The sequence below is a fragment of the Pelomicrobium sp. P1 genome (genome assembly GCF_052805615.1).
This window is the reverse complement of sequence record NZ_JBRBEM010000015.1, coordinates 1-54952: the sequence shown is the minus strand read 5'-3', so window position 1 is coordinate 54952 and position 54952 is coordinate 1. Positions and strand designations below refer to the sequence as shown.

General features: G+C 66.3%; 55 protein-coding genes and 2 pseudogenes (1 of these 57 cut by a window edge). 28 read left to right on the top strand and 29 right to left on the bottom strand.

The features are described 5' to 3' along the window. The 6 genes from ACUVYZ_RS14100 to tsaE form a co-directional block, all read right to left on the bottom strand. Positions 1-2144 carry the 5' portion of a translocation/assembly module TamB domain-containing protein gene (locus tag ACUVYZ_RS14100; RefSeq protein WP_439935074.1) on the bottom strand. The gene continues 1495 nt to the left of window position 1, outside the view, so 2144 of the gene's 3639 nt are visible here — the first part of the coding sequence; the start codon lies at positions 2142-2144; the stop codon falls past the left edge of the window. Continuing rightward, positions 2144-3925, bottom strand: coding sequence for an autotransporter assembly complex protein TamA (locus ACUVYZ_RS14095; protein WP_439935075.1), 1782 nt, complete (start codon positions 3923-3925; stop codon positions 2144-2146). The genes ACUVYZ_RS14100 and ACUVYZ_RS14095 overlap by 1 nt, the downstream gene beginning before the upstream one ends. 35 nt (positions 3926-3960) lie before the next feature. Continuing rightward, positions 3961-4176 (bottom strand): hypothetical protein, encoded by a 216-nt coding sequence (locus ACUVYZ_RS14090; protein ID WP_439935076.1) that lies wholly within the window; start codon positions 4174-4176, stop codon positions 3961-3963. After that, a complete protein-coding gene (locus ACUVYZ_RS14085; protein ID WP_439935077.1) occupies positions 4173-5111 on the bottom strand; it encodes a mechanosensitive ion channel family protein in 939 nt (312 codons plus the stop codon). Before ACUVYZ_RS14085 ends, ACUVYZ_RS14090 begins: the two co-directional genes overlap by 4 nt. Positions 5112-5477: 366 nt before the next feature. Beyond that, entirely contained in the window at positions 5478-6749 is a 1272-nt protein-coding gene (locus ACUVYZ_RS14080; RefSeq protein ID WP_439935126.1) for an N-acetylmuramoyl-L-alanine amidase, read from the bottom strand. Further along, positions 6746-7246, bottom strand: coding sequence for a tRNA (adenosine(37)-N6)-threonylcarbamoyltransferase complex ATPase subunit type 1 TsaE (gene tsaE, locus ACUVYZ_RS14075; protein ID WP_439935078.1), 501 nt, complete (start codon positions 7244-7246; stop codon positions 6746-6748). The genes ACUVYZ_RS14080 and tsaE overlap by 4 nt, the downstream gene beginning before the upstream one ends. On the opposite strand from tsaE, the gene queG reads away from it, so the two are divergent. Then, the gene (gene queG, locus ACUVYZ_RS14070; RefSeq protein ID WP_439935079.1) at positions 7241-8332 is read left to right on the top strand and encodes a tRNA epoxyqueuosine(34) reductase QueG; all 1092 of its coding nucleotides are present in this window, start codon (positions 7241-7243) and stop codon (positions 8330-8332) included. The genes tsaE and queG overlap by 6 nt on opposite strands. Here queG and ACUVYZ_RS14065 read toward each other — a convergent pair. Beyond that, positions 8321-8911, bottom strand: coding sequence for a DUF4202 domain-containing protein (locus ACUVYZ_RS14065; RefSeq protein WP_439935080.1), 591 nt, complete (start codon positions 8909-8911; stop codon positions 8321-8323). The genes queG and ACUVYZ_RS14065 overlap by 12 nt on opposite strands. A gap of 123 nt (positions 8912-9034) precedes the next feature. On the opposite strand from ACUVYZ_RS14065, the gene ACUVYZ_RS14060 reads away from it, so the two are divergent. From ACUVYZ_RS14060 to csm6, 4 genes are all read left to right on the top strand, one after another. Continuing rightward, a complete protein-coding gene (locus tag ACUVYZ_RS14060) occupies positions 9035-9538 on the top strand; it encodes a peroxiredoxin (protein WP_439935081.1) in 504 nt (167 codons plus the stop codon). A 144-nt stretch (positions 9539-9682) separates the two neighbouring features. Then, complete coding sequence (locus ACUVYZ_RS14055; protein WP_439935127.1) at positions 9683-10150, top strand: YbhB/YbcL family Raf kinase inhibitor-like protein; 468 nt, start codon at positions 9683-9685, stop codon at positions 10148-10150. Between the two features lie 421 nt (positions 10151-10571). Then, a complete protein-coding gene (gene cas6, locus ACUVYZ_RS14050; protein ID WP_439935082.1) occupies positions 10572-11570 on the top strand; it encodes a CRISPR system precrRNA processing endoribonuclease RAMP protein Cas6 in 999 nt (332 codons plus the stop codon). Continuing rightward, positions 11557-12837 carry a CRISPR-associated ring nuclease Csm6 gene (gene csm6, locus ACUVYZ_RS14045; RefSeq protein ID WP_446033077.1) on the top strand — a complete coding sequence of 427 codons (1281 nt, stop codon included), beginning with the start codon at positions 11557-11559 and terminating at the stop codon, positions 12835-12837. The genes cas6 and csm6 overlap by 14 nt, the downstream gene beginning before the upstream one ends. A 30-nt stretch (positions 12838-12867) precedes the next feature. Here csm6 and vapC read toward each other — a convergent pair whose 3' ends face one another. Together vapC and ACUVYZ_RS14035 are read right to left on the bottom strand one after the other, a co-directional pair. Beyond that, entirely contained in the window at positions 12868-13263 is a 396-nt protein-coding gene (vapC, locus tag ACUVYZ_RS14040; RefSeq protein WP_439935084.1) for a type II toxin-antitoxin system VapC family toxin, read from the bottom strand. Next, positions 13250-13465 carry a type II toxin-antitoxin system VapB family antitoxin gene (locus ACUVYZ_RS14035; protein WP_439935085.1) on the bottom strand — a complete coding sequence of 72 codons (216 nt, stop codon included), beginning with the start codon at positions 13463-13465 and terminating at the stop codon, positions 13250-13252. The genes vapC and ACUVYZ_RS14035 overlap by 14 nt, the downstream gene beginning before the upstream one ends. A gap of 104 nt (positions 13466-13569) precedes the next feature. On the opposite strand from ACUVYZ_RS14035, the gene csx2 reads away from it, so the two are divergent. The 6 genes and pseudogenes from csx2 to ACUVYZ_RS14005 all read left to right on the top strand — a co-directional run bounded on the left by csx2 (position 13570) and on the right by ACUVYZ_RS14005 (position 18916). After that, the gene (gene csx2, locus ACUVYZ_RS14030) at positions 13570-14601 is read left to right on the top strand and encodes a TIGR02221 family CRISPR-associated protein (RefSeq protein ID WP_439935086.1); all 1032 of its coding nucleotides are present in this window, start codon (positions 13570-13572) and stop codon (positions 14599-14601) included. A 39-nt stretch (positions 14602-14640) separates the two neighbouring features. Beyond that, complete coding sequence (locus ACUVYZ_RS14025) at positions 14641-14772, top strand: hypothetical protein (RefSeq protein ID WP_439935087.1); 132 nt, start codon at positions 14641-14643, stop codon at positions 14770-14772. 40 nt (positions 14773-14812) lie between these two features. Beyond that, positions 14813-14953, top strand: a complete 141-nt coding sequence (locus ACUVYZ_RS14020; RefSeq protein ID WP_439935088.1) for a hypothetical protein — start codon at positions 14813-14815, stop codon at positions 14951-14953. After that, a pseudogene (gene cas10, locus ACUVYZ_RS14015) lies at positions 14950-17589 on the top strand (type III-A CRISPR-associated protein Cas10/Csm1); the annotation flags it as partial. The gene ACUVYZ_RS14020 and the pseudogene cas10, both read left to right, overlap by 4 nt. A gap of 42 nt (positions 17590-17631) precedes the next feature. Then, positions 17632-18024, top strand: a pseudogene (locus ACUVYZ_RS14010) (transposase); the annotation flags it as partial. A 226-nt stretch (positions 18025-18250) separates the two neighbouring features. Next, a complete protein-coding gene (locus ACUVYZ_RS14005) occupies positions 18251-18916 on the top strand; it encodes an energy-coupling factor ABC transporter permease (protein ID WP_439935089.1) in 666 nt (221 codons plus the stop codon). A 63-nt stretch (positions 18917-18979) separates the two neighbouring features. Here the strand turns inward: ACUVYZ_RS14005 and glcF are convergent, their stop codons facing one another. From glcF to ACUVYZ_RS13985, 4 genes are read right to left on the bottom strand one after another with little or no spacing between them, the layout of a single operon-like run. Next, the gene (gene glcF / locus ACUVYZ_RS14000; protein ID WP_439935090.1) at positions 18980-20209 is read right to left on the bottom strand and encodes a glycolate oxidase subunit GlcF; all 1230 of its coding nucleotides are present in this window, start codon (positions 20207-20209) and stop codon (positions 18980-18982) included. 6 nt (positions 20210-20215) lie between these two features. Beyond that, entirely contained in the window at positions 20216-21271 is a 1056-nt protein-coding gene (glcE, locus tag ACUVYZ_RS13995; RefSeq protein WP_439935091.1) for a glycolate oxidase subunit GlcE, read from the bottom strand. Between the two features lie 21 nt (positions 21272-21292). Next, positions 21293-22777 carry an FAD-linked oxidase C-terminal domain-containing protein gene (locus ACUVYZ_RS13990; protein WP_439935092.1) on the bottom strand — a complete coding sequence of 495 codons (1485 nt, stop codon included), beginning with the start codon at positions 22775-22777 and terminating at the stop codon, positions 21293-21295. A gap of 29 nt (positions 22778-22806) precedes the next feature. Next, entirely contained in the window at positions 22807-23550 is a 744-nt protein-coding gene (locus ACUVYZ_RS13985; RefSeq protein ID WP_439935093.1) for a FadR/GntR family transcriptional regulator, read from the bottom strand. A gap of 350 nt (positions 23551-23900) precedes the next feature. Between ACUVYZ_RS13985 and gcl the strand changes: the two genes are divergently transcribed. The 5 genes from gcl to ACUVYZ_RS13960 all read left to right on the top strand — a co-directional run bounded on the left by gcl (position 23901) and on the right by ACUVYZ_RS13960 (position 29502). Continuing rightward, the gene (gene gcl, locus ACUVYZ_RS13980; RefSeq protein WP_439935094.1) at positions 23901-25664 is read left to right on the top strand and encodes a glyoxylate carboligase; all 1764 of its coding nucleotides are present in this window, start codon (positions 23901-23903) and stop codon (positions 25662-25664) included. Between the two features lie 166 nt (positions 25665-25830). Beyond that, positions 25831-26616, top strand: coding sequence for a hydroxypyruvate isomerase (hyi, locus tag ACUVYZ_RS13975; RefSeq protein ID WP_439935095.1), 786 nt, complete (start codon positions 25831-25833; stop codon positions 26614-26616). A gap of 96 nt (positions 26617-26712) precedes the next feature. Then, positions 26713-27618, top strand: a complete 906-nt coding sequence (gene glxR / locus ACUVYZ_RS13970) for a 2-hydroxy-3-oxopropionate reductase (protein WP_439935096.1) — start codon at positions 26713-26715, stop codon at positions 27616-27618. Between the two features lie 172 nt (positions 27619-27790). Continuing rightward, a complete protein-coding gene (locus ACUVYZ_RS13965; protein WP_439935097.1) occupies positions 27791-28762 on the top strand; it encodes a metallophosphoesterase family protein in 972 nt (323 codons plus the stop codon). A 65-nt stretch (positions 28763-28827) separates the two neighbouring features. Next, a complete protein-coding gene (locus tag ACUVYZ_RS13960) occupies positions 28828-29502 on the top strand; it encodes a TIGR04283 family arsenosugar biosynthesis glycosyltransferase (RefSeq protein ID WP_439935098.1) in 675 nt (224 codons plus the stop codon). Positions 29503-29529: 27 nt separating this feature from the next. Here ACUVYZ_RS13960 and ACUVYZ_RS13955 read toward each other — a convergent pair whose 3' ends face one another. After that, positions 29530-30990 (bottom strand): cryptochrome/photolyase family protein, encoded by a 1461-nt coding sequence (locus tag ACUVYZ_RS13955; protein WP_439935099.1) that lies wholly within the window; start codon positions 30988-30990, stop codon positions 29530-29532. Between the two features lie 52 nt (positions 30991-31042). On the opposite strand from ACUVYZ_RS13955, the gene ACUVYZ_RS13950 reads away from it, so the two are divergent. Continuing rightward, positions 31043-31672 (top strand): TIGR04282 family arsenosugar biosynthesis glycosyltransferase, encoded by a 630-nt coding sequence (locus ACUVYZ_RS13950; RefSeq protein WP_439935100.1) that lies wholly within the window; start codon positions 31043-31045, stop codon positions 31670-31672. Positions 31673-31683: 11 nt separating this feature from the next. Here ACUVYZ_RS13950 and panD read toward each other — a convergent pair whose 3' ends face one another. From panD to hda, 8 genes are all read right to left on the bottom strand, one after another. Next, positions 31684-32064, bottom strand: coding sequence for an aspartate 1-decarboxylase (panD, locus tag ACUVYZ_RS13945; RefSeq protein ID WP_439935101.1), 381 nt, complete (start codon positions 32062-32064; stop codon positions 31684-31686). 55 nt (positions 32065-32119) lie between these two features. Next, the gene (gene panC, locus ACUVYZ_RS13940; RefSeq protein WP_439935102.1) at positions 32120-32956 is read right to left on the bottom strand and encodes a pantoate--beta-alanine ligase; all 837 of its coding nucleotides are present in this window, start codon (positions 32954-32956) and stop codon (positions 32120-32122) included. Next, positions 32957-33751 (bottom strand): 3-methyl-2-oxobutanoate hydroxymethyltransferase, encoded by a 795-nt coding sequence (panB, locus tag ACUVYZ_RS13935; protein ID WP_439935103.1) that lies wholly within the window; start codon positions 33749-33751, stop codon positions 32957-32959. It abuts the gene before it with no gap. Positions 33752-33753: 2 nt separating this feature from the next. Then, positions 33754-34392: a deoxynucleoside kinase gene (locus tag ACUVYZ_RS13930; protein WP_439935104.1), complete on the bottom strand. Its 639-nt coding sequence runs from the start codon at positions 34390-34392 to the stop codon at positions 33754-33756. Beyond that, positions 34389-34886, bottom strand: coding sequence for a 2-amino-4-hydroxy-6-hydroxymethyldihydropteridine diphosphokinase (gene folK / locus ACUVYZ_RS13925; protein WP_439935105.1), 498 nt, complete (start codon positions 34884-34886; stop codon positions 34389-34391). Before folK ends, ACUVYZ_RS13930 begins: the two co-directional genes overlap by 4 nt. A gap of 16 nt (positions 34887-34902) precedes the next feature. Beyond that, complete coding sequence (gene pcnB / locus ACUVYZ_RS13920) at positions 34903-36291, bottom strand: polynucleotide adenylyltransferase PcnB (protein WP_439935106.1); 1389 nt, start codon at positions 36289-36291, stop codon at positions 34903-34905. A gap of 3 nt (positions 36292-36294) precedes the next feature. Continuing rightward, positions 36295-36969, bottom strand: coding sequence for a histidinol-phosphatase (locus ACUVYZ_RS13915; RefSeq protein WP_439935128.1), 675 nt, complete (start codon positions 36967-36969; stop codon positions 36295-36297). Between the two features lie 82 nt (positions 36970-37051). Then, positions 37052-37723: a DnaA regulatory inactivator Hda gene (hda, locus tag ACUVYZ_RS13910; protein ID WP_439935107.1), complete on the bottom strand. Its 672-nt coding sequence runs from the start codon at positions 37721-37723 to the stop codon at positions 37052-37054. Between the two features lie 186 nt (positions 37724-37909). On the opposite strand from hda, the gene purM reads away from it, so the two are divergent. The 4 genes from purM to ACUVYZ_RS13890 all read left to right on the top strand — a co-directional run bounded on the left by purM (position 37910) and on the right by ACUVYZ_RS13890 (position 42227). Beyond that, positions 37910-38962: a phosphoribosylformylglycinamidine cyclo-ligase gene (gene purM / locus ACUVYZ_RS13905; protein WP_439935108.1), complete on the top strand. Its 1053-nt coding sequence runs from the start codon at positions 37910-37912 to the stop codon at positions 38960-38962. Beyond that, on the top strand, positions 38959-39600 hold the full coding sequence (purN, locus tag ACUVYZ_RS13900) for a phosphoribosylglycinamide formyltransferase (protein ID WP_439935109.1): 642 nt from the start codon (positions 38959-38961) through the stop codon (positions 39598-39600). The genes purM and purN overlap by 4 nt, the downstream gene beginning before the upstream one ends. 41 nt (positions 39601-39641) lie before the next feature. Beyond that, positions 39642-40916, top strand: coding sequence for an RsmB/NOP family class I SAM-dependent RNA methyltransferase (locus ACUVYZ_RS13895; protein WP_439935110.1), 1275 nt, complete (start codon positions 39642-39644; stop codon positions 40914-40916). Between the two features lie 147 nt (positions 40917-41063). Next, a complete protein-coding gene (locus tag ACUVYZ_RS13890) occupies positions 41064-42227 on the top strand; it encodes a DesA family fatty acid desaturase (protein WP_439935111.1) in 1164 nt (387 codons plus the stop codon). Between the two features lie 90 nt (positions 42228-42317). On the opposite strand, the gene rpmG is transcribed toward ACUVYZ_RS13890, so the two are convergent. The 3 genes from rpmG to radC form a co-directional block, all read right to left on the bottom strand. Beyond that, positions 42318-42473 (bottom strand): 50S ribosomal protein L33, encoded by a 156-nt coding sequence (gene rpmG / locus ACUVYZ_RS13885; RefSeq protein WP_333840983.1) that lies wholly within the window; start codon positions 42471-42473, stop codon positions 42318-42320. A 16-nt stretch (positions 42474-42489) separates the two neighbouring features. Next, positions 42490-42726 (bottom strand): 50S ribosomal protein L28, encoded by a 237-nt coding sequence (gene rpmB / locus ACUVYZ_RS13880; protein ID WP_439935112.1) that lies wholly within the window; start codon positions 42724-42726, stop codon positions 42490-42492. 69 nt (positions 42727-42795) lie between these two features. Then, complete coding sequence (radC, locus tag ACUVYZ_RS13875) at positions 42796-43470, bottom strand: RadC family protein (RefSeq protein ID WP_439935114.1); 675 nt, start codon at positions 43468-43470, stop codon at positions 42796-42798. Positions 43471-43558: 88 nt separating this feature from the next. Between radC and coaBC the strand changes: the two genes are divergently transcribed. The 4 genes from coaBC to ACUVYZ_RS13855 are packed head-to-tail and all read left to right on the top strand — an operon-like array spanning position 43559 to position 46126. Then, complete coding sequence (gene coaBC, locus ACUVYZ_RS13870; RefSeq protein WP_439935115.1) at positions 43559-44788, top strand: bifunctional phosphopantothenoylcysteine decarboxylase/phosphopantothenate--cysteine ligase CoaBC; 1230 nt, start codon at positions 43559-43561, stop codon at positions 44786-44788. A gap of 51 nt (positions 44789-44839) precedes the next feature. Beyond that, positions 44840-45286: a dUTP diphosphatase gene (dut, locus tag ACUVYZ_RS13865; RefSeq protein WP_439935116.1), complete on the top strand. Its 447-nt coding sequence runs from the start codon at positions 44840-44842 to the stop codon at positions 45284-45286. A gap of 7 nt (positions 45287-45293) precedes the next feature. After that, the gene (locus ACUVYZ_RS13860; RefSeq protein WP_439935117.1) at positions 45294-45677 is read left to right on the top strand and encodes a sirohydrochlorin chelatase; all 384 of its coding nucleotides are present in this window, start codon (positions 45294-45296) and stop codon (positions 45675-45677) included. Continuing rightward, positions 45647-46126 carry a DUF192 domain-containing protein gene (locus ACUVYZ_RS13855; RefSeq protein ID WP_439935118.1) on the top strand — a complete coding sequence of 160 codons (480 nt, stop codon included), beginning with the start codon at positions 45647-45649 and terminating at the stop codon, positions 46124-46126. Before ACUVYZ_RS13860 ends, ACUVYZ_RS13855 begins: the two co-directional genes overlap by 31 nt. Positions 46127-46169: 43 nt before the next feature. Here ACUVYZ_RS13855 and aceA read toward each other — a convergent pair whose 3' ends face one another. After that, a complete protein-coding gene (gene aceA, locus ACUVYZ_RS13850; RefSeq protein WP_439935119.1) occupies positions 46170-47480 on the bottom strand; it encodes an isocitrate lyase in 1311 nt (436 codons plus the stop codon). A gap of 567 nt (positions 47481-48047) precedes the next feature. Between aceA and icd the strand changes: the two genes are divergently transcribed. Continuing rightward, entirely contained in the window at positions 48048-49319 is a 1272-nt protein-coding gene (icd, locus tag ACUVYZ_RS13845) for an NADP-dependent isocitrate dehydrogenase (protein WP_439935120.1), read from the top strand. A 69-nt stretch (positions 49320-49388) separates the two neighbouring features. Here the strand turns inward: icd and ACUVYZ_RS13840 are convergent, their stop codons facing one another. Next, complete coding sequence (locus ACUVYZ_RS13840; protein WP_439935121.1) at positions 49389-49595, bottom strand: cold-shock protein; 207 nt, start codon at positions 49593-49595, stop codon at positions 49389-49391. Between the two features lie 409 nt (positions 49596-50004). Between ACUVYZ_RS13840 and clpS the strand changes: the two genes are divergently transcribed. After that, the gene (gene clpS, locus ACUVYZ_RS13835) at positions 50005-50313 is read left to right on the top strand and encodes an ATP-dependent Clp protease adapter ClpS (RefSeq protein ID WP_333840974.1); all 309 of its coding nucleotides are present in this window, start codon (positions 50005-50007) and stop codon (positions 50311-50313) included. A 2-nt stretch (positions 50314-50315) separates the two neighbouring features. After that, on the top strand, positions 50316-52574 hold the full coding sequence (gene clpA / locus ACUVYZ_RS13830; RefSeq protein WP_439935122.1) for an ATP-dependent Clp protease ATP-binding subunit ClpA: 2259 nt from the start codon (positions 50316-50318) through the stop codon (positions 52572-52574). A gap of 884 nt (positions 52575-53458) precedes the next feature. On the opposite strand, the gene ACUVYZ_RS13825 is transcribed toward clpA, so the two are convergent. Together ACUVYZ_RS13825 and ACUVYZ_RS13820 are read right to left on the bottom strand one after the other, a co-directional pair. Continuing rightward, positions 53459-53824 (bottom strand): helix-turn-helix domain-containing protein, encoded by a 366-nt coding sequence (locus tag ACUVYZ_RS13825; RefSeq protein ID WP_439935123.1) that lies wholly within the window; start codon positions 53822-53824, stop codon positions 53459-53461. Next, a complete protein-coding gene (locus tag ACUVYZ_RS13820) occupies positions 53808-54791 on the bottom strand; it encodes a sigma-54-dependent transcriptional regulator (protein WP_439935124.1) in 984 nt (327 codons plus the stop codon). Before ACUVYZ_RS13820 ends, ACUVYZ_RS13825 begins: the two co-directional genes overlap by 17 nt. Between the last annotated feature and the right edge of the window lie 161 nt (positions 54792-54952).

The window sequence follows — 54952 nt, the reverse complement described above, 5'->3', positions numbered from 1 at the left end:
GCCCATCGCACCCGATCGCTATCAGCGAGCAGGGGCTCGAAATCCACCCGGCCGCCGCCGGCCAGCTCCAGTCGGCCCGTCCCCAGGGCGAGGCGCCGCCGGGAAAGTTCCAGGGAGACGGGGGCAGCGAGGGCCAGAGAGTAGGGCTCGGCGGTGCGAAAGCCCACCAGGCGCCCTGACCAGGCCGGTTCCGGATCCAGCTCGAGGGCTCCCTGCAATCGGGCTTCCCCCGCGATACCAGGCCCTCGAACCTGCACCTCGGCGGTGTGGCCATGCTGGGTGCCGTACAGGCTCAGGGTTGCCTGGGTAAGGGTCCACCCCTGTGCAGCGAGCCCCTGCACCGAAGCGCGCACCGCCATCGGCTCGGCGAGCCCCCGGCTTGCATCCATGCGCATGTCGAGCCGTTCGACCGCCAGATCGCCTCTTACACGCAAGGCTTGGGCGCTCATCTCAAGGGCGAAGGCCGGCGCTTTTGGGCTGCCGCCCACCCATCCGTGCGCCGAGAGGGACCCGGCGAGTGCGGGATCGAGCTGGGCCAGGGCGGGGGCGGCGAGGTCGAGCCGCAGCCGGTCCGGGCCGCTTCCGAAAGTCCCCTGGGCGGTGAGGCGGTTCCGCCCGATGGCAAGGGAGGCGCGGGGGGTCCCCAGGCGCTCCCCGTCCACCTGGAACTCCCCCTCTCCGGCGAGGGCGGAACCGCGGAAGGCGCTGCTCGGGGCGATGCGGTAGCGGACGGCCGCCGACCATGGGGCGTCGATCCGGCCGCTCGCCTCCAGGGCGGCGTTGATACGGGCGGGGGGCGCCTGCACGAACACCGACGGATCGAAGTCCCGCAGCGTCCCCCGGGCGGCGAAGCGCTTGGGCGCTTGAAGCTCCAGCCGTCCCGTGGCCTCCAGCCGGGCCCCGGCGTGGGACAGGACCGCCCGGCCTACTTGAACCGTGTCCCCTTCGCGGCGGGCTTCCAGGTCCAGGGCGTAGGGGCCCTCCCGCAACCGGGCGGTGAAGGACTGGGCGGTTTGCGTTCCGGCCAGGATCACTTCCCCCGCGGGCTTCAAGGGGCGGAGCTTCCCGTGCAGGGCGTTGAGCCGCACGCCCCGGGTGGTGAGGCGCAGCTCGAACCGCTCCCCGTCCCAGCGGCCTTCCCCGCTTCCTTCCCCGGCTCCCCCCAGGACGATGACGGGCAACCGGGCGCTTATCCCTTTGTCATGCACCACCAGGCGGCCTTCGAGCCGGGAGAGGGGAAGGCAGTTGCGGTCCAGGGGACCCGGCGCGCGGTTGACCACTTCCACCGGGCCTTCGAGCCCTTCGTCCGCCCCTTCCAGAGTGAAGCGCAGCTCGGCCCGGGTGGTCGGCCAGGGAGGGCCAAGCCGGGAGAGGTCCAGTCCCTGGAACTCTCCGGCCAGACGGCGCAGCGGCCGCTCCTCGAACGGCGTTGCCGTCGCCTCGAGGGTCCCCTGTTCCCACGGGCCTTCGGGCGTTACGGTCAGGGCGAGCCTCTGCAGATCGCCCGAGGCCTGGACCGTGGCCGCGATGAGATGGGGAAGGCGAAACTCGCTCAAGCGCGCTGAGGCCTCCAGCCGGAACGGCGCAGTCCCTTCGAGGCGCCCTTCGCCGCTCACCCGCGCCCAGGGGGTGAAGGCCTCCATGAGCCGCCACCGGTGCCGCTTGCCGTCGCTCGCGACCCCGGCGGCGACGGAGGTCACGACCAGGGTCTCGACGCCCCGCTGGATCTCGATCCGCTCGAGCGCCAGGCGCTCGAGGGCCACGGCCAGGGGAAGGGTGAGACTTCCGGGGAAAGAGGGGGGAGCTTCTTTCGGAACGACCGCGACTTTCAGCGTGCGGATCGAGAGCGCCTCCACCTGGAGCTTGAACCGCGCGAGGGCAAGGGGCGTCCAGCGGACGGAAACCTGCTCGGCGTTCACCGTGAGGTCCGCGCCCCGGTATACGATCCGGTCGAACGCCATGGGGCCGTAGAGGGAGCCCTTGGCCCCCTCGATGGCCAGCGCCCCGCCGCTCGCGGCGCTCAGGCGCCCGGCGATCCAGGCGAGGGTGGCTTCCCGCCCTCCCAGCCACAGGGCGAAGGCCGCCGCGGCCGCCACCAGCGCCGCCCCGATCCAGAGCGCCCTACCCCAGCGTAGACGTTTCATCAGAACACGAAGCCCGCCAAGAAATGAATGCGGAATTCCTCGGTGGCCTCCCCGTAGGCCAGGTCCAGGGCCAGGGGACCCACCGGGCTTTTCCAGCGCACGCCGGCCCCGTAGCCGAGCTTGAAGTCGAAATTCTTGAACCGGTCGGTGGCGTCGCCCCCGTCGATGAAGGCAGAGACGCCCCAGCGCTCGGTCAGCATGTGGACGTATTCGCCGCTTACTACCCCCAGCACCCGGGCGCCGGTCACCGCGTCCCCCACCTGCTCCCCGATGCTCTGGAAGGCGTAGCCGCGGATGGAGTTGGAGCCGCCGGCGCGGAACAGGTACTGGGACGGCACCTTGCGCGGCTGGGGGGCGTAGACGGCGCCCGCTTCGCCCCGCAGCACCAGGGTGTCGCTTCGGCCCACCGGGACGAACCCCATCGCCTTGACGTAGCCCCGGGCGAAGTCCTCGTCTGAGACGAGCGCCTTGGAGGCACCCGTCGCCTGCCAGTTCAAAATCCAGCCGGCGCGGGGATCCACCAGGTCGTCCACTTTGCGCCGGGTCCAACTGTACTGCAGCGGCAGGGACACCAGGCTGTCCGCCGGGATGCCGCTGATCTTCTTGTTCTGGGAGAGCAGACCCAGGGAGAGCTCCGAGTCCTTTTCCCGGGCGGTTTTGAAGCGGCGCAGGAACGCGCCTAGGGTGCTCGCCACCTCGTTCTGGATGTCGGTGCGCTGCCATTGCAGGCTTCCGGCATAGCGGTAGCCATCGGGCGCCGGGGGAAGCGCCAGCTCCGTGCCCGCCGTCTGCTCCTTCTGGGCGAGCTTCAGCCCTGATGTCCAGCTCCAGGCCCGGCCCAGGACGTTGCGGTCGGTGTAGGAGATCTCCCCGTTGGCCCCCACGTCGGTGCTGAACCCCGCGGCGAGCCGCAGCTTCTTGGACGGCTGCTCCACCACGGTGACCCGGATGGGAGCCTGCTCCGGGCGCTCCCGGTCGATGTCGGCGGTGACCAGCACCGAGGCGAAATAGCCGGTGCCGAGCAGGTCCTCCTGCAGGTCGGTGAGCCCCTTCTGGCTGTAGGGCGTGCCGGGGGCGAGGCGGTTCAAGTTCCGCACCAGGCTCTCCGGGTAACGGGAAAGCCCCTCCACCAGGAGGGGCCCAAAGGTGAAGGGCGGGCCGCTGTCCACCACCACGGTGAGGTCGACGGCGCGCTCCTCCGGATGCACCCGGGCCTCGCTCTGCACGATCTCCGCCGCCGCGTACCGCTCGTTCGCGAGCCCGGTAAGCAACGCCTGCTTGCCCCTGTCCCACAGACGCTGCTGGAAGCGCAATCCCGGCTTGAGGGGCCAGCGCTCCCGCAGCTCCGCCAGGCGCTTCAGGTTATCCCAGCGGTCCTCGGTGACGGGGCCGGTGAAGCGGACGTCCACGGAGCGGATGAGGGAAGGCTCCCCCGGGTCGACCCGAAACCGGGCCCTCCAGCGGTCAGGCGCCTGATCGAGGGCGGCTTCGACGCGGGGGGAGAAGTAGCCCTCCGTCGCCAGCAGCTCCCGGATCTGGGCGTCGGCGCCCCGGTACAGGGCGAGGAAGCGGCCCCGGCCCATGTCCGGCTGGGCGGCGAGCTGCTGGATCCGCAGGTGGCGCTCCAGCAGCGCCTTGATCTCCGGTGGCGCCTCGATCTCCACCGAAAACTCGGGCTGGGGCGCCTGGGCTCGGGCCGGGATGAGCGCGATCATGGAAGCGAACGAAGCGCAGCCGAGCAGGACGGCGCGGACCAGGGTGCGGAAGGCGGGCGTCGCCATGACCCTGCGCGCCTTTGCGCCTCGACTCCAGGTTTTCAGAGGGGAGGCGGAGGGTTGCGCCGCACTGCCAGGACCGCAAGGGCCACCCAGGCGACGAAGGCCAGGGCAAGAAGCAGGTAAAAGCGCACCGCGCCCAGCTCCAAGAATGCCCGGTAGGGAAAGTAACCTTGCACCAGGCCTACAGCGATCACCAGCAGGAAGGCTGCGCCGTAGACCTCCAGCAGCAGGCGCAGTAGCCGTACCGTCCTCATCGGTCGCTCGCGACGGCGCCCGCAGGCCGCGGGTCGACCCGGTCGAGGCAGCGCAGGGGGAACGCCGGGGCCCGGCCCAGCTTGTCCTGGCCGGCGTAGACCGTGAGGTGGGGATAGGGGATCTCGATTCCCCGTTCGTCGAAAGCGCGCTTCAGGCGCCGTAAGTACTCGCGGCGCACCGTCCATTGCTCGAGCGGCCTCACCTTGAAGCGACAGCGCACCACCACCGCGGAATCGGCCCATTTGTCCACGCCGGCGATTTCCAGGTCTTCCAGGATCTTGGGGCCGAAGACCGGGTCCTCACGCATCTCCTTCGCCACCTCGCGCATCACTTCGAACACTTCGTCCACGTTCTCCCGGTAGGCCACGCCGATATCCATCACCGACTGGGCGAACTCCCGGCTCATGTTGGTGACGGTGGAGATCGCCCCATTGGGCACGAAATGGACGTTGCCGTCGTAGTCCCGCAGCCGCACGTAGCGCAGGGTGACCTCCTCCACCAGCCCGCCGATGCCGGCCACGTTGACCACGTCCCCGACCCGGATCTGGTTCTCGGTCAGCATGATGAAGCCGGTGAAATAGTCCTTCACCAGGCTTTGGGCGGCGAAGCCGATGGCGATGCCCGCCACCCCGGCGGTGGCCAGAATCGGGGCGATGGAAATGCCCAGCTCCGAAAGGATCAGCATGCCGGCCACCACCCACACCACCACGGAAGCGAGATAACGGAAGGCGCGGCTCAAGGTCTGGATGCGCTTCACTTCCTCCACGTCGGCGGTGCGCGCGCTCATGCGCTCCCGGAACAGGCGGATGGCCCGGCGCGCGAGGCCGAGGACGATCCAGGCCATGACCAGGATCAGGATGATGCGCACGCCGTCCTGGAGATAGGGCAGCATTTCCTTGAATTCCGGACCGAGGCTTTCGAAGAATTTGTTCATGGCGTGTCAGCGGAATCGAAGCGACGGAAAAGGCTGGGCGCCGGCCGCGGGAAAGGGGCGACGGACAGCAGGACCGCCCCGCGCAGCGCAGGGCCTAGTGTCCTGTCCCGGAAATAGCTTGTGCAAGGTTGCCCATGACGATCGAACCTCCTGGCCCGCCTGCAGAGGCCTTCCTTTGTCGAGCCTGAAAAACCGACCCGGCGGGCGACAGGCTAGGCGCGAGGCCGCAGCCGTATCGGCAATACGGCGAGGCCGAGCAACACCGCATGGTGCCGCTCGGGCGCGGTTTTTCGGCAAGGTTTTTCCGGGACAGGACACTAGGATAACGTCTTTTGCCGCGAAACCCAAAGCGGCCTGCCCCGGCCCTCAACGCTCCCGGGTTTCCGCCTCGCTTTGGGCGAGCTTCGGACGGGCGATGGGCGGGTTCTGGGCCAGATAGCGCTTGACGCCCGCGAGGATCGCCCGGGCCATCTTGTCCTGGTAGGCCTCGTCCCGCAGCTTGAGCTCCTCCTCCGGGTTGCTGATGAAGGCCGTCTCTACCAGGATCGAAGGGATGTCCGGCGCTTTCAACACGGCGAACCCGGCCTGCTCCACCTCCTCCTTGTGCAGGACGTTGAGGCCGCCTAGCTCGACGAGCACCGCCCGGCCCAGCTTAAGACTGTCGGCGATGGTGGCAGTCTGGGACAAGTCCAGCAGGGTTTGCTTGAGATAAGGGTCGGGTACGTCCAGATTCACGCCGCCGATCAGGTCCGCGTCGTTTTCCTGCTTCGCCAGCCATTGGGCCGCGGCGGAAGTGGCGCCCCGCTCGGACAGGGCGAACACCGAGGAGCCCCGGGCATGGGGCTTGATGAAGGCGTCGGCGTGGATCGACACGAAGAGATCCGCATTCACTTTGCGCGCCTTGGCGACCCGCAGGTGCAGGGGGATGTAGTAGTCACCGTCCCGGATCATGGCGGCCCGCAGGTTCTCTTCTTTGTCCACCAAGGCTTTCAGCTTGCGGGCGATGGCCAGCGTCACGTCCTTCTCCAGGGTCCCGCGCCGGCCGCGGGCGCCCGGATCCTCGCCTCCGTGGCCGGCATCGATGGCCACGGTGATGAGCCGTTTCGCCTCCGGAGCCCTGGACCCGGCGGGTCCCTGCTCGCCGCGACCGGGATCCGGCGCGGGCGACTCCTTTTTCATCACCAGCGCCATGAGGGGATCGACGGGGGTGAGGGGGTACACGTCCACCACCAGCCGGTGGCCGTATTCGCCGATGGGCTTCAAGGGAAACGCCTGGGGGTTGACCTGCTGCTTCAGGTCCAGCACCACGCGTACGGTCCCGGGCTTGAACTGGCCCACCCGGATTCCCCGGATGTAGGGGTCGGCGGCTGTCACCTTGTCGGGCAGGGCCGCCAATGCCGGGGAAAGCGCCACGCCCTCCAGGTCGATCACCAGGCGGTGGGGATCCTCCAGGGTGAACACGGTATAGGCGACTTGGACCGGCAGCTCCAGGGTGACCCGGGTGTATTCCTCGGCCGGCCACACCCGCACCGCGGTCACGGGCACCTCCGCCGCTCGGGCAGGGGAGGCGAGCAAGAGGAGCAACGGCAGGAGGGCGGCGAAAAGGCGGCCCGCGGAAATGCGCGGGGGGCGTTTCAGCCGGCGTAGTGGGCGTTCAACCGTTCGATGCACCGTTCACCTGTGGGCGTGGGGGCGGCGAAGCGGGCGATTCGGCCCGATCCTTGAAAGGCGAGCCGGATATCCAGGTCGGGCGGAGGAAGAATATCGCCCGCCTTCTCCGGCCACTCCACCACGCACACCGAGCGTGGATGGAAATACTCGCGAAACCCCGCCTGTTCCCATTCTGCCGGATCGTCGAAACGATAAAAATCAAAATGATATAAGTCTAAGTTAGAGATAGCATAAGGTTCAACCAGGGTAAAGGTCGGGCTTTTCACTTTTCCCCGGTAGCCGAGGGCTCGCAGCAGCCCCCGTACCAGAGTGGTCTTGCCGGCGCCCAGGTCGCCGCCCAGGTAGAGGCGAAGACCCGGGAGCACGCAGGCAGCGAGGGCTCCGCCCAGGGCGAGAGTCGCCTCCTCGTCGGGCAGGAAGCGGGAAAAACGGGGCCCGTCCTCGGTATGATGGGAAGTATGCAAAGCGACACCCTCTACGACGAGCGGCTCGAGGGCGCGGCCCTCGCCCAGGCCATCAAGGACTGGGGCCGCGCGCTGGGGTTTCAGCACGTGGGCATCGCGCGGGCCCACCTGGAGGAAGCCGAAGCGCGGCTTCTAGCGTGGCTCGCCCACGGCTACCACGGCGACATGGATTATATGGCACGCCATGGGGTCAAGCGCAGCCGCCCCGCGGCCCTGGTGCCCGGCACCGTGTCGGTCATCAGCGCGCGGATGAACTACCTGCCGCCCGGGGCGCGGGATAGCTGGGCCGTGCTCGGGGATTCCCAGCGTGCCTTCGTGTCCCGTTACGCCCTGGGGCGGGACTACCACAAGGTGGTGCGAACGCGGCTGGCGCAGCTTGCGCGCCGCATCGCCCGGCACGTGGAGGGGTTCGCCTGGCGGGCTTTCGCCGACAGCGCCCCCGTGATGGAAGTGGAGCTCGCGGCCCGCGCCGGCGTGGGGTGGCGGGGTAAGCACACCCTGCTCCTCGCCCGGGACGCGGGTTCCTGGTTCTTCTTGGGCGAGATCTATACCAATCTTCCCCTTCCCGCCGACCCGCCCGAGCCGGACCACTGCGGCACCTGCACCCGCTGCATCGACGCCTGCCCCACCCGGGCCATCATTGCCCCTTACCGGATCGATGCCCGCCGCTGCATCTCCTACCTGACCATCGAGCACAAGGGAGAGATTCCCGAAGCCCTGCGCCCCCTGATGGGCAACCGCATCTACGGCTGCGACGATTGCCAGCTCGTCTGTCCTTGGACCCGGTTCGCCAAGACCTCCCCCGAGCCGGATTTCGCCGTGAGGAACGGGCTGGACGACGCGAGTCTGGTGGCGCTTTTCGGCTGGAGCGAGCAGCAGTTTCTCGAACGCTTTGCCGGCAGCCCCATCCGACGCCTGGGCTACGAGCGGTGGCTGCGCAATATCGCGGTGGCCCTGGGCAACGCCGCCACCACACCGGAGGTGGTGGCGGCGCTGGAAGCGCGGCGCGACCATCCGTCAGCTCTAGTGCGGGCCCACGTGGCCTGGGCCTTGGCGCGGCACGGGCGCGAGCGGTCAGCCGCTTGAGAGCGCCCGCTCCACCAGGGCGCGGGTTTGCGGCGCGAGTTCGAGCCCCAGGGCCTCTTCCCGCGCCCGGGGCGACATCTTGTTCCAGGTCTTGCGCAGGATGTCGATCACCTGGGCCTCGTCATGCCGGCGGGCGAAGCCCGGCAGGGCGTGCTCCAGGAACACGAGACACGCCGCGTCCTCCAGGCACTGGGCTTCCGGGTCCCGGCGCAGCCGCTCCTTGCGGATCAAGGACTGGACCCGGGCGACGGTCATCTCCTCGTAGCCCGCCTCCTTGAGGAGCTCCCCCGCCAGCCGGGCGTGGGCCTCGGCCTGGGCCGTCCGCCACCGGTGATAGCCGGCGCGGTCCATGGGGTAGCTGTCCCGAGGGATGGCCCAGCGCTTCAGGTGCTGGCAGCGGGCCGCCAGCTTGAGCGGCTCGGAGGCCTCCGGCCGCAGCCGCTCCACCCAGGCGCCCATGCGCTCGGCGTAGAGGGCTTCGCCCGGCCGCGGAACCCCATCCACCACCTCGGTGTGGGGGTCCTGGCGGTGGAGCGCGTCGATCAGGGCCAGGGCGCGTTGGAAACGGGCGGAAGGCATGGATGCCAGGCAGGATGTGACCGGACCTCTGGCCCATCATTGTACGGCAGGCGGCGCGGGTGGAAAGGGATCGGCGGTGGCGCTAAGATGAAAATCGTCCCGATCGGAACAAAGGAGAACCCCATGCCCATCCAAGTCGGCGATCGCCTTCCCGACGGCATCCTCACCGAGTACGTGGAAACCGAGCAGCCGGGCTGCGCCGTCGGCCCCAACGACTTTCGCGTCGCGGACCTCGCGAAGGGCAAGCGCATCGTCATCTTCGGGCTGCCCGGGGCGTTCACGCCCACCTGCTCCGCCAAGCACGTGCCCGGCTTCGTCGCGAATTACGAAAAGCTCAAGAGCAAAGGCATCGACGAGATCTGGTGCATTTCGGTGAACGATGCTTTCGTCATGGGCGCCTGGGCCAGGGAGCAGAAGGCCCTCGGCAAGGTGCGCATGCTGGCTGACGGCAACGGGGACTACACCCGCAAGCTGGGCCTGGAACTGGACTTGACCGCCCGCAACATGGGCGTCCGCTCCCAACGCTACGCCATGCTGGTAGAGGACGGCGTGGTGAAAAAGCTCAAGGTGGAGCAGCCGGGCAAGTTCGAGGTCTCGAGCGCCGAGGCCATGCTCGCCGAGCTCTGAGGGGCCGGGCGGATGGCCGGGGCGCGGAGGATGCCGCATTCGACAAACTGTCTGCGGCGGCGCGGGGCCATGATAGGCCTTGCCCTGCTCGCCGTGTTGGCCGGCGCCGCCCCCATCGCGACGGGCGGCGCCAAGGAGGCTGCCATGACGCTCACGCTCACTTCCAGCGCGTTTTCCCACCAGGGGCAAATTCCGAGGAAATACACCTGCGACGGGGAGGACGTATCGCCGCCCCTCGCCTGGACGGGCGTGCCCGCTGGCGCGAAGAGCCTCGCGCTCATCGTGGACGACCCGGACGCCCCCGATCCCAAGGCGCCCAAGATGACCTGGGTGCACTGGGTGCTCTACAACATCCCGCCCACCGCCACCGGACTGCCGGAGGCGGTGGGCGCCAAGCTGCCGCCGGGCACCCTGGAGGGCTTGAACGACTGGAAGCGCACGGGCTACGGGGGCCCTTGCCCGCCCATCGGCCGCCACCGCTACTTCCACAAGCTCTACGCCCTGGACACGGTGCTGCCGGACCTGAAGAAGCCCACCAAGGCCCAGTTGGAAAAAGCCATGCAAGGGCACGTGCTTGCCGTCGCGGAGCTGGTGGGCACGTATCAACGGTAGAACCTATCCTCAAAATTGGGTAGGGTGCGTTGAGCGCAGCGAAACGCACCGCAGTTCCGGAGGCGTCGCGACGGTGCGCTGAAGCGCACCCTACCGCACCGGCAATTTTGAGATAGCCTGTAAACAGGCAGCCTCGCGCTACCGCCGCTCCATCCCCGCGGCATCACCGGGTAGCCAGCGAATCGGCAGACAACGCTCGACCCTTTCCCTCTGGCCTAGCCCTGACCCCGGGACCCCTGCCCGGCACCACCTCGCGGAAGGACTGCCACTCGCCTGGCATGAAACGCATTCCATTTCTTTCGCAAGCTTGCCATAATGGCGGGGCGTGTCTCCTCGCGATAAAAAGACAGAGTTTCATGCATTTCATTGCATAGGGAGGGCGGGTAAGGTCCTTATGGCCTCACCGTGCCGCTTGGGGGATATGGAGCCGGGGACGAGCCGTCCGCACCTTCCCATCGGGGCCTATCGGCTGGAGTTTGCCGCCGACAACCCGGTCATCCTGGGCGAGTTCCCGGGCTCCGCCTGGCGAGGCGCCTTTGGGCATGCGCTCAAACGCGCTGTCTGCGTGACCCGCGAGCGGCGCTGCGAAAGCTGCCTGCTGTACCGCACTTGCCTCTACCCCTATGTCTTTCAGACGCCGCCGCCGCCCGACGCGGCCAAGATGCGTCGCTACGAAGCCGTTCCCCATCCGTTTGCGCTGCGTCCGGAACCTGCGCCCGGCGACGATGGGCGCGTCAGCCTTCTTTTGACCTTGTTCGGCGATGCAAACCGCCATCTTGCGGCCATTCTGTACGCCTTGATGCGCGCTGCCTCGGGCGAACGGGGGATCGCCGGCAATCGGTTGATGCTCCGGCGCGTGTGCCAGGAAGAGGCGCCGGGCTCCAGCGCCTGGATAAAAATTTACGAGGAGGGCGGAGTGCTTGCGCCCCTTCCACCCTTGCCGGTCCCAGTGCCTCCCGTGCCCCCGGCGATCACCATCCACCTGCACACGCCCCTGCGCATCAAACGCGACGGGCGCCACGTGGGCGCCGCGGAGTTCCGCTTTTCGGACTTATTCCGCAACCTTCTGCGCCGGATCTCCATGCTCACCTACTTTCATACCGATACGCCGCTCGAGACCGATTTCAAGGCGCTGGTGACTCACGCCGAGACGATCGCGACCCGAAGCGAGCTCGCCTGGAAGGACTGGACTCGATATTCGGCGCGTCAAAAAACCCTCATGCGGTTGGGCGGCCTGGTGGGGCGGATCGACATCGACGGCCAAGACCTCGCGCCCTTCTGGCCTTACCTGTGGCTGGGGCAGTGGACCCATGCCGGTGCGGGCGCGACCATGGGCCTCGGGCACTACACCCTCGCAAGCTTGCAAGTTGCCCGCGAGGTAAAAATTTCTGCGACATTGTCCGGCGATGAGCGAACTTGATCCGATGCGCCCCGACCGTTACCCGCGCCGCATCCTGCTGGCGGTGACCGGGCTTTCGCCCCAGGTGGTGACGGAGACGCTCTATGCCCTCGCGGTGAGGCCTGAGGGCAGGCCGGCCTTCGTCCCCACCGAAGTGCACCTGATCACTACGGCCGAAGGCGCCGAGCGGGCGCGCCTTACGCTCCTTTCGAAGGATCCCGGCTGGTTCCATCGCCTGTGTCTGGATTACAAACTCAAGGGGATCGCTTTCGACGAAACGCGTATTCATGTGCTGAGCTGGCCGGAAGGCGGTGCGCTGGAGGACATTCGCACGCAAGAGGACAACGAACGGGTAGCGGACTTCCTGACCGAACGCATTCGCCAGCTCACGGCCTCGGAAGAAGTGGCGCTCCATGTGTCCATCGCCGGCGGACGTAAGACCATGGGTTACTACGCGGGCTATGCACTTTCCCTCTACGGCAGGCTCCAGGACCGGCTGTCCCACGTGCTCGTGTCCACGCCGTACGAATCGAATCAGGAGTTTTATTACCCCACGCCTTACAGCCGTGTGATTTACACCCATCCGCCGGAAAACCGGCCCATCGATGCCCGGGATGCCAAAGTCACATTGGCCGATATTCCCTTCGTCCGCCTGCGCCACGAATTACCCAGGCGGCTGCTCGCGGGCGCCGCGCGCTTCAGCGAGGTGGTGGCGGCGGCTCAGGAGATGCTTGGGCCTCCCGAGCTGGTGATCGATCTCGATGGCCGGCGTATCCGGGCCGGCGGGAGGATCGTACCGCTACCGCCTGCGGATCTTGCTTTTCTTGCCTGGTTCGCGAGGCGCGCCGCCGAGGGCCGCGAGCCCCTCGCTTGCCCAAAGGATGGCGTTCCAGAAAAGGAGTACGCCGAGGCGTACCTGCGCGAATATCGCACGATTCTCGGGCCGATGGGGGGCGACGAGGCGACTGTAAAGCGTTACGCCAAAGGTATGAGCAAGGACGACTTTCTCGAGCGCAATTCCAAGCTCAAGAAGCTATTGACCCGCGCCCTGGATGTTTCCGCTCGCCCGTACCTGATTCACGGCGAAGGGAAGCGGCCTAAACGCTATCGCCTCAAACTGCCTCCTAAGTCCATCCATTTCACGGCCATCGACGATACGCCATCCGGCTTCTCTCCCGAGGCAGCAAGCAGGGCTTGCAGAGGGCAGGAGGCCGAGTCGGCGCGTGGTACGAAAAGCAAGCGATTGGCGCGCCATGAGCGACAAACGACGACCCGCCGCAGCGGATAGACTTTCCGCCTGGAGCGGCTTGCCTGCCGCTCAGACTGCAACGAGCCTGAGTTTCGGCTCGACGCGGGCCAACGGCTCGAAATCCCGATCATCGTGCAACAAAGCCGCTCTGTGCTCGATGGCGAGGCACGCGATCAGGCAAGCGTGGGGGCTGCGCGGGGTGAAACCCTCCCAGCGGCAGCGAGCATACAGGGCGCCCGCCGCCGCGTACGTATCCGCGCTCGCCTGCAACATCGGTAACGAAGCGAAGTGCGACCGCAGCACTTCCAACTCCCGGGGGCCGCGCGCTCCTTGGAGCAACTCCTGCAAGACGACCGGGGCCAAAGCGAGGTCCTCCTGGTCGAGAAGCTGGTCGAGAGCGCGCGCGGCTGCAGTAGCTTTGCGCCGCAACCAGTCGATCCAGACGGACGTGTCAACGAGAATCACGATTCATCCCGGCCCGCACCGCGCGCACGTCATAGGCCGGATCGATCAGGTCGCGCCCCGCCAGCTCCCGCAGGGCGCTTTGCTTGCGGCGGGCTACCAGCTCGCGCAGGGCGCGATCCACGACCTCGCGTTTCGTCTTGGCGCCGGTCAGGCGCATCGCTTCCTTGACGATCCGGTCATCGAGCACGATGTTGGTGCGCATGCTATACACCTCCTAATGTGTATTTTAGGGCGATTCGCGAATCGGGACAAGTGTCCCGCATGCTTGCCCGCTGCAGCCATCCTGCTTTCGAAAGAAAAGGCGAGATGCATTCGCTGGTGACTTTTCTCGGCAAAGGCCGCGACGATCCGAAGACCGGCTATCGTAGCGCGCGTTACCGCTTTCCGGGCGGGCACGAGCGCGAGACGGCCTTTTTTGGGTTGGCGCTTGCCGAGCGGCTCGCCCCACAGCGGCTCGTGGTTCTCGGAACCGCAGGCAGCATGTGGGGGGTGTTCGTGGAAAACCTCGCGGTCGAGGGAGAGGAAGAAGAGGCGCGGCTTGCGCTCCTGGATGCCGAACCGGCGGCGAGGGTGGATCAAGGACTTTTGGACCGGCTGCAACCGTTGCTCAGCCGGGCCGTCGGCATGGAGGTGCTCCCGCGGCTCATTCCTTACGGAAGGAACGCCCCGGAGCAGCGTGCCATTCTAGAAACCGTCGCCGAAGCGGTGCCGAGCGGGAAGGTGAGTTTCGATCTCACCCATGCGTTCAGGCACTTGAGCATGCTCGGCCTGGTGTCCGCCTTCATGCTCGAGCGCGTGGGCAAGCTCGAAATCGAGGGCATCTGGTACGGGGCGCTCGAGATGACCGAAGGGGGTGTGGCGCTCGTGCTGCGGCTCGATGGGCTGCTTGCCATCCAACGCTGGGTGGATGCCCTCGACCGCTACGATGCCACCGGGCATTACGGCGCCTTCGCACCGCTGCTTGCGGCCGACGGCGTCCCCGCCGACAAGACAGCTTGTCTCGAAGAAGCGGCTTTTCACGAGCAGACACAGAATCTCGCCGATGCAAGGCGCAAGCTTCTCACCTTCCTCCCGCAGCTCGAAACGAGCCTGCCCGGCGCCTCGGGCATCTTCCAGAAGCGGCTGGCCGAACGGCTCGCCTGGGTCCGCGGTGCCGACCTCGCCGAGCATCAACGCAAACTCGCCTACCAGTATCTCGCGCGCGGCGATTATCTGCGCGCGGCGATCTTCGGCTGGGAGGCTTTCGTCACCCGCGAGCGTCTCGAACGCGGGCTCGATCCGCAGCAATTCAAGGAAGGACGGGAGGCCGCCATCGAGGCCTTAGAGCAGGAATTCTAGGCCGGCCAACACGAAGACTGGAAGAGAGAGGCCTACTGGATGCTGAAAAATCTGCGCAATGCGCTCGTGCACGGCAATGCGCCGTCGTATCCGAAGTTTCGGCAGCCGCTCGCCTCGGCGGATCGGCTATACAAAGCACTCGAGGCCTTGTTCAAGCGGCTGTTGGGGTGAGACAAGCTTGCGAACGACACGCCGTGAAGGGCAGACGACTATGATCGACAACGCGAAAAGGGCAGTCGCCATGAAAATGACCGAGCGCCGATACACCGTCCGTTTCCTCACCCCCGCCTTTCTCGGCGACGCCAAGCAGAACGGCCGCTGGCGCACGCCGCCGTTCAAGGGGGTATCGTGAGTGACAAACCTTTGATAGATGCATCCTGCCGGGTCGCGCTGGCTGCATTCATGCACGACTTGGGCAAGTTCGCCGAGCGGGCTCGGATTCCGCAGGCTCTCGAGAAAGATGCGGATGGCAATACTCGCCAGCAGATCAACGAGGGGTTGTATTGTCCAGAGTCGAACGGGCGCCGCACCCACATCCATGCCGCGTACACGGCTATTGGGTTGGATTTGCTGGAAGACTGGTTGCCGGAGTTGGTGGGCGAGGACATGAGCCCATTTGCACCATGGCGCGAGAAAAATGCGGACGACTCGCTTATCAATGCGGCGGCCTTGCACCACCGTCCGGACACTTATCTCCAATGGATCATCGCTACGGCGGACCGGCTTGCTTCGGGCTTCGAGCGCGAGGAATTTGAGAGCTACAACCGCGCGGCCGACGAACATGAACAACAAGGGCGCCGGCTCAATCACTACACCACGCGGCAGGAAACGTTACTGGAGCGTATCCACCTGGACGGTCGGCGTGAGACGAGCGACTGGCGTTATCCCCTGAAACCACTGGCACCAGAGACCATCTTTCCCGTTTCCGCCGCGGAATGCGAAAGTGACAGCAAAGACGCGGCACAGGCTCATTACCTTGAACTGTGCAATCAGTTTCTGGAAGGTATAAAACTGGTCCCGGCGAGCCACCGGTACTACCTCGCGCTGTGGCTCGATCACTTCGACAGCCTGTGGCTGACGTTCACCCATGCCATCCCCTCGACGACGGCGGGCATCGGCGGAAACGTCCGGCCGGATGTGTCGCTCTATGATCATTCGAAGACCACGGCGGCGCTGGCGGTGGCGCTGTGGCGCTATCACCATGACCGCGGTGATGATGCCGCAGCCGTACGCGAGCAATTGCGCGCACAGTGGGACAAGGCGCGTCGTGAAAGCGCCGAGGCGCGCCAGGCGTGGGAAGACAAGAAATTCCTTCTGGTGCAAGGCGATTTCACCGGTATCCAGAACTTCATCTTTGCCGAGGGCGGCAGTACCCAGAAGCGCGCCGCGAAGCTGCTGCGCGGGCGTTCGTTCTACGTGTCACTGCTCACTGACCTCGCGGCGCTGAAGGTACTGGAGGTGTTGAGTCTCCCCGCCACCAGCCAGGTCGTCAACGCGGCCGGTAAGTTCCTCATCGTTGCGCCGAATGCCGCGGCGACCGTCGAGAAGCTGTGTGCTGTACAGAAAGAACTTAATGACTGGTTTCTCCAGCACACCTATGGCCAGTCGGGTCTCTTGCTCGCCTGGCTGCCCGCCAGCGCTGAGCACTTCAAACACGGCGAGGGCAATGTGAGCCCCTTTCGCGAACTGATGGTCCGGTTGTTCCAGCAGTTGGAGATGACAAAGCTGCAACGCTTCGGTCTGTGTAGCGAGACTCCGCCGAAACCTGTTTTCGAAGACTTCCTCGACCGCTTCGAACACGGCGAATGCCGCATCGACGGCCGCTCGCCCGGCGTGGTAAACATTGCCGACGAAACCTGGGTGAGCGCGCTGGCGGCGGACCAGATCGACACCGGAAAATGGCTTGCCACGCAGAAGCGTGTGCTTATCACCCGCAGTCCCCTCAATCACCATACGCTGCGTCTCGACCTCTTCGGCTATCGCGTGAACTTTACCGAGAGCGAAGCGGACACCGGCCGCTTCGGCAACGAGGCGAGAACCGGCAACCTGGTCCGTGCCTGGGATTTCTCGCTCCCGGAATCGCCCGATGCGCCGCTTTGGAACGGCTATGCGCGGCGGCACATCAACGCCCATGTACCGCGCTTTGGCGAGATGAATGCCTGGGATGCGGAGCGTTACCGAGGTATCGAGAAGGCTGAAGACTTCGAGCCCGATCCGCACGAGCCCAAGACCCTGAACCATCTCGCGCGCAACGACCGCAGGCTCGACGAAAACGGCCGATGGATTGGCGTCGAGGCACTCATGACGCTCAAGGGCGACGTGGATAACTTGGGGCTCATCTTCCAAAAAGGACTGGAGCGTCCCACCTTCGCAAAGATGGCCGCGCTGTCTAGGCAGGTGAACGCCTTCTTCACCGTATATCTGCCGTGGTTGTGTCAAAAAGAATTTCCGAACACCTATACCGTGTTCGCCGGCGGCGACGACTTCTTCCTCATCGGCCCGTGGCATTCGATGATTGGGCTCGCAAGCAGGATGCGCGAGGAATTCGCACGGTATGTTGCCGGCAATCCGGATATTCATTTCTCTGCGGGGCTGTCCATGACCAAGCCTGGGCTGCCCATCCGGCAGCTTGCGGCACTGGCGAAGGAGGCGCTGGACCATGCCAAGGACTACGATGCCGGCCCGATGCCCAACAGGGAAAACCCAGGCATGAGAACCAAGAACGCCGTAACCTGCTTTGGCCAGTCAGTTTCATGGGCCGACTTCGGTGAACTCATGAAGCGCACGGCAGCTCTGGAGCGGGCCGCACAGGAGCATGCCCTGTCTACCGGTTATCTCTACGCCCTGTTGCGCTATACCGACATGGCCGCCGAGCTAAAAGAAAAGACCCCGCGCCCGCAGGCGGCGCTGTGGCACTCGCATTTTGCCTATCGCACCCGGCGTCTGGCAGAAACCCGCTACAGGGAAGTAGAGGATCGCGACGAGCGCGAGCGGAAACGGCGCGCGCTGCAAACGCAGCTCGGCGCGGAGATCGCCGGGGTGAGCTTCACGAACGCCAATTTCCGCCTGCACGAGGGATCGATCAAAGGGCCGCAGATCGTCGAGTTCCTCAAGGCACTGGTCAAACAGATCGGACGACGCTTGCTGATCATTTGGGACGGTCTCAAGGCCCATCGTTCCCGTCTGGTACGGGACTACGTCGACGGCCTGGAGGAAAAGATCGAGCTGGCCTTCCTGCCACCTTATGCGCCCGAGCTCAATCCGCTCGAATACCTGTGGGCCTGGCTCAAGCGACATGCCCTTGCGAATTACTGCCCCAGCTCCATTGCCGACCTCGCCATCACCGCACGCGGCAAGCTCCAATCGGCACAGCGACGCACATCCCTCATCGCCGCCTTCTGGAAACAGGCTGAGCTGTTCTGATGTCACGAGATTACGTAATTCTCAATAGAACCTATCTCAAAATTGCTGTCTGCGCGCGTATGAGTTTCTAGAACCTATCTCAAAATCGCCAGCGCGATAAGGTGCGCTTCAACGCACGGTCGCGACGCCTCTGAAACAGCGGTGCGTTTCGCTGCGCTCAACGCACCCTACCCGATTTTGAGATAGATTCTAGTGTCCGCAACGGGACGCGGCGAGAGGTTGAATCATGAGCATCCCTTTAAATCTGCTCCCAGCTCACTGGTACTGGGTGGCGACCGTTCTCTACGGGCTGCTCCTCGTGCACCTGATCCGCCGGGCCCCCTGGGTACGGCTCAAGGACAAGGCAAAGCTTAACGCCTATCTCGGCACCTGCGTGATGCTCATGGTGCTGTGGTGGATCGAGACGCCCCTCCTGCCCGGGACCGAGTACCATTACTTGGGGGCCACCTTGCTCACCCTCATGTTCGGCTGGCGGCTCGCCATGGCGGGCATGAGCTTCGTGCTGGCGGCAAGCGCGCTCAACGGCGAGATCGACGCCCTGAACTATCCTTTGAATGCCCTGATCATGGGCCTCGTTCCGGTGATGGTGAGCCACGGAATCCTCAAGGCGAGCGAGCGCTTCCTACCCCCCAACTTCTTCGTTTACGTGTTCCTAGCTGGTTACTGGGGCGCCGCCCTGGCCATGGTCTGCGCGGTTCTGGCGGCATGGGCGGTGTTGTGGGCGGGCGGCGCTTATTCTTTCGCGGTCCTCGCGGACCGCTACTTTCCCCTGCTGGTTCTGCTCGCGATACCCGAAGGCATGATCACCGGCATGCTCATCGCCATGATGGCGGTGTTCAGGCCAGCCTGGGTAAGCACCTTCGACGACAATCGCTACCTGAATGGGAGATAAACGCTCGGCGGTCGTGACCGGGGACGCGCCCACGGGGCCGGTGGCACGGGCGCGCAGCCGTCTTCAGACCGCCGCCATCGCCTCGTCCAGCACTTCGATCCAGTGTTTGACGGGTAAGTCCGTGCCGCTTGCGAGATGGGTGAGGCAGCCGATGTTGGCGGTGGCGATGAGCTCAGGTTTTCCCGAGGCGAGGGCCGCCACCTTGTTGCGCAGCAGCCTCTGGGAAAGCTCCGGCTGCAGGAGGGAGTAGGTGCCCGCCGAGCCGCAGCACAGGTGAGCGTTGGGCACGGGGGTGAGGGCGAAGCCCGCGCCGCGCAGCAACTCTTCCACCGCCCCCCGGAGCTTCAGCGCGTGCTGCAGGGTGCACGGGGCGTGGAAGGCGAGCCTGGGCCTGGGCTTCCCATCGAGGAGGGTGGCGAGGCGCTCCCGTTCCGCGACGAGCACCTGGCTCACGTCCCTGGCAAGGGCCGAGACCCGGGCAGCCCTGGGCGCGTAGGCGGGGTCGTGGCGTAGCAGATGGCCGTACTCGGCCACCATGGCGCCGCAGCCGGTGGCGGTGATCACGATGGCTTCCGCCCCTTGCTCCACGTGGGGCCACCAGGCGTCGATCAGGCGGCGGGCGTAATCGAGCCCTTCTTCCTGGGCGTTGAGATGATAGGGGACGGCGCCGCAGCAGGCGGGGTGCCTCGCCTGCACCAGGGAGATGCCCAGGCGGTCCAGCACCCGGGCAGCCGCGGCGTTGATGTTGGGAGCGATCCCGGGTTGCACACAGCCGTCCAGCACCACCATGCGCCGCGGATGGCGGGGCGCGGGCCACGGAGTCGGCGCCTGGCGCGGCGGCACGCTCTTTTTCAGGGCGGGCGGCAGGAGCGGCCGCGCGAGCTGCCCGAGCCGCAGCAGGGGATTGAAAATCCAGGGTCTGGGCAGCACGGCCCGCAGGGCGCCGCGCACGAGCCGCTCGATCCGGCCCCGGCCCACTTGCCGCTCGATGACGGCGCGGCCGATGTCGGCGAGGCGCCCGTACTTGACCCCCGAAGGGCAAGTAGTCTCGCAGGCGCGGCAGGTGAGGCAGCGGTCCAGGTGCAGTTGCACCTTCTTCGTCGCTGGCGCCCCTTCCAGCACCTGCTTCATGAGATAGATTCGGCCCCGCGGGCCGTCCAGCTCGTCGCCGAGGAGCTGGTAGGTGGGACAAGTGGCGGTGCAAAAGCCGCAGTGGGTACAGGCGCGCAGGATCGCTTCCGCTTCCCGGCCCTCCGGGGTATGACGAATGAATTCGGCGAGATGGGTTTCCATTCGGTTTCACATGCCGGGGTAGAGCCGCCCGGGGTTCAGGATCCCGGCGGGGTCGAAGGCCTGCTTGAGCCGCCGGTGGATGCGTTCCAAGGCCGCGGGCAGGGGATGGAATACGGGAGTTGTCCCGTCCGCGCCGCGGAACAAGGTGGCGTGGCCGCCGGATCGTAGGGCGGCGGCCCGGATCTCCGCTGCCGGGGCATCCCGGGCGATCCAGCGGAGAGCCCCGCCCCACTCCATCGCTTGGGGACCGAGGGCCAGAGGCGGGGTGGTGGACTTGATCGATAGCCGCCACAGCCGCGGACTGGAGGCGAAGAACGGGTGGGTCTGCTCCCGCACCGAAGTCCAGAAGGCTTCGCCCTCGGCGACCTCCTCGCCACCGATCTTCGAATGGGCGGCGCGAATGGCGCTCTCGGCCCCCGAGAGCCGGATCCAGAGGAGGCCTTCGTGATGGAAGGTGGCGGAGATGGGCAGGGGCTTGCCGGCGAGAGCGTTCATGGTCTCGATGGCTCGGCCCTCGTCCATTTCCAGGCGCAGGGTGCGCTCGGCCCGAGGCCGGGGCAGGACCTTGAGGGACACCTCCAGGATCACGCCCAGGGTTCCCAGGGAGCCCGCCATCAGGCGCGAGACATCGTAGCCCGCCACGTTCTTCATCACCCGCCCGCCGAAGGAGAGGTCGGTGCCGCGCCCGTCCAGCATGCGCACCCCCAGCACGTAGTCCCGCACCGCGCCGCTCGCCGCGCGCCGGGGCCCCGAGAGCCCGGCGGCGACGCACCCGCCCAGGGTCGCGTCTTCGCCGAAATGGGGTGGCTCGAAGGGAAGCATCTGCCCCTGCTGGGCCAACGCGGCTTCCACTTCCTTAAGGGATGTTCCGCAACGGGCGGTGAGCACCAGCTCCGAGGGCTCGTAGTCCACGATGCCCCGGTAGGCGGCCACGTTCAGGGTTTCGCCGATGCTGGGGCCGCCGTAGAAGCGCTTGGTGCCGCCGCCCACGATGTGGAGCGGCGTGCCCTCGGCGGATGCCCGGCGCAGGATTTCGGCGATGCGATCGATGGTCTCTTGCATGGGTCAGGCCGAGGGCGATGTTCAGAAGCGGGGCAGGTCGGGGAAGCGTTCCTGCCCTGCTTTCACGTGCATGCGCCCGAATTCGGCGCAGCGGGCGAGGGTGGGCACCGCCTTGCCGGGGTTGAGCAATCCGCGCTCGTCGAAAGCGTGCTTCACACGGTGGAACGCCTCCAGCTCCGCCGGCCGGAACTGGACGCACATCTGGTTGAGCTTCTCCACTCCCACCCCGTGCTCCCCGGTGATGGTGCCCCCCGCCTCGATGCACATCTCCAGGATGCGGCCGCCGAATTCTTCCGCCTTCTCCAGCTCGCCGGGCACGTTGGCGTCGTAGAGGATGAGGGGGTGCAGGTTGCCGTCGCCGGCGTGGAAGACGTTCATGCAGCGCAGGCCGTACTCCCGGGAAAGCGCTTCGATGCCCTTCAGCACCTGGCCCAGCTTCTTGCGGGGGATGGTGCCGTCCATGCAGTAGTAGTCGGGGGAGAGGCGCCCGGCGGCGGGGAAGGCGGCCTTGCGCCCGGCCCACAGCCGCAGCCGCTCCGAGTCGTTGCGGGAGACGCGGATCTCCGTGGCGCCGCACGCCTTCATGACCTCCGTGACCCGGGCGATCTCGTCGGCCACCTCTTCCGCGGTGCCGTCCGACTCGCACAGCAGGATCGCTTCCGCGTCCAGGTTATAGCCGGCGCGCACGAAGTCCTCCACGGCTCGGGTGGTGAGCTGGTCCATCATCTCCAGCCCCGCGGGCACGATCCCGGCAGCGATGACGGCGGCCACGGCGTCGCCCGCCTTCTCCAGGCTGTCGAAGGCGGCCATCACCACCTGGGCGGTTTCGGGCACGGGCAGCAGCTTCACCGTGACCTCGGTGATGACCGCTAGCATCCCCTCCGAGCCGGTGATCAGGGCGAGCAGGTCGTAGCCCGCCGCGTCCAGGGCGTCGGCGCCGAACTCCACGATGTCGCCCTCGATGGTGACGGCGCGCACCTTCATGACGTTGTGCACGGTGAGCCCGTACTTCAGGCAATGGACGCCGCCGGAGTTCTCCGCCACGTTGCCCCCGATGGTGCAGGCGATCTGGCTGGAGGGATCGGGGGCGTAATACAGCCCGTAGGGTGCCGCGGCCTCGGAAACCGCCAGGTTGCGCACCCCCGGCTGCACCCGGGCGGTGCGCGCCAGGGGATCGATTTCCAAGATGCGCATGAACTTAGCCAGGGAGAGCAGTACCCCCTCCTTGAGGGGAAGCGCACCGCCCGAGAGGCCGGTACCCGCGCCGCGGGCCACCACCGGTACGCCCTCCCCATAGCACAGACGCAGGATTTGCACCACCTGGTCCTCGGTTTCCGGGAGAACCACGACTCCCGGCACTTGCCGGAACGCAGTGAGCCCGTCGCACTCGTAGGGGCGTAGCTCCTCCGGCTCCGACAGCACGTTGTCGGGGCCCACTAGGCGGCGCAGCCGCTGCACCAGTGGGCGGGCGGAGGTTCGGGTTGAGGTCTGTTCTGCGTGGAGCATCGATGCCTCCGGAATCTAGTCCGGATGTTTCACGAGGGGCTCGGGGGGATGGCGCGGGGCCGGGCGAACTCCATGGGGGCCAGCCCCAGCCGGGCGGCCGCGCTAACCAGATGGGCCCGGGCCGCTTCCCGGGCGGCGTCCGGGTCTCCGGCGGCGATGGCCTGGAACAGCCGCCGGTGCTCCGCCTGGGCGGCCTGGGCCAGGCTCGCCTCGCTCCAGGTGGGACGGCGGCTGTCGGCGAAAGGATGGCCGATGAGGGCGACCAGGCGCTCCAGGTAGGGGTTGTGGGCGGCGGCGGCGATCGCCCGGTGAAAGGCGTTATCCGCCTCCGAGCCGTTGCCCTGGCCCGCGAGCGCCCGGTCCATGGCGGCCAAGGGTCCGGCGATTTTCTCGATGTCCTGGGACGTGCGCCGCAGGGCCGCCAGCTCGGCGGCGGTGCTCTCCACCGACAAGCGCAACTCGAAGACGTGGCCGAGCTCCTGCAAGTCCGGCTGATCATGAGCCAGCTTGAAGCTCAGAAGCTCCGGCCGCGCCGCCACATAGGCCCCCGCCCCCTGGCGCGCGACCACGTAGCCGTCCGCTTTCAGACAGGCGATCGCTTCCCGCACCACGGCCCGGCTTACCCCAAAGCGCTCGGCCAGCGCCCGCTCGGTGGGCAGCCGGTCACCGGGACGGAAGGTGCCGTCCCGGATGAGCCCCTGCAACGCTCGGATCACCGTCTCGCTCAGGCGCAGCGGCCGGGCGACTTCTTGCAGGGCTTCCATGACCGTCATAATATCACTCGTCTCGTTAAATCAAACAGTTATGATTACTCAGCCACTAGGTTATCAAGTGGCCTGATTATCAGACCAATTTACCGCGAGCGCTTTAACTCGTCAAGGTGGGGCGCATCTATAACTACTCAACTACTCTAGTGGTGCTTCGAGCTCGATTGCCGGCGAAGCGAAGCCGAGTCGTGGACCGCTTCGCCGGCGAGGGATTCTGCCGCATCTAGGCGCGGCTTATGATGACGATAATTTCATATTATGGAAGTTTGATTTGCATTCTGCAATTTCCAGTGCTATGCTTGATTCCATATAACAACAAATAATTTCATATACTGAAATCCTATTAGGAGGTCGCTATGGCGAAGATGACCGCCGCGGAAGCGGCAGTGAAGGTCTTGGAAAGCGAAGGGGTCGATCTTGCCTTCGGCGTGCCGGGAGCGGCGATCCTGCCGCTTTACGACGCGTTGCGCAAGAGCTCCATCAAGCACGTCCTGGTGCGGCACGAAGAGGGCGGCACCCACGCGGCCGAGGGCTACACGCGGGCGAAGAAAGACAAGATCGGCGTGTGCATCGGCACCTCCGGCCCCGCCGGCACCAACATGGTGACCGGCCTTTATTCCGCCATGGCCGACTCGGTGCCGATCCTGTGCATCACCGGCCAGGCGCCCCGGGCGAAGCTCCACAAGGAGGACTTCCAGGCGGTGGACATCGCGTCGATCGTTCGCCCGGTGACCAAGTGGTCCGTCACCGTGATGGAGGCGGCCCAGGTGCCCTGGGCCTTCCGCCACGCCTTCCACCTCATGCGCTCGGGGCGGCCGGGACCGGTGCTCATCGACCTGCCCCTCGACGTGCAGAAAGAGATGATCGAGTACGATCCGGAGGCCGACGCGCCGCTGGAGGTGTTCAAGCCGCGGGCCCACCGGCGCCAGATCGAGAAGGCCCTCACCATGATGATGGAGGCGCGGCGGCCCCTGATCATCGCCGGCGGCGGGGTGATCAACGCAGACGCGTGCCATCTGCTGCGGGAATTCGCCGAGATCACCCAGACCCCGGTGGTGCCTACCCTCATGGGGTGGGGGGCGCTGCCCGACGACCATCCCCTCAACGCCGGCATGGTGGGGCTGCAGACCCAGCACCGCTACGGCAACGCCAACTACCTGCGCAGCGACTTCGTGCTGGGGTTGGGCAACCGCTGGGCCAACCGCATGACGGGCAGCGTGGACGTCTTCACCCGTGGGCGCAAGTTCGTCCACGTGGACATCGAGCCGACCCAGATCGGGCGCGTCTTCTGCCCGGATCTTGGCATCGTCTCCGACGCCAAATTCGCCCTGGAGCTGTTCGTGGAAGTGGCCCGGGAATGGCAGGCGGCGGGCAAGCTCGCCGACCGCAGCGCCTGGGTGGCAGAGGTGCAGGAGCGCAAGCGCACCATGCACCGCAAGACCCATTTCGACAACGTCCCGATCAAGCCCCAGCGGGTGTTCGAGGAAGTGAACAAGGTGTTCGGCGACGACACCGTGTTCGTGACCGCCATCGGGCTGTACCAGATCGCCTCCGGCCAGTTCCAGAAGATTAACAAGCCGCGCCATTACTTGGTGTGCGGCCAGGCGGGACCCCTCGGCTGGGAGATCTCGGCCTGCACCGGCGCAAAGCTCGCTTGCCCGGACAAGGAAGTGGTGGGCATCGTGGGCGACTACTCGTTCCAGTTCCTGATCGAGGAGCTGGCAGTGGCAGCCCAGTACAAGATCCCCTTCGTCTTGGTGCTGCTCAACAACGCCTACCTGGGCCTGATTCGTCAAGCGGAGCTGGGTTACGGCATGGATTATGAAGTGCAACTGTCGTTCAAGAACATCAATGCGCCCGAGATCGGGGAATACGGGGTCGACCACGTGAAGGCGGCCGAGGCTTTCGGCTGCCTGGCGATCCGCGTGTTCGATCCGAACCTGCTTGCCGCCGCCTTCGAGGACGCGAGAAATCTCGCCAACGAGCACAAGGTCCCGGTGGTGGTGGAGGTGATCACCGAGCGCGCGACCAACATTGCCATGGGTCCCGAGATCGATCAGATCAAGGAATTCGAGCCGATCGAGGACCGCGCGGGCACCAAAGAACCGGCGACGGCGTGACAACGCCGTGCTTGCGGGCCCGGGGCGGCGGGGCCTTCCTCCTCCCCGAAGAAGCGAGCGCCCTGTCGCCCGCAGGCTTTCGCCGGTTATCATGGACAGTATCTGACCCTCGCCCCCGCAGGGACGGTCGGGCGAGGGGCCTGTTTTTTTACAAAGAGGATCCCGTATGCCGAAGTTCGCCGCCAATCTCACCATGATGTTCAACGAGGTCGAGTTCCTGGACCGGTTCGCCGCCGCGGCCAAGGCCGGCTTCCGAGGCGTGGAGTATCTGTTTCCTTACCCCTACGACAAGAACGCGCTCAAGGAGCGCCTGGACCGCCACGGGCTCGTCCAGGTGCTGCACAACCTGCCCGCGGGGGATTGGGGCAAGGGGGAGCGGGGCATTGCCTGCCACCCGGACCGGGTGGGCGAGTTCCAGGACGGGGTGGGCAAGGCCATCGAGTACGCCAAGACCCTGGGTTGCGGGCAGTTGAATTGTCTCGCCGGCATCACCCCCGCGGAGGTCCCCCTAGACAAAGTCCGCCAAACCTTCGTCGATAACCTTAAGTTCGCCGCCGCCGAACTTAAAAAAGCAGGTATCAAGCTCCTGATCGAGCCCATCAACACGATCGACATCCCGGGCTTCTACCTGACTCATACGGCCCAGGCGGTGGGCATCATCGAAGACGTGGGCTCGGACAACCTGTTCCTGCAGTACGACATCTATCACATGCAGATCATGGAGGGCGATCTCGCTCGCACCATGGAAAAGAACCTGAAGCTAATCGCCCACGTCCAGCTCGCCGACAATCCGGGGCGGCATGAGCCGGGGACGGGAGAAATCAACTATCCGTTCCTGTTCGCCCACTTGGATCGCATCGGCTACACCGGCTGGATCGGCTGCGAATACAAGCCGGCCACCACCACCGAGGCGGGGCTCGGCTGGTTTGCCCCCTATCGGGCGGCGGCCTGAGGAACGGGAGCGATAAGTTTTAGCGAGCGTCCTCAAAATGCCTGATGAACGCTTGGCCTCTATCAATGGCTTTGAACCGTCTGGAGGAAGAAAGCAATGAACGTGGGATTCATTGGACTCGGCATCATGGGCAAGCCCATGGCTCTCAACCTGGTGAAGGGCGGCCACACCCTCTTCGCCCACAGCCGCAGCGGCGTGCCCCAGGAGCTCACGGCCGCCGGCGCGACCGCCTGCAAATCGCCCAAGGAGGTGGCGCAAAAGGCGGAAGTCATCATTACCATGGTGCCCGACACGCCGGACGTGCAGAAAGTGCTGTTCGGCGAGGCTGGAGTGGCAGAAGGAATCACCCCGGGCAAGATCGTGGTGGACATGAGCTCCATCTCCCCCATCGAGACCAAGCAATTCGCCGAGCGCATCAACGGGCTTGGCTGCCAGTATCTAGACGCCCCCGTGTCGGGAGGGGAAGTGGGCGCCAAGAACGCCACCCTCACCATCATGGTGGGCGGGCCCGAGGACGCCTTCGCCAAGGTGAAGCCCCTGTTCGAGCTCATGGGCAAGAACATCACCTTGGTGGGGGGCAATGGGGACGGGCAGACGTGCAAGGTGGCCAACCAGATCATCGTCGCCCTCACCATCGAGGCGGTGGCGGAGGCTCTAGTATTCGCCTCCAAGGCGGGGGCGGATCCGGCCCGGGTGCGCCAGGCCTTGATGGGCGGGTTCGCCTCCTCGCGGATCTTGGAGGTCCACGGCGAGCGCATGATCAAGCGCACCTTCGATCCGGGTTTCCGCATTGAGCTGCACCAGAAGGACCTCAATCTGGCGCTGGCCGGCGCCCGCGCCCTTGGGGTGTCGCTGCCCAACACGGCCACCGCCCAGGAGCTGTTCAACGCCTGCGTGGCCAACGGCGGGGCGAAGTGGGATCACTCGGGCATGGTAAAGGCGCTGGAGATGATGGCCCATCACCAGGTGGGTCAGCCCGTGGAGAATCCGGGTCTGGATTGATCGCCGGCGTTGCCGTAACCGGCTCGTCGAGAAAGGCGCCCGCGGGGCGCTTTTCTCATGCCCGGGAGTCGGACGGTCATTTCCCAGCGGTGCTTCGCCCGCGCCCCGCGGCGTAAGATTTCCCCCTAGCGGAGCGACAAAAACTCGAGCTTTTTCGCCGAGGTGCCGTGCCATGGAGGAAGCCCGGTCCATTCCGGGGCGCAACTGTCCCCTGGACTATCGCTATGAGCCGCGGGACTTGAACCGCCCGGCGGATTTCGCCGCCGAGGCCCTCTACGTGGTGGGCGGCCTGTACGGAAACCCCCAGGCGCTGGAAGCGGTGCTCGGGCTCGCCGCCCGGGAGCCCGCCGCCCGGGTGGTGTTCAACGGGGATTTCCACTGGTTCGACGTGCGGCCGGACACCTTCCAGGCGATCAACGAGGCGGTGCTTGCCTTCGACGCCCTGCGGGGCAACGTGGAAACGGAGCTCGCCCGCCGCGAGGAGGGCGCGGGGTGCGGCTGCGCCTATCCCGAGTGGGTGCCCGATGCGGTGGTGGAACGCTCCAACGCCATCATGGTCCGGCTGCGGGAGACGGCCCGGGGGTTCCCAGCCCTGGTGGAACGGCTGGCGGTGCTGCCCAGGTTTCTGGTAGCGGAGGTGGCGGGCGAGCGGGTGGCCATCGTCCATGGGGACGCCCATGCCCTCGCCGGCTGGAATTTTTCTGCCGAAAGCCTGGACGGCCTCGCTTCCAGCGAGGCGCCCGCCCGGTGGTTCACCGAGGCGAACGTGCGGGTCTTCGCCTGCAGCCACACCTGCCTGCCCGTGCTGCGGGAGGTGGCGCTGCCGGCGGGGCTGGGCTGTGTGGTGAACAACGGGGCGGCGGGCATGCCCAATTTCGCCGGCACCCGCTTCGGGGTGGTGACCCGCATCGGCGCGACACCCGCCCCGGAAAAGATCCTTTACGGGGTCCGCGTGGGGGGCCTCCGCGTGGAGGCGCTGCCCCTTCCCTACGATCACGCCCGCTGGCAGCGGGCTTTCCTCGCCGACTGGCCGCCGGGCTCGCCCGCCTTCGAGAGCTATTTCGATCGCATGCTACGAGGGCCGGCCTACAGCGTGGCTCGAGCCCGCCCCCGCCGCCTGTCCAGCGTCGCGGCGCTGGGCTGAAGCTGCGTGGGCCACAACAAGTAAAAAAAGACCCTACCTAGAAAGAAGAGACAGGTTCCCGCCCCGTGCGTCTTTCCATCGTAGTCCCGGCCCTGAACGAAGCGGGCGTGATCGGGGACACCCTGCAGGCCCTGGCGCCCCTGCGCGCCCAGTGCTGCGAAGTTATCGTGGTGGACGGAGGCAGCCGGGACGCCACCGTGGCCCTCGCCCAAGCCTGGGCTGACCGGGTGCTGGCAGCGCCCCGGGGGCGGGCGTCCCAAATGAACGCCGGCGCCGCCGCTGCCCGGGGCGACGTGCTACTGTTCCTGCACGCAGACACCCGACTTCCGGCGGACGCGCATCGGCAAATCGAGATGGGCATGGCACGAACCGGTCGCCGCTGGGGCCGGTTCGACGTGCGGCTCTCCGGAGTCCATCCCCTGCTGCGGGTGGTGGAGCGCCTGATGAACCTGCGCTCCCGGCTGTCGGGCATCGCCACAGGCGATCAGGCCATGTTCGTCGAGCGCCGTCTGTTCCTCGAAGTGGGCGCCTTCCCCGACCAACCTCTCATGGAGGACGTGGAGCTCTCCAAGCGGCTCAAGCGGCATGGCCGGCCACTGTGCCTGCGCGTGCCCGTGGTCACCTCCAGCCGCCGCTGGGAAGAGGGCGGAATCATTCGCACGATTCTCCTCATGTGGGTGCTGCGCGCCGCCTATGCCCTAGGGGTGCCGCCGGAGCGCCTGGCGCGGTGCTACCGCTGAAAAGGAGCTAAAAGAACAGAACATCCTTTATGGGGGTGGCATGAGGCGGTTTTTGATGCGCTGGAAGCGGGCCAGGGCCTGTTCCCGGCTCGCTTTCAGGTCCACGAGGGGGCGGGGGTAAGTCTCCCCCAGGCGAACGCCGGCGGCTTCCAGGACCGCGGGCGGTGTCGCCCAAGGGGCGTGGAGGTGCTCGTCGGGAAGCCCCGCGAGCTCCGGCAAGTGGCCGCGCAGGTAGGCGCCCCGGGGATCGAACTTGCGGCCCTGGAGCACCGGATTGAAGACGCGGAAATAGGGCGCTGCGTCCGCTCCGCAGCCGGCGGCCCATTGCCAGCCCAAGGTGTTGTTGGCGAGATCCGCGTCCACCAGGGTGTCCCAGAACCAGCGCGCGCCTTCCTGCCAGGGAACCAGCAGGTTCTTGGTGAGGAAGGAGGCGACGATCATCCGTACCCGGTTGTGCATCCAGCCCGTCGCCCAGAGCTCCCGCATGCCGGCGTCCACCAGGGGGACCCCGGTGCGTCCCCGCTGCCAGGCGGCGAGGGCGTCCCGGTAGCGCTCGGCCCAGGGGAAACGGGCGAAACGCCGATCCAGAGGTTCTTCTGGGGTATGGGGGAAATGGATGAGCAGATGGTGGGCGAATTCCCGCCAGACGAGCTGCCGCAGGAAGCTTTCTCCGTGGGCGTGTAGCGCCGCTACCCGGTCAAGGGCCAGGCGCCGCCTCACCGCCGCGGCGACCTGGCGCGGGCCGATCTCGCCGAAGTGGAGATGGGGGGAGAGCCGGGAGGTGCTTGCCAGGTCCGGCCGGTCCCGCGCCTCGGCGTAGCGGGGGAGGGCGCTGTCCAGGAAAGTCTCGAGCCGGGCCTGGGCCCCCGCTTCGCCGGGGCACCAAGCGGCGCGAAGGCCCCCGTCCCAGGGAATTTTCGGCAACAGGGCGAGCTCTTCGAGCTCGAGGGAAGAAAGCGCTGGGGGGACGGGCGGCAGAGCCTGTGGGGCGGGAATCGGATCGGCGGGCCAGCCCCGGCGCAGGCAGGCCCGCCAGAAAGGGGTGAACACCTGGTAGGGGCTGCCGTCGTCTTTGAGGAGGGACCCCGGCTCGAAGAGGAGGGCGGCGTTGGCGCATTCCACCTGCACCCCAGCGGCGCGAAGCCGCGCTTCGACGCGCCGGTCCCGCGCCCGGTGGGCGGGCTCGTAGAGCCGGTTCCAGAACACGTGGGTGGCTCCCGTCTCCCTCGCGAGCCGCTCCAGGGCTTCCAAGCTTGGACCGCGGCGCAGGATCAAGCGGGAGCCCCGCGTTCGCAAGGCAACGTCCAGGGCGGCGAGGGCGTGGTGCAGCCACCAGCGGGAGGCTGCCCCCGGCGCCCATGGGCCGGATTCTTCCGGGGCGTGAATATACACGGGCACGACGTGCCGACAGCGGGCCAGGGCCCGGGCGAGGGCCGGGTTGTCGGCCAGGCGCAGATCCTGGCGGAACCAGACGATGGCGGTGCTCACTGGCCGGGAACGCCGATCAAACGGGAGGTAGGACGAACTGTACCATTACGGAATGATGGAAGTTTGCGAGCTCATCGTGTTCGCCCGGGCGCCGGTGCCGGGGCAGGTCAAGACCCGGCTGATCCCGGTCCTGGGGGCCCTACGGGCCGCCGCGCTCCATCGCCGGCTGACCCGGGAGACCCTGGCGAAAGCGGTGGAAAGCGGCCTGGGCCCCGTCACCCTAGCGGGGTACCCCAGCGCGGCGCATCCCTTCTTCGCCTGCTGCGCCGCCCGCTACGGGGTGGCTCTGATGGGCCAAGAAGGCGCGGACCTGGGAGAGCGGATGGGTGAGGCCCTGAAGAGGGCCTTGGACCGGGCGCCCATGGCGCTGCTAGTGGGGACCGATTGCCCGCCCCTCACCGTCGAGGACCTGCGGACCGCCGCTGGGGCCCTTGGCCGGGGTGCCGACGCGGTCCTCGCGCCGGCCGAAGACGGCGGCTACGTGTTGATCGGCCTGCGGCGCCTTAACCCCGAGCTTTTCTCCGGGATCCCGTGGGGCAGCGCCCGCGTGTTCCGCGAGACCATGGAGCGGCTCGAGCGCCTGAACTGGCGCGTCGCCTGCCTGCCGGAGCGCTGGGACCTGGACCGGCCCGAGGATCTGGCCCGGCTGCAGGCACTGCGCGGGGCCCGGCGCAGCGCTTGAGAGGGATGTCCTCAGGCCGCCTGGACCGGGATGCTGTCCCTGGTGTGGGTGATGCGGTTGCGGCCGTCCACGTAGACGAGCCGGGGGTGATAGCGGGCCAGCTCCGGCTCCGAATAGGCGGCGTAGGCGGCGATGATGAGGAGATCGCCGGGTTTGGCCTTGTGGGCGGCGGCCCCGTTCACCGAGATGGTGCCGCTCCCGCGCTCGGCGCGGATCGCGTAGGTGGTGAAGCGCTCGCCGTTGGCGATGTTGTAGACGTCGATCTGCTGGTATTCCCGTATGCCGGTGGCATCGAGCAGGGCCTCATCGATGGCACAGGAACCCTCGTAATCCAGCTCCGAGTGGGTCACCGTGACCCGGTGCAATTTCGCCTGAAGCATCGTGCGCTGCATGGACGGGCACTCCCCTTTGGCTTTTTTTTGATAAAAAACGCGAAGTATAAGGCCCTCAGGCCGGAACCGTGATTTCCAGATTGTCGATCAGCCGCGTGCCGCCCAGCCGGGCGGCGGCGAGGGCCACCAGCTCCCGATCTCCCTGCCGGGCAGGCTCCAGAGAAGCTCTTTGGTGCAGCGCAACATAATCCACCTGCCACCCCGCCTTGTCAAGGCGGTCCCGGGCTTCCCGTTCCAGGACGCGGAAGTCCCGCGCTCCCCCTTCGATGGCCCGGGCGATCTCGCGCAAGGTGGCGTAAAGGCGGGGGGCTTCGGCCCGTTCGGCGGAGGAGAGATAGCCGTTGCGGCTCGACAAGGCCAACCCGTCCGGGGCCCGCACTGTCTCCCCCGCGACGATTTCGATGGGCAGGTTGAACTGGCGCACCATCTCCCGCACCACCAGGAGCTGCTGGTAGTCCTTCTTGCCGAAGACCGCCCAGCGGGGCTGCACAATGTTGAAGAGCTTGAGCACCACGGTAGCTACCCCCCGGAAGAAACCGGGTCGGAACTCCCCTTCTAGGATTTGACCCAGCCGGGGCAGCTCTACTACGAACGTTTGGGGGACGGGATACATTTCTTCCATGTCCGGGGCGAACACGACATCCACGTCAAGCTCCCGCAGCTTTTCGCAATCCTCCTCTAGGGTACGGGGATAAGTGGCGAAATCTTCCCGCGGGCCGAACTGGAGGGGATTCACGAAGATGGAGACCACCACGGGTCGACCGTGGCTCCCGGCGAGGCGCACCAGCGCCAGGTGCCCCTCGTGCAGGTTCCCCATGGTGGGAATAAAGGCGATCTGCCGGTGGCCGGTTAGCCGCTCCCGCAGGGCGGCGATGCGGGACACGAGCTCCATTTACTCGAAGCTTTCTTCGGGCCCCGGGAAGCTGTGGTTTTTGACCGCTTGCACGAAGGCCCCCACCGCCGCCTGGACGTTGCCTGTTCCTGCCATGAAATTGCGCACGAACCTGGGCCGGCGTCCGGGATAGAGGTCCAGCATGTCGTAGAGCACCAGCACCTGACCGCTGCAATGGGGACCGGCGCCGATGCCGATGGTGGGAGTTCCGATGGAAGCGGTCACCTGCTGGGCCAGGGTTGCTGGCATGGCCTCCAGGACGAGGAGCCCGGCGCCCGCCTGCTCCAGGGCCTTGGCGTCGTCGATAAGTCGGGCGGCTTGGGCTTCGTCGCGCCCCTGCACCTTGAAGCCTCCCAGCTGGTGCACCGATTGAGGGGTGAGCCCGATGTGGCCACACACCGGTACGCCGCGCCGAGTGAGGAAAGCCACTGTTTCCGCCATCTCCCGACCGCCCTCCAGTTTCACCATGTGGGCGCCCGCGGCCATGAGGGGCACGGCGTTCTCGAAAGTCTTCTCCGGGCTCACCTGGAAGGTGCCAAAGGGCATGTCGGCGATCACCAGGGCTCGTTTCGCGCCCCGCGCCACGCAACGTGTGTGGTAGGCCATCTCTGTCAGGGTCACGGTGAGGGTTGTCTCCTCCCCCTTGATCACGTTGCCCAGGGAGTCCCCCACCAACAGTGTGTCCACCCCGGCATTGTCCAGCAGAGCGGCAAAGCTCGCGTCATAACAGGTGAGCATGGTGATGGGATCCCCGTCCCGGGCCATCTTCTGCAGAGTTGTGAGAGTAACGCGCATGATCAGCCTCGATTGAAGAACTCCCGGACGCCCCGCATGGCGCCAATGCACTGCAACAGTAAATCAAAATCGGCGCGCTCATCAACAAAGTTGAAGTGATCGCTGTTCACGACGAGGAGCGGCGCGGCTTCATAGTGGTGGAAAAACCGGGTGTAGGCCTCTGCGAGCCGGGCCAGGTAGTCCTCGGAGACGGCGCGCTCGTAATCCTTGCCCCGGCGGCGCACCCGCTCCATCAGCCGCTCGGGCGAGGCCTGAAGATAGATCACCAGGTCCGGCACGGGCTTGCCGGGGGCGAGGCGGTGGTAAAGCTCCAGGTACAGCCGGTACTCGTCGTCGTCCAGGGTAAGGCGCGCGAACAGGGGGTCCTTCTCCAGGAGGAAGTCGGCGACCGTGAGGCGCTGGAACAAGTCGTATTGGGACAGGCGCTGGAGCCGCTGCACCCGCTGGAACAGGAAGCAGAGCTGGGTCGGAAGCGCATAGCGTTCGCTGTCCTGGTAGAAGCGGGGAAGGAATGGATTTTCCTCCGGGTCCTCCAGCAGCAGGGCGCAGCCCAGGCGCTCGGCGAGGGCCCGGGCGAGGGTGGTCTTGCCCGCACCGATGGGCCCTTCCACCACTAGATAACGCAGGGCGTCCAGGTTCACTGGGAGACCCCGGCGGGCGCCAGCCGCTCAATGCCCTCATGGGAGAGGCGCTGGGCCAGCTCCCGGACCCGCCCATGGCCGGGAATTTCCAGCTCTGGCGCGATCTCCGCCAGGGGCACCAGCACGAAGGCCCGCTCGGGGAGCCTCGGGTGGGGCACGGTGAGGCCCGGCTCCGAGAGGCAGAGGTCTTCGTAGAGGAGGAGGTCCAGGTCCAGGGTGCGGGGGGCGTTGGGGAAGCTGCGCTGGCGGCCGTGCAGACGTTCGATGGAGAGGAGCGCCGCCATCAGCTCCCGGGGCTTCAGGGACGTCTCCACCTCGGCCACGGCGTTGATGAACTCGGGCTGGTCCGCGTAGCCCACCGGCGCGGTGCGGTAGAGGGAAGAGCGCCGCAGGACGGCGAGGCCGGGCAGCTCCGAAAGCTCGCGGATGGCGGCCATCACCTGCCGGTCCGGCCGCAGCAGGTTGCTTCCCAGGGCGACGAATGCGCGGGCCACGGCTTTCCCTCGCGCTTCAAGGGGACGCGTCGGCCTTGACGGGCGCCCCGTGTTGGACAGACGGGCCTTCGGCCGTCCCGGCGGCCGCCGCGGGCTTGCCGCGCCGCCGGCGCCGGCGGCGCGGCCCCTCCCCGGGCTTCAGCATGGCCTGGCGCTCGTGGGGAGCGGCCCGCTGGAAGGTGTCCCACCACTCGCCCAGCTCTTTCGGCAGCTCACCGCTTTCACAGCGCAGCAGCAGAAAGTCGAAGCCCGCCCGGAACCGGGGATGCTCCAGGAGCCGGAACGGGCGTTGCCCCGAGCGCTGCAGGAACCGGGGCTGGAGGGCCCAGATTTCCTTCATCATGGCTTCATATCGGCGGGGGATGGCGAGGCGCTCTTCTTGCACCGCCAGCACTTCGTCCATGGCCTTGAACAGGGCGGGCACGGGTTTCTCGCCCCGCTCCTGGAAAGCGTTCCACGTGGCGAGCACTTCATGCCACAGGAGGGCGGCGAACAGGAAAGCGGGATTCACCGGCTTGTCGGCGGCGACGCGCCGGTCGGTGTTCTCCAGCGCCAGCATCACGAAGCGCTCCCCCAGGGGCTGCTCCAGGATCACATCCAGGAGGGGCAGCAGCCCGTGGTGCAGCCCCCGGGCCCGCAACTGGAGCACGCACTGGCGCGAGTGGCCGGAGAGCAGGAGCTTCAGCATCTCGTCGAACACCCGGGCCGCCGGCACGTTCTGGATCAAGGGGGCAAGGCGCGGGATCGGCGCCTCGGTCTTCGGATCCAGCTTCAGGTCCAGCTTGGCCGCCAGACGCACCGCCCGCAGCATTCGCACCGGGTCCTCCCGGTAGCGCTTTTCCGGATCGCCGATGATGCGCAGCACCCCCTTCCGGAGATCGGCGTAGCCGTCGTGGTAGTCCCAGATCTCTTGGGAGACGGGATCGTAGAACAGGGCGTTGGCGGTGAAATCCCGGCGCGTGGCGTCCTCCACCTGGCTGCCGAAGATGTTGTCGTGCAGCAGCCGCCCGTGCTCGTCGGTGGGCAGTTCCTCGGCAGCCGTCTCATCCGGGGGGCCACCGCGGAAGGTGGACACTTCCACCGTCTCCGCGCCGCACAGCACATGCACCAAGCGGAAACGGCGGCCGATGATACGGGAGCGGCGAAAGAGCCGCCGCACTTCTTCCGGCGTGGCGTCGGTGGCCACGTCGAAGTCCTTGGGGGTGCGCTTCAGGAGCAGATCCCGCACCGCGCCCCCCACGATGAAGGCGCGGTGGCCAGCCTGCTGCAGGGTAGAGACTGTGCGGCGGGCGCAGGGGCTGATCTGATCCGCGGTGATCCCGTGCCGCTCGACGGGGATGCGCAGCGGCTCGAGGGGCGCAGACCGTGCGCGCCCGAAAACGCGGCGCAGGAGCTTGCGGATCATCCGTCAGTGGGCCGTTCCATGCAGGGGAAGGATCGGCCAGCCACGCGCCTCGGCGTGGCGCCGCAGGCGCGCATCCGGGTTCACCGCCACCGGATGGGTCACCCGTTCGAGCAGGGGCAGGTCGTTATGGGAATCGCTGTAGAACCAGCTCTCCTCGATCCGGTCCCAGCCGAGCTTGCGGGAGGCGAGCCATTCCTCCAGCCGCGCGACCTTGCCTTCGCGAAAGCAGGGCACCCCCACCGCCCGGCCGGTGAAGGCCCCGTCCACCTCCTCCGGTTCGGTGGCGATCAGGTGCTCCACCCCGAACTCCCGGGCGATCGGCCCGGTGACGAAGCGGTTGGTGGCGGTGATGATGACCAGCTCGTGTCCCCGGCGGCGATGGCCTTCCACCAGCGCCCGGGCGGCCGGCGTGATCATGGGGCGGATCCTGGTGCGCATGTATTCCTCGTGCCAGCGATCGAGCTCGAGGCGCGAATGCCGCGACAAGGGTTTCAATTGAAAAGCGAGAAAGGCCTCGATGTCCAGGGTCCCCGCCTTGTACTGCTCGAAAAATTCCCGATTGCGCGCCTCGTAGACCTCCCGGTCCAGCACCCGTTGCTCGATCAGGAACTGGGCCCACTCGAAATCGCTGTCGCCGGCAAGCAGCGTATTGTCCAGGTCGAAGAGAGCGAGCCGCAGGGTCATGAAGCTGGGGAGCAGACCGAAAAAACGACAAAGTATAACCGAGAAATCCCCCGCGCCTCTCCTCGGCCGCCCCCGGTCACGGGTCCCCCGTCTCCCCCAGCACTTCCTTGAGCAGCCGCACGGTCACGGGGCGGTGGCGCTCGATGGAGCGCAGATCCAGCCGGTCGAGGGTGGCGAACAGGCTCGCCAAGTCCCGCGGGCTTCGGGTGAGCAGGTACCGGGCCGCCTCTTGGGGCAAGGTGAAGCCCCGCTCCCGGGCGCGGGCCTTGAGGGCCTCGATCTTTTCCCCGTCCGACAGGGGATGGACTTCAAAGACCAGCCCGCTCCCGAGCCGGGTCGCCACGTCTTCCCGCAAGCTGAGCCGCGCCGGCGGGCAGGGACCGCTCGCCGCCACCCGGATGGCCCCCTCCCGGGCCCGGTTCAGGACATTAAAGAGGACCTGGGCGCCGACCGGGTCGAGCCGCTCCACGTCGTCCAGGGCGAGGAGGGCCGCCTCGGGCAGGCACGCCGCGCCTTGACCCGCCGCCAACGCGGCAGGCAGGCCCGCCCGTTTCGCCTCCTCCACCAGGGCGCCGAGAAGGTGGGTGCGGCCGCATCCCGGGGCGCCCCACAGGTAGACGATCGGCTCTCCGACCGGATCGGCAAGAAGGGCCTTGAGGGCGGCCACCGCTTCCCGGTTTCTCCCGAGGACGAAGTTGTCGAAGCTGGGAAGGGGCGCCGTTTGCAGCGCCAGGACGAGCTGATTCATCCGGGGCGAGACGGCGTCTCGCGCCCGCGCAACGCCGCCCGGGCGGGCGTACAGCGATGGGAGCGGGTTTCCATTAAAATTTGCATTTATTTTAACCCGCAAGCTGCCACGCGTTCCCGAGTTCTTCCCGTCGCCCGTCGGGTGCGAGGAGCGCCCGGCGCGCCGGAGGCTTCCGCAAGGAAATCCATGAGCCAGCCTTCCCCCCCTTCGTCCCTCACCTACCGCGATGCCGGCGTCGACATCGACGCCGGAGATCGCCTGGTGGAAGCCATCAAGCCCCTGGCCCGCCGTACCCTCCGTCCCGAAGTGCTGGCGGGCATCGGCGGCTTCGGCGCTCTCTTTTCCCTGCCTTCCGGCTATCGGGAACCGGTCCTGGTGTCGGGCACCGACGGCGTGGGCACCAAGCTCAAGCTCGCCTTCCAGTTGAACCGCCACGACACGGTGGGCATCGACCTGGTGGCGATGAGCGTGAACGATATCCTGGTCCAAGGGGCGGAGCCCCTGTTCTTCCTGGACTACTTCGCCTGCGGAAAGCTGGACGTGGGTGTGGCGGCGCAAGTCATCGCCGGGATCGCGGCCGGGTGCGAGCAGGCCGGCTGCGCCTTGATCGGGGGCGAGACGGCGGAGATGCCGGGCATGTATCCGCCCGGGGAGTACGACCTGGCCGGATTCGCCGTGGGCATCGTGGAGCGCAGCCGCCTGATCGACGGGAGCCGCATCCGGCCCGGCGACGTGGTGCTGGGGCTTGCCTCTAGCGGCGCCCACAGCAACGGCTATTCCTTGATCCGGCGCATCGTGGAGCTGAATCGGCTCGATCTTTCCACCGACTTCGACGGGCGCCCCTTGGGCGAGGTGCTTCTCGCCCCCACACGCATTTACGTGAAGCCGGTGCTGGCGCTCCTCAATGCGCTCCCGGTCAAAGGCCTCGCCCATATCACCGGCGGGGGGCTGCTGGAGAACATTCCCCGGGTGCTGCCGGAGCAGGTGGTGGCGACACTGGAGGCTGGGCGCTGGCCCGTGCCGCGCCTTTTCGCCTGGCTCAAGGAGCTGGGCGGCCTTGCCGACCAGGAGTTCTACCGGGTGTTCAACTGCGGCATCGGGCTGGTGGTGATCGTGGCCGCCGAGGACGCGGAGGCCGCCGCGGGACTGCTCCGTGAAGCCGGCGAGACGGTGTGGTTGATCGGCGAGGTCCGGGAGCGCCGCGGCGCCGAACCCCAGGTGCAGATCCATCGCCCATGACACGGCTCGCCATCCTCATTTCCGGCCGGGGCAGCAACATGGAAGCGATCCTGCGCGCGCGCCTGCCTGCGACCGTCGCCGCCGTGATCAGCAACGAGCCCGGTGCCCGCGGCCTGGAGATCGCCCGCGCCCACGGCATCGCCACCGAGGTCGTTCCCCATCGCGACCACCCCGACCGGGGGAGTTTCGACCAGGCTCTCGCACAAGCCATCGATCGCCACGGGGCGGAGCTGGTCGTGCTGGCGGGCTTCATGCGGGTGCTCACCGCCGGGTTCGTGGAGCGCTACCGGGGGCGCCTGGTGAACATCCACCCGTCCCTGCTGCCCGCGTTCCCGGGACTTCACACCCATCGCCGCGCCCTGGAAGCGGGGGTGCGCATCCACGGATGCACGGTGCATTTCGTCACCGAGTCCCTGGACCACGGCCCCATCATCATCCAGGCGGCGGTGCCGGTGCTGCCGGAGGACGACGAGGCGCGGCTGGCGGCCCGGGTCCTGGCGGAGGAGCATCGCATCTATCCCCAGGCGATCCGCTGGATCGTGCAGGGGCGGCTGCGCTTGACCGGCGAAGGCCGGGTGGAGATCGACGGGGCGCGGTCGCCGGGGGAGGCCTTGCGCTCGCCGGAGGTGGAGGGGTGAGGGCTTACCCCGTACGGGGGCGTCCGCAGGCGCCAGGCGCCATGGGACGGCCCCCCCTGGACAGGCACGTCGCGCGCCCCGGCGTGATCGCCCAGGCGGGGGAGGTCCTGGAGCGGGTGCTCGCTATGGAGCATCCGGCGGACGCGGTGCTGAGCCGCTACTTCCGCGAGCATCCCCACCTGGGGGCCCGGGACCGGGCCTTCGTCGCCGAGGCGGTCTACGCGGTGCTGCGCCACGCCCGGTTCCTGGAGGCGGCGGGGGTGGCGAGCCCGCGCAGCCGCATCCTGGCCGCCGCGTTCCGCTTCGGCGGATTCAAGCTGCGGGAACTGGAGCCCCTGTCGGAGGAGGAACGGGGGTGGCTCGCCGGACTCAAGGGCCTGCGCTACGAGAACCTGCCGCTTCCCATTCAGGCGGAGCTTCCCGACTGGCTCTGGGCGCGCCTCGCGGCGGCCTACGGGGAAGCGGTAGCCCTTGCCATCGGCCGCAGCCTTCAGCATCCGGCCCCCCTGGACCTGCGGGTGAACACCCTGCGCTCGGATCGGGACGCCGTGCTTGAAGCGCTGGCTGAGGAGGGGATACAGGCGGCGCCGACCCCCTATTCGCCCGTGGGCATCCGCGTGCGGGGCAAGCCGTCCATCCAGCGCAGTCGCCTGTTTCTCACGGGTGCGGTGGAAGTGCAGGACGAGGGGAGCCAGTTGCTCGCCTACCTGGTGGCGCCGCGCCGGGGGGAGATGGTGGTGGACTTCTGCGCCGGCGCGGGGGGCAAGACTCTCCACCTGGGGGCGCTCATGGGCTCCCAAGGCCGCGTCTACGCCTTCGACGTGGCCGACCGGCGTCTCGCCCAGCTCAAATCTCGCCTCAAGCGCTCCGGCCTCTCCAACGTCTATCCCCAGCGGATCGACTCGGAAAACGACGCCCGGGTGAAGCGCCTCGCCGGCAAGATCGACCGGGTGCTGGTGGACGCCCCCTGCAGCGGCAGCGGGACCCTGCGGCGCAACCCGGACCTCAAGTGGCGCCAGTCCCCTGGCACCGTCGCCGCCCTCGCCCGCGTCCAGGCTTCCCTCCTGGACGCCGCCGCCCGGCTGGTGAAGCCGGGCGGGCGCCTGGTCTACGCCACCTGCAGCCTGCTGGAGGAGGAGAACGAAGCCGTCGTGGATGCGTTCCTCGAGCGCGCGCCCGCTTTCTCCCCGGTGCCTGCGTCCGAGGTGCTGGCGCGTCATGACATTTTCATCGACACGGGCTCCCGGCTGCGCCTGCTGCCCCACGTGCACGGCACCGATGGATTCTTCGCCGCCGTGCTGGAGCGCGCCCGCTGAGCGACCCAGGCGGGGCCGCGCGGAAACACGGGCGGCGGCAGATGCTCTTGGAATGTTCCCTTGACTCCCCCCGGGAATCCTGTAGACTCGTTCCAGCAGTTCGCCTGCAGTTTTCCCTTTCTTAAACAAAACAAGGACTTCAGTTTTATGATGGATCTTCCCTGGTGGGGGTACGTGGTCTATACCCTCGCCGTCACCCACGTCACCATCGCCGCCGTCACCATTTACCTGCACCGGCACCAGGCCCATCGGGCGCTGGACCTGCATCCCCTCGTCAGCCACTTCTTCCGCTTCTGGCTGTGGCTCACCACCGGTATGGTGACCCGGGAGTGGACTGCCATTCATCGCAAGCACCATGCGCGGTGCGAAACCGAGGAAGATCCCCACAGCCCCCAGATCGTGGGCATCCGCAAGGTGCTGCTGGAGGGCACCGAGCTCTACCGCCAAGAAGCCAAGAACGCGCAGACGCTAGAGCGTTACGGCTACGGCACGCCCGACGACTGGGTGGAGCGCAACGTCTACACCCGGTTCAGCACCTGGGGCGTCGTCCTCATGCTGGCGATCGACGTGGCCCTGTTCGGCCCCATCGGCATCACCATCTGGGCCATCCAGATGCTGTGGATTCCGGTGCTCGCCGCTGGCGTGATCAACGGTCTGGGCCACTACTGGGGCTACCGCAACTACCAGACCGAGGACGCGAGCGCCAACATCTTTCCCTGGGGCATCCTGATCGGGGGCGAGGAGCTGCACAACAACCACCACGCCTACGCCTCCTCGGCGAAGCTTTCCGCCCGCTGGTACGAGTTCGACATCGGCTGGCTCTACATCCGCCTCCTCGCCGCCCTCGGGCTCGCCCAGGTGAAGCGGGTGGCGCCGAAGCTCAAGCTCGATCCGGCCAAGACGGCTCCCGACGCGGAGACGCTGCAGGCGATCATCACCCACCGCTACGAAGTGCTGGCAGGCTACGCCAAAGCCGTCAAGCGGGCATGGAAGGAAGAGATGGCCTGGCTCAAGGAGCGACTGCCCCGGCACGGCGTGCGCGTCGATCCCGCCGCTGTGAAGCGCTGGCTGCTGCGCGATCAGGACGAGCTGGAGGCCCAGGAGCGGGAGAAACTCTCCTTGGTGCTGCGACACAGCCGAGCGCTGGAAACCCTTTATTCCATGCGCCAGGAGCTGACCGCCTTGTGGCAGCGCTCCACTCTAAGCCGGGAACAACTGGTCAAGCAGCTCCAGGACTGGTGTCAGCGGGCGGAGCAGAGCGGCATCGCCCAGCTTCAGGAGTTCTCCCGGCGGCTTCGTTGCTACGCCTGAACCGGGCCGCCCAGGCTTGGCGGTAGGAAAACGAAAGGGCCCGCCATCGGCGGGCCCTTTGCGCTGGCGCGAGCCTTCCCGGCCCGGGCGTTACTTGAGCTTGGTTTCCTTGAAGATCACGTGCTTGCGCGCCACCGGATCGTACTTCTTCAGCTCCAGCTTGTCGGGCGTGGTGCGCTTGTTCTTGGTGGTGGTGTAGAAGTATCCGGTCCCGGCGGTGGACTCGAGCTTGATTTTTTCGCGCATGGCGGCGGCTCCTTCCTCAGACCTTCTCGCCGCGGGCCCGCAGATCGGCGAGCACCGCATCGATGCCCTTCTTGTCGATCAGGCGCAGCCCCGCGTTGGAGATCCGCAGCTTCACCCAGCGCCGTTCGCTTTCCACCCAAAAGCGGCGGTACTGCAGGTTGGGCAGAAAACGGCGCTTGGTCTTGTTGTTGGCGTGGGACACGTTGTTCCCCACCATGGGGCGCTTACCGGTGACTTCGCAGACTCGTGCCATGGCAGGCTACCTGACGGGATGATCGAAAGGCGCGCATTGTAGCCTCGTTTGCACGCCTATTTCAAGCTCTTAGAGCAGGCCCCGTTCGGCGAAGGACACGCAGCCGCCGGCGGCCACCACGAAGTGGTCCAGGACCTGGACGTCCACCAGGGCGAGGGATTGCTTCAGCGCCCGGGTCAGGCTCACGTCGGCCTGGCTGGGCTCGGCCACACCCGAAGGGTGGTTATGGGCGAAGATCACGGCGGCGGCGTTCAAGGCAAGGGCCCGCTTGACCACTTCCCGGGGATAGACGCTGGTCTGGGTCAGGGTGCCGGCGAAGAGCTCTTCGGTTTCGATCACCCGGTGCTGGGCATCGAGAAACAAGGCGAGAAAGATTTCCCGCTCCCTGCCCTGCAGCCACAGCCGCAAGTATTCCCGCACGGACGCGGGGGAGGTGAGGGCGCCATCGCGCTTGAGCTCTTCCCTGAGGGCGCGCCGGGCCATCTCCAGCACGGCCTGCAATTGAACGTACTTGACCGGCCCGAGCCCGGGGATGGCGCAGAAGTCCTTGAGGCTTGCGGCGAACAGGGCGGAGAGGCTCCCAAAGTGTGCGAGCAGCCGTCGGGCCAAGTCGACCGCGCTCATGCCCTTGACCCCGGTACGGAGGAAAATGGCCAGCAACTCGGCTTCGGAGAGGGCCTGAGGCCCGGCGGCGAGGAGCCGTTCCCGAGGGCGCTCCGCCTCGGGCCAGTCGGGGATGGCCATCTTTGCGCTTCTCCTTCGGCGATTTCCCGAAACGGGGCCATAGTTTACACTTCCACCATCGATTTCCTGCCAGTTTTTCCCTCGCGTCATGGATGATTTCCAGACCAGACATCTGGTCCTCGGACTGACCGGTGGCATCGCCGTCTACAAGGCGGCGGAGCTCACCCGTCTCCTGGTGCAGGAAGGGGTGAGTGTCCAGGTGGTGATGACGGAAGCGGCAACCCGCTTCGTCGCCCCCGCGACCTTCCAAGCCCTCTCCGGCCGCCGGGTCTATACCGACCTGTGGGATCCCCGGGTCGAAAACCACATGGCCCATATCGAACTCTCCCGGGCTGCCCGGGCGATCCTGGTGGCGCCAGCGAGCGCCGATTTCCTGGCCAAGCTCGCCCATGGCTTCGCCGACGACCTGCTCTCCGCCCTGTGCCTCGCCCGGGAGTGCCCGCTGTTGGTGGCCCCGGCCATGAACCGGCAGATGTGGGACAACCCGGCGACCCGGCGCAACATGGCCCAGCTCGCCGCCGATGGGGTGGAAATCCTGGGACCCGGGAGCGGGGATCAGGCCTGCGGCGAAGTGGGGCCGGGCCGCATGCTGGAGCCCGACGAGCTGCTGGAGGCGACGCTGGCGGTCTTCCAGTCCAAGGCGCTGGCGGGCCTACGAGCCCTGGTGACGGCGGGCCCCACCTTCGAGGCCATCGACCCGGTGCGGGGCGTCACCAACTTGAGTTCGGGAAAAATGGGCTTTGCCATCGCCCGGGCGCTGCGGGAAGCGGGGGCGCAGGTGACCCTCATCGCCGGCCCCGTGAGCCTTTCCACCCCTTATGGGGTCACGCGCCACAACGTGGTGAGCGCGGAAGAGATGCTGGAGGCGGTCAAGGCGCGGGTGGCGGACGCCGATCTATTCGTTTCCGTGGCGGCGGTGGCGGATTTCCGACCGGCGCGGGCGAGGGAGCACAAGATCAAGCGATCAGGCGGCGGCCTGACGCTGGAGCTCGTCCCCAATCCGGACATCCTGGGTTACGTGACGAGCCTGCCCGAGCCTCCCTTCTGCGTAGCTTTTGCCGCCGAGAGCGAACGGTTGGAAGAACATGCCGAGGCCAAGCGCCGGGCCAAGGGTGTGCCGCTGCTTGCAGCGAACCTGGTCCAGGAGGCCGTCGGGGCGGAGGAGAACCAGGTGGTGTTGTTCGACGACGAAGGCCGCCACCCGCTATCCCGAGGATCCAAGCTCCAGGTGGCGCGGGCCCTCGTGGGCCGCATCGCCGTCCTTTGGCCCGAATGGCGCCGCCGGCGTTCGGGAGCGGGCGCCCGCGCGGCCCGCTAGTAAGAGCATGTCCCTTCCAGATCCAGCAAACCTTTTTCTCCGAGGCTCCCTGTGATCGTCGACGTGAAGATCCTGGATGCGCGCCTGAAGGCGTTGCCGCCCGAGTATGCCACCCCTGGATCGGCGGGGCTGGACCTGCGCGCCTGCATCGACCGGGCGATGACCATCGAGCCGGGGGAGGCCCAGCTCGTACCCTCGGGGCTCGCGGTGCACCTCAAGGACCCGGGCTACGCCGCCCTGGTGCTTCCCCGCTCCGGCCTAGGGCACACGCACGGGCTCGTGCTGGGCAATCTGGTGGGCCTGATCGACTCCGACTACCAGGGCCAGATCTTCGTCTCCTGCTGGAACCGGGGGAGCCAACCCTTTCTCCTGAACCCTCTGGAGCGGATCGCCCAGCTCGTGGTGGTACCGGTGGTGCAGGTCAAATTCAACCTGGTGGACGCTTTCGTCGAAAGCCTTCGCGGCGCGGGCGGCTTCGGCAGCACGGGCCGGCACTGAGCGGAAAGTGGCGGCGGTGAGTTCCGCGGTCATCCTCTTCGCCCACGGCGCCCGGGACCCGGAGTGGCGCGCGCCCTTGGAGGCGGTGCGACTGGGGGTGGCGCAGCGCCTTCCCGGCGTGCGGGTCGAGCTCGCCTTTCTCGAGCTCATGGAGCCCAGCCTGGAGGCAGCGGTAGCGCGCCTCGCTGAGGAAGGGATCGCCCGCATTACCCTGGCGCCCCTGTTCCTTGCCCCGGGCGGCCATCTCAAGCGGGACCTGCCGGCGCTGGTGGAGGCCCTCTCCCGGCGCCATCCCCAGGTCTGCCTGCGGGTGACGCCCGCCCTCGGCGAGGCGGAGGAGCTTCAAGGGGCGATTGCCGAATGGGTGTGCGCGCAATATCGAAGGCCATGACCCGCCCGGGGGCGAGCCTCGCCGCGGTCTGGCTTCTGCTATGGGCAGGGACGACGGCAGCCGCCGAGTGGGTGACCCTTTCGATTCGCGGGCATGCGGTGCGGGCGGAGCTAGCGGTCACGCTCGCCGAGCGGACCCGCGGGCTCATGCACCGGACGGGGCTGCCCGCGGGGGAAGGCATGTTGTTCGTTTTCGAAACCCCTGCCATCCAGGGCATGTGGATGGCCAATACGATCATCCCCCTCTCGGTCGCTTTCATCGATCCCCAGGGGATCATCATCAACATCGCCGACATGGAACCTTTGAGCGAGCGCCTTCATTCCTCCACGGCTCCGGCCGCCTACGCCCTGGAAGTGAACCGGGGCTGGTTCGCCGCCCGGGGAATCGGCCCGGGGGACCGGGTGGAGGGCCTGGAGGCCGCTGCGCGCCGGGTGCGAGAGCGGAAATAAAAAAGCCGCACCCGAGGGTGCGGCTGTGGCGCTCAACGCCTGATCAGCTCGCCGCTTTCAGCTTGGGCCGGTTCGGGTCCTGGAACTGCTCTTCCTCGGTGGAGCCGGTGAGGGCCGTGAGGGACGAGGCGCCCCCCTGGATCACCTGGGTGATCTCGTCGAAGTAGCCGGTGCCCACTTCCCGCTGGTGCTTGGTGGCGGTGTAGCCCAGCTTCTCCGCCGCGAACTCCGCCTCCTGCAGCCGCACGTAGGCGGTCATGCCTTCCCGGGCGTAGCCATGGGCCAGCTCCCACATGCTGTAGTTGAGGGCATGGAAGCCCGCCAGGGTGATGAACTGGAACTTGTAGCCCATGGCGCCCAGCTCCCGCTGGAACTTGGCGATGGTGGCGTCGTCCAGGTTCTTCTTCCAGTTGAAGGAGGGGGAGCAGTTGTACGCCAACATCTTGTCCGGATACTGGCGGTGGATCGCCTCGGCGAAGGCCCGGGCGAACTGGAGGTCGGGCTTGCCGGTTTCACACCAGATGAGGTCGGCGTAGGGGGCATAGGCGAGGCCCCGGGCGATGGAGGCTTCCAGCCCGTTGCGCACTCGGTAGAAGCCTTCGGCCGTGCGCTCTCCGGTGACGAAGGGCTTGTCCCGCTCGTCCACGTCCGAGGTGAGCAGCGTAGCCGCCTCCGCGTCGGTGCGGGCGAGAAGGACGGTCGGCACCCCCAGGATGTCGGCCGCGAGGCGCGCCGCGATGAGCTTCTGGACCGCCTCCTGGGTGGGGACCAGCACCTTGCCGCCCAGGTGGCCGCACTTCTTGGCGGAGGCGAGCTGGTCCTCGAAATGCACCCCGGCCGCCCCCGCTTCGATCATGTCCTTCATGAGCTCGTGGGCGTTCAACACCCCGCCGAAACCCGCTTCCGCGTCGGCGACGATGGGCACGAACCAGTCGATCTCATCCTTGCCCTCCGCGTGGTGGAGCTGGTCGCAGCGGACGAAGGTGTTGTTGATCCGGCGCACCACGTTGGGAACGCTGGTGACCGCGTACAGGGACTGGTCCGGGTACATCTCCAGGCTGTCGTTCGCGTCCGCCGCCACCTGCCAGCCGGACAGGTAGATCGCCTTCAAGCCCGCCTTGGCCTGCTGCATGGCCTGGTTGCCGGTGAGGGCGCCGAGGGCGTTTACGTAGGGCTCGGTGTTCAGGTATTTCCAGAGCTTTTCCGCCCCCAGCCGAGCGAGGGTGTATTCGATGCGCACCGTGCCCCGCAGACGCACCACGTCCTCCGCGGTGTAGGGCCGCTGGATCCCCTTCCATCTGGGGTTTTTCGCCCAGTCGTTTTTAAGCTGGGCGATCTCCTGTTCACGACTCATCTAATCTCTCCTCTGCATCAGAAATTAGGTGGGTTCGCAGGGAAACTCCCCGCGTCTCGTCGGCCGGCCGGAGGCGAGGGGCCCGCGTCGGGTGGACGGAATACCGCTCGCAACCGGATCTTGGCCGGGACGCCCCGGATGCCCGGAAACGCCCCTTTCACGGGGGCAGCCAGAGGTCGGATCTGGCGGACCTCAGGGAATCGGCGGAGGTGGTGCCGATTCCGGTCTTTGCCTCCCTCTGCGGGTGGACGTCGGGAAGCACGTGAAGCTCTTCCAGTCTAATCAGGGTCAATGATGCTATGCAACAAAAAAACAAGGACAACCTCTTCGCAGTAAATTCAGTTACCTACCGTTGTTACGACCCTCGATTTTCCATGATTCGAAATCAGCTTCCGCCGTTTCACGGCCGCTCGCCGCCCGCGGGCTCGAGCGGGGGTTTGGCGGCCCCCACGAAATCTCCTAAGGTAGGGGAAAGTCCAGGCATAAGGGTGTCCGCCGGTCGCCGCCTCTTTCAGGTATTATATAAGATATAAGACTCATCACTTCCTACTCTCCCAAGGAGCTCGCATGTACAAGCACATCAAGATCCCGTCCGAGGGACAGAAAATCCGCGTCCTGCCCCGCGGGGCCCTGGAAGTTCCCGATCAGCCGGTGATCCCCTTCATCGAGGGCGACGGGATCGGCGTCGACATCACGCCGGTCATGCGCGAGGTGGTGGACGCCGCCGTCCGCAAGGCCTATGGCGGCAAGCGCAAGATCGTGTGGATGGAAATCTACGCGGGGGAAAAGTCCACCCGCGTTTACGGCAAGGACGTGTGGCTCCCGGACGAGACCCTGGAGGCGGTGCGGGAATACGTGGTGTCCATCAAGGGGCCCCTCACCACGCCGGTGGGCGGAGGCATCCGGTCGATCAACGTGGCCCTGCGCCAGGAGCTGGACCTGTACGTATGCCTGCGGCCGGTGCGCTACTTCCGGGGGGTGCCGAGCCCCCTCAAGCACCCGGAGAAGACCGACATGGTGATCTTCCGGGAGAACTCGGAGGACATCTACGCCGGGATCGAGTGGCCGGCGGAATCCGAGGGGGCGCGCAAGGTGATCCGCTTCCTCCAGGAGGAGATGGGGGTCAGGAAGATCCGCTTCCCCGCCACCTCCGGCATCGGCGTCAAGCCCGTGTCCCGGGAAGGTACCGAGCGCCTGGTGCGCAAGGCCATCCAGTACGCCATCACCAACAAGCGCCGCTCGGTGACCCTGGTGCATAAGGGCAACATCATGAAGTTCACCGAGGGAGCCTTCCGGGATTGGGGCTATGCCCTGGCGAAGCGGGAGTTCGGGGCCACGGAGGTGGACGGGGGGCCCTGGGTCAAGCTGCCTCAGGGGATCGTGGTCAAGGACGTGATCGCGGACGCTTTCCTGCAGCAGATTTTGCTGCGTCCCGAGGAATACGACGTGATCGCCACCATGAACCTGAACGGGGACTACATTTCCGACGCCCTGGCGGCCCAGGTGGGGGGGATCGGGATCGCGCCGGGCGCCAACATGAGCGACAGCGTCGCCATGTTCGAGGCGACCCATGGCACCGCGCCCAAATACGCCGGCAAGGACTACGTGAACCCGGGTTCCATCATCCTATCGGCGGAAATGATGCTCCGGCACATGGGCTGGATCGAGGCGGCCGACCTGATCCTCCGGGCCATGGAGGAGACGATCAAGGCCCGGCTGGTGACTTACGACTTCGCCCGGCTCATGGAAGGAGCGACCCAGGTGTCCTGCTCCGGGTTCGGCAAGGCCATGATCGAGCGGATGGGCGGGGCGGGGAGCCGGCAGGCGGCCGGCGGCTGAGGCGGCGGCAAGGTCCCCAAAAAAAGCCCGCCGAGGGGCGGGCTTTTTATTTCTGGCTGTTCCGCCCGGTCAGGAGACCGTCACGATGTTGGAGGCTTGCTTGCCCTTGGGGCCTTGGACGATGTCGAAGCTCACCTTCTGGCCTTCCTTGAGGGTTTTGAACCCGCTCATGTTGATCGCCGAAAAGTGGGCAAACAGATCCTCGCTGCCGTCGTCCGGGGTGATGAAGCCATAGCCCTTCGCGTCGTTGAACCACTTCACAGTACCGGTTGCCATCTACATCTCCATGATAAACAATCAAACAGTCCTGACCGGGCGGGTTGCGGACCCTGCCAGGGCGGGCTTGCTGCGCTTGCCCGTCCACCCCGGAATCCGGTGCCCGAGCGGGTTTTTTTACGCCAAGCTCCTGTCCCAGTCAATTTCCTGAAGCCTCCGGCGGGTTCTGGAGGGTGGCGGCGGGCGTCGTCGCCGGGGGCGCTTCCCGGATCGACCCGCCGGGGCAGATCCCCGGGACTTGACCTTGGCACGTGAAGGGTCGGGCACGGGGCCCGGATCGGGGGTCCCGGGGCCGACCGTCGGCCCCGCGGCGCCAAGCGTCCCCGGGGACTTGCAAAATCCTTCGCAATCGACAAGTATTAACGGGCGAGTTGTGCTGTGTTTTTTGCCGTACTCGATGCCATTTGCCATGGCTGCCGGAAATCGGGAAGGTGTCGTACTCGAGCCGCAGAAGAGTCGGGTCAAGCCGCCGCCCCTGTTCAAGGTGGTGTTGCTCAACGACGACTATACGCCGATGGACTTTGTGGTCACGGTGCTCCAGACCATCTTTTTCATGAGCCGCGAACGGGCGACGCAGATCATGCTCAAAGTCCATAGGGAAGGCAGTGGGGTTTGCGGCGTGTACCCGCGCGACGTCGCGGCTACGAAGGTGGAGCAAGTGATGGCTTTCGCGAGGCAGCATCAGCACCCGCTCCGGTGTGTCATGGAGGAAACCTAGGAATGATCGCGCAGGAACTTGAAGTCAGTCTGCACATGGCCTTCGTCGAGGCCCGGCAGAAGCGCCACGAGTTCATCACCGTGGAGCATCTGCTGCTCGCGCTGCTGGACAACCCGACGGCGGCCGAGGTCTTGCGCGCCTGCGCTTGCGATATCGAAGACCTGCGCCGACTGTTGACCGATTTCATCAACCAGCACACCCCCAGAGTGCCGGGCAGCGGCGAGGTGGACACCCAGCCCACCCTGGGCTTCCAGCGGGTGATCCAGCGCGCCATCCTCCACGTCCAGTCCTCGGGCAAGAAAGAGGTGACCGGGGCCAACGTGCTGGTGGCCATCTTCGGGGAAAAGGACTCCCACGCGGTCTATTTCCTGCATCAGAAAGGGGTGACCCGGCTGGACGTGGTCAACTACATCTCCCACGGCATCACCAAGGTGCCCCAGGCGAACGCCGGTAAGGCCGAGACCGACAGCGAGGCCGAAGCCGACGGCTCCCCGGGCGGGGCGCTGGAGTCCTACACCACGGACCTGAACGCCCAGGCCCTCGCCGGCAAGATCGATCCGCTGATCGGGCGCGAGCGGGAGCTGGAGCGGGTGGTGCAGACCCTGTGCCGACGGCGCAAGAACAACCCGTTGTTGGTGGGCGAGGCGGGGGTCGGGAAAACCGCCATCGCGGAAGGGCTCGCCCGGCGCATCGTGGAAGGGGAGGTGCCCGATATCCTGTCGAACGCCCGGGTCTACGCCCTGGACATGGGGGCGCTGCTCGCCGGCACCAAGTACCGGGGCGACTTCGAGCAGCGCCTGAAGGCGGTGCTCAAGCAACTGGTGGACAACCCCAACGCGATTCTCTTCATCGACGAGATCCATACGCTAATCGGGGCGGGGGCCGCCTCGGGCGGAACGCTGGATGCTTCCAACCTGTTGAAGCCGGTGCTCAACTCCGGCCAGCTCAAGTGCATCGGCGCTACCACCTACAACGAGTATCGGGGCATATTCGAGAAGGACCGGGCGCTGTCGCGCCGCTTCCAGAAGATCGACGTGAGCGAGCCCACGGTGGAAGAGACGGTGGCGATCTTGCGGGGCCTCAAGTCCCGCTTCGAAGCCCACCACGGCGTCAAGTACACGGCCACGGCCTTGCAGACGGCGGCGGAGCTCTCCGCCCGCTACATCAACGACCGGCATCTGCCCGACAAGGCGATCGACGTGATCGACGAGGCCGGCGCGGCCCAGCGCATCCTGCCCAAGTCGAAGCAGAAGAAGGTGATCACGCGCCACGAGATCGAGGAGATCATCGCCCGCATCGCCCGCATTCCCTCCAAGCACGTCTCCAGCGACGACCGCCAGGCGCTGAAGACCCTGGATCGGGACTTGAAGGCGGTAGTGTTCGGCCAGGACCAGGCGATCGACGCCCTGGCGGCCGCCATCAAGATGGCCCGCAGCGGCCTGGGCAATCCGCAGAAGCCCATCGGTTGCTTCCTGTTCTCCGGCCCCACCGGGGTGGGGAAGACCGAGGTCGCGCGCCAGCTCGCTTACGCCATGGGCATCGAACTCATCCGCTTCGACATGTCCGAGTACATGGAGCGGCACGCGGTGTCGCGCCTGATCGGCGCCCCGCCGGGCTACGTAGGCTTCGACCAGGGGGGCTTGCTCACCGAAGCCATCATCAAGCACCCCTACGCCGTGTTGCTGCTGGACGAGATCGAGAAGGCCCACCCGGACATCTTCAACATCCTGCTCCAGGTGATGGACCACGGCACCTTGACCGACAACAATGGGCGCAAGGCGGACTTTCGCAATGTGGTGCTCATCATGACCACCAACGCGGGCGCGGAGTCCCTCACCAAGGTGTCCATCGGCTTCACCCCGTCCACCACTCAAGGGGACGAGCTGGCGGAGATCAAGCGCCTGTTCACACCGGAATTCCGCAACCGCCTGGACGCCATCATCTCCTTCTCGCCCCTGTCCTACGAGGTCATTCTGCGGGTGGTGGATAAGTTCCTCATGCAGCTCGAGGAACAGCTCCACGAGAAGAAGGTAGAGGCCACCTTTACCGAGGCTCTGCGGGATTACCTCGCCAAGCGCGGTTTCGACCCCCTCATGGGGGCCCGTCCCATGGCCCGGCTGATCCAGGACACGATCCGCCGGGCGCTGGCGGACGAGCTGCTCTTCGGGCGGCTCGCGAACGGCGGCAAGGTGACGGTGGACATCGACGAGAACGAGAAAGTGCGGCTCAACTTCGCCGACGACCAGGTGGAAGTCGTGTAGCCATATCCCCCCGCCCTCCCGAGCCTTGGGCTCAGGAGAACCAGCGGAGAAAGGCAGCCGCGGTGAGCGCCATCGCGCCGAGAACCAAGAGCAAGAACCACACGGCATCGCTGTGAGGCGGTTTGCGTCGCCAGATCGCGCTTACTAGCACCGTTGCGGTCGCGAGCCCCAGCACAGCGCAAGCGATCTTTACTGAGAGTGCAGCCGCCGCGACCAATTGTAGCTCCGGCAGCCGGCCGTAGTAATAAAGACTGGCCGTTCCAAGCAGCAGACCGCTTATCAGTTGTACAGCCCAGGCTACCCAGAGGAGGCGCGCGAGCTTCGCCCGGACAGCTTCCGCTACCTTTGCTGGCCACAGAGAGAAAAACGGCGCCCCCACGGCAGCCGCTGCCCCTAAGTTGTGAATGACCTGCAGCAGCGCATATGCGAGGCTGTCTTCCAGATGTGTCTCCTATTTTTCGACCACGACCCGGATGCAGTGCTCGACCCCGATAGGGGCATGGGCCTTGTTCACGACTTTAAGGCATATTTCGTTTGCGCCGGCCGCCAAGCCCTCTAGGCGATAGGTACCAGTCCGTTTTCGCAGGATGCCGACTTCCCGTCCATCGATCACGACGTGGACGTGATTTCCCTTGGCCCCAGGGTTAATCTCGTAAGTCAGGGTATGACGAGAAATTCCGCTAAGGACTGCCCCATCCGTCGGGGAAAGAATTTTCGCGTATGGGGCATCAGCAGACGCGTCTAGTGCGAAAAGGCATGTCCAAGCGAAAAAAATTAATCGAAATGCCCCTGTCTTGCTGCTCGAAAGGTGATCTTCCCGTCCGTGGGGGCGGAAACCGCGGGTAGAGGATCCGCAGTGGATACTTCGATGACTTTGGACCGTTTTAGGACCGCCCATTCAATTTTTTTCCTATGCCGTACTCGCGCATTTTGCGCCAAAGCGTCGTGCGCCCGATGTTCAGAATTTTCGCCGCTTCGCCGAGATTTCCCTGGCAGCGAGCAATGGTGTCGGTGATGAGCTGTTTCTCGTGCTCGTCCAGGGTGCGTGGCGCCTGTGTTCGTGAGGGAACCGGCTGGATTGGCTGGCCGACTCGTATGGGCTCCGGGAGGTCTTCTGGGCGCAGTAACGGGCCGGGAGACACCGCCACCGCCCATTCCAAGGCATTTTGCAGCTCACGGATGTTGCCGGGATAGTCGTGTTTGAGAAGCAGATCCAGAGCTTCCGGGCCGATTTCATAAGTCTTGCCCATTCGCTGAGACAGAGCAGACAGGAAATACCGTACCAAAGGAGCGATGTCTTCCCGCGCGTTCGCGCAAGGGCGGCATATGGATCCTGGCGACGTTGAGCCGGTAAAACAGGTCACGGCGGAACTCTCCTCGGGCAACCGCCTCTTCAAGATCGGTGTTGGTGGCGGCGATGACGCGCACGTCGACGGCGATATGGCGATTTGCACCCACCCGCCTGATCTCTCGATCCTGGAGCACTCCCAGCAGTTTGGATTGCAGATTGGCGGATAGCGTGCCAATTTCATCCAGGAACAAGGTTCCTCGATGCGCCTCCTCGAACAGACCCTTGCGACTGTGAATGGCGCCGGTAAAAGCGCCTTTTTCGTGGCCGAAGAGTTCGCTCTCCAGCAAAGGTTCCGGAACTGCGGCGGCGTTTATGGATACGAACCTGCCTTTCGCCATCGGACTGTTGTAATGGATCGCCTTGGCGATCTGCGTCTTCCCTGTGCCAGTCTCGCCCGTAATCAACACGGTGAGGGGCGTCAGCGCGATCTTTTGGATTTGTTCCAGCACCGCCTTCATCGCCGGGCTTTCGGCGATCAGCGGATAGGCGCCGAAGACGGGATCGACCTCCCGCCTCAAGCGCTGGACCTCGCTCAACAGAGCGCTTTTTTCCAAGGCCTTCTTTACCTTGAGGACGATTTCGTTGTTCTTGAACGGCTTGGTGATGTAGTCGAAAGCCCCTAATCTCATGGCTTCCACGGCTGATTCGATCGTGCCGTAGGCAGTCATGATGATTACCGCCGTTCTCGGCGAGTGTTTTTTGGCCTCCCGCAGGACGTCGATGCCGGACAAAGGCTCCATCTTGAGATCGGCAAGGACCACCTCAGGCTGGAGATCTCGCAATAGCTCAACTACACCCTCGCCGCTTCCCACCGAGACCGCCTGGTAACCTTCTTTCCGGAGCAGGATTTCCAGGGTACGGCGCATCCCGGGTTGATCGTCGATGATGAGAATAGAATTCAGGGAACCTCTAATAATTCACTCATTCTAACGCCCCAACAACAAAACGCGAGAAACGACGATGCTCCAATCCGGTTTCTTTGATCTCGAAGATCGCTTCGGCAAGCTCGATCAGCTGGGCGATCCGC

Bases quoted from the DNA above. Each gene is read 5' to 3' on its own strand.
- ACUVYZ_RS14095 (WP_439935075.1), bottom strand. From the start codon at position 3,925: ATGGCGACGCCCGCCTTCCGCACCCTGGTCCGCGCCGTCCTGCTCGGC.
- ACUVYZ_RS14090 (WP_439935076.1), bottom strand. From the start codon at position 4,176: ATGAGGACGGTACGGCTACTGCGCCTGCTGCTGGAGGTCTACGGCGCA.
- ACUVYZ_RS14085 (WP_439935077.1), bottom strand. From the start codon at position 5,111: ATGAACAAATTCTTCGAAAGCCTCGGTCCGGAATTCAAGGAAATGCTG.
- queG (WP_439935079.1), top strand. From the start codon at position 7,241: ATGCAAAGCGACACCCTCTACGACGAGCGGCTCGAGGGCGCGGCCCTC.
- ACUVYZ_RS14065 (WP_439935080.1), bottom strand. From the start codon at position 8,911: ATGCCTTCCGCCCGTTTCCAACGCGCCCTGGCCCTGATCGACGCGCTC.
- ACUVYZ_RS14060 (WP_439935081.1), top strand. From the start codon at position 9,035: ATGCCCATCCAAGTCGGCGATCGCCTTCCCGACGGCATCCTCACCGAG.
- ACUVYZ_RS14055 (WP_439935127.1), top strand. From the start codon at position 9,683: ATGACGCTCACGCTCACTTCCAGCGCGTTTTCCCACCAGGGGCAAATT.
- cas6 (WP_439935082.1), top strand. From the start codon at position 10,572: ATGGAGCCGGGGACGAGCCGTCCGCACCTTCCCATCGGGGCCTATCGG.
- csm6 (WP_446033077.1), top strand. From the start codon at position 11,557: ATGAGCGAACTTGATCCGATGCGCCCCGACCGTTACCCGCGCCGCATC.
- ACUVYZ_RS14035 (WP_439935085.1), bottom strand. From the start codon at position 13,465: ATGCGCACCAACATCGTGCTCGATGACCGGATCGTCAAGGAAGCGATG.
- csx2 (WP_439935086.1), top strand. From the start codon at position 13,570: ATGCATTCGCTGGTGACTTTTCTCGGCAAAGGCCGCGACGATCCGAAG.
- ACUVYZ_RS14025 (WP_439935087.1), top strand. From the start codon at position 14,641: ATGCTGAAAAATCTGCGCAATGCGCTCGTGCACGGCAATGCGCCGTCG.
- ACUVYZ_RS14020 (WP_439935088.1), top strand. From the start codon at position 14,813: ATGATCGACAACGCGAAAAGGGCAGTCGCCATGAAAATGACCGAGCGC.
- ACUVYZ_RS14005 (WP_439935089.1), top strand. From the start codon at position 18,251: ATGAGCATCCCTTTAAATCTGCTCCCAGCTCACTGGTACTGGGTGGCG.
- glcF (WP_439935090.1), bottom strand. From the start codon at position 20,209: ATGGAAACCCATCTCGCCGAATTCATTCGTCATACCCCGGAGGGCCGG.
- glcE (WP_439935091.1), bottom strand. From the start codon at position 21,271: ATGCAAGAGACCATCGATCGCATCGCCGAAATCCTGCGCCGGGCATCC.
- ACUVYZ_RS13990 (WP_439935092.1), bottom strand. From the start codon at position 22,777: ATGCTCCACGCAGAACAGACCTCAACCCGAACCTCCGCCCGCCCACTG.
- ACUVYZ_RS13985 (WP_439935093.1), bottom strand. From the start codon at position 23,550: ATGACGGTCATGGAAGCCCTGCAAGAAGTCGCCCGGCCGCTGCGCCTG.
- gcl (WP_439935094.1), top strand. From the start codon at position 23,901: ATGGCGAAGATGACCGCCGCGGAAGCGGCAGTGAAGGTCTTGGAAAGC.
- hyi (WP_439935095.1), top strand. From the start codon at position 25,831: ATGCCGAAGTTCGCCGCCAATCTCACCATGATGTTCAACGAGGTCGAG.
- glxR (WP_439935096.1), top strand. From the start codon at position 26,713: ATGAACGTGGGATTCATTGGACTCGGCATCATGGGCAAGCCCATGGCT.
- ACUVYZ_RS13965 (WP_439935097.1), top strand. From the start codon at position 27,791: ATGGAGGAAGCCCGGTCCATTCCGGGGCGCAACTGTCCCCTGGACTAT.
- ACUVYZ_RS13950 (WP_439935100.1), top strand. From the start codon at position 31,043: ATGATGGAAGTTTGCGAGCTCATCGTGTTCGCCCGGGCGCCGGTGCCG.
- panD (WP_439935101.1), bottom strand. From the start codon at position 32,064: ATGCAGCGCACGATGCTTCAGGCGAAATTGCACCGGGTCACGGTGACC.
- panC (WP_439935102.1), bottom strand. From the start codon at position 32,956: ATGGAGCTCGTGTCCCGCATCGCCGCCCTGCGGGAGCGGCTAACCGGC.
- panB (WP_439935103.1), bottom strand. From the start codon at position 33,751: ATGCGCGTTACTCTCACAACTCTGCAGAAGATGGCCCGGGACGGGGAT.
- pcnB (WP_439935106.1), bottom strand. From the start codon at position 36,291: ATGATCCGCAAGCTCCTGCGCCGCGTTTTCGGGCGCGCACGGTCTGCG.
- hda (WP_439935107.1), bottom strand. From the start codon at position 37,723: ATGAATCAGCTCGTCCTGGCGCTGCAAACGGCGCCCCTTCCCAGCTTC.
- purM (WP_439935108.1), top strand. From the start codon at position 37,910: ATGAGCCAGCCTTCCCCCCCTTCGTCCCTCACCTACCGCGATGCCGGC.
- purN (WP_439935109.1), top strand. From the start codon at position 38,959: ATGACACGGCTCGCCATCCTCATTTCCGGCCGGGGCAGCAACATGGAA.
- ACUVYZ_RS13895 (WP_439935110.1), top strand. From the start codon at position 39,642: ATGGGACGGCCCCCCCTGGACAGGCACGTCGCGCGCCCCGGCGTGATC.
- ACUVYZ_RS13890 (WP_439935111.1), top strand. From the start codon at position 41,064: ATGATGGATCTTCCCTGGTGGGGGTACGTGGTCTATACCCTCGCCGTC.
- rpmG (WP_333840983.1), bottom strand. From the start codon at position 42,473: ATGCGCGAAAAAATCAAGCTCGAGTCCACCGCCGGGACCGGATACTTC.
- rpmB (WP_439935112.1), bottom strand. From the start codon at position 42,726: ATGGCACGAGTCTGCGAAGTCACCGGTAAGCGCCCCATGGTGGGGAAC.
- radC (WP_439935114.1), bottom strand. From the start codon at position 43,470: ATGGCCATCCCCGACTGGCCCGAGGCGGAGCGCCCTCGGGAACGGCTC.
- coaBC (WP_439935115.1), top strand. From the start codon at position 43,559: ATGGATGATTTCCAGACCAGACATCTGGTCCTCGGACTGACCGGTGGC.
- ACUVYZ_RS13855 (WP_439935118.1), top strand. From the start codon at position 45,647: ATGGGTGTGCGCGCAATATCGAAGGCCATGACCCGCCCGGGGGCGAGC.
- aceA (WP_439935119.1), bottom strand. From the start codon at position 47,480: ATGAGTCGTGAACAGGAGATCGCCCAGCTTAAAAACGACTGGGCGAAA.
- icd (WP_439935120.1), top strand. From the start codon at position 48,048: ATGTACAAGCACATCAAGATCCCGTCCGAGGGACAGAAAATCCGCGTC.
- ACUVYZ_RS13840 (WP_439935121.1), bottom strand. From the start codon at position 49,595: ATGGCAACCGGTACTGTGAAGTGGTTCAACGACGCGAAGGGCTATGGC.
- clpS (WP_333840974.1), top strand. From the start codon at position 50,005: ATGGCTGCCGGAAATCGGGAAGGTGTCGTACTCGAGCCGCAGAAGAGT.
- clpA (WP_439935122.1), top strand. From the start codon at position 50,316: ATGATCGCGCAGGAACTTGAAGTCAGTCTGCACATGGCCTTCGTCGAG.
- ACUVYZ_RS13825 (WP_439935123.1), bottom strand. From the start codon at position 53,824: ATGGGCAAGACTTATGAAATCGGCCCGGAAGCTCTGGATCTGCTTCTC.
- ACUVYZ_RS13820 (WP_439935124.1), bottom strand. From the start codon at position 54,791: ATGCGCCGTACCCTGGAAATCCTGCTCCGGAAAGAAGGTTACCAGGCG.